This window comes from Agarivorans sp. Toyoura001 (assembly GCF_005405585.1).
In the GTDB taxonomy this organism is placed as follows: domain Bacteria; phylum Pseudomonadota; class Gammaproteobacteria; order Enterobacterales; family Celerinatantimonadaceae; genus Agarivorans.
On sequence record NZ_BJEQ01000021.1, the window covers coordinates 1 to 57,252 of the forward strand.

Sequence of the window (57,252 nt, forward strand, 5' to 3'; positions counted from 1 at the left end):
AGCGATATACAACACGATGAGACCGCACCTGAGTTTAAATATGGAAACGCCCAATCAGGTGCATAATAGAAAAGGCCAGCTACTGGAGCTGGCCTAAAAACCGTCAACCTATTTTAGGACGGGTCAACCTGCTGAGTTTATAAAGTAAATCGTTTAACGAGCTCTTCAAGTTGTTCTGCTCGCTCATTAAGATTGACACTGCCGCTGCGATTTTCCTGCGCAAGACCCGCTGATTGACTTGATTGGTCGGCAATATGCACAATCCGTTGAGAAATTTCTTGCCCCACATGGCTTTGCTCTTCGGTGGCGGTGGCGATTAAGGCGTTCATATCCATAATGTGTTGAATCGAACTTTTAATCAGTTGTAGTGCTTCACTAGCGGCGTTTGCACCAGTTACCGCTTCTCCGCTGCGTTCTTGGCTGCTATCCATGGCTGATACTGCCGCATCAGACCCACTCTTAAGGCGCTCGATCATGCCATGAATTTCACCGGTACTTTGTTGAGTACGACTGGCAAGTTGGCGTACTTCGTCGGCAACCACGGCAAAACCGCGACCTTGTTCGCCCGCACGTGCAGCCTCAATGGCCGCGTTTAGAGCGAGTAAGTTGGTTTGTTCGGCAATGCCTTGAATCACACTTAGTGCTGATGAGATATTTTGTACATCGCCTTCTAGTTTGGCGATAACTTCACTCGCTTGTCCTATCTCGTTTGCCAAGGACTGCACAGTAGCTGCTGCGCTATCTACTGTGGTCATTGCGTCACCAGCGCTGTTATCTACTTGCTGAGCAGAGTTAGCGGCCTGATTAGCATTGTCGGAAACATCATGCGCCGAGGCGGTCATTTCAGTCATGGCGGTGGCTACTTGCTCGGTTTCTTCGCGCTGTTCAACTAAAAGTTGGTCTACAGAGTTGGCTCGGTCAGACATCGATGAGGTTTCTTGGGCTACGTCATGCGCCACTTTGCCTACCATGCTGATGATCTCATGCAGCAGTTCAATAAAGGCATTAAAGTTAGTGGCGAGTTGACCAAATTCGTGTACGTAGTTGGTATTTAGGCGCGCACTTAAGTCGGCATCGCCACTGGCCAGTTTCTCAAAAGACAGGGTAAGATCGTGCAGTGGAGACATAATGCTGCGATTGATGAAGTAACCAATTAACAGGGCAAAGGCTAATAGGGCAGAAGCAGTTAAGCCCAAAAATATTAATGATGAGTTTAGGCTCTCTTCTGCATGCTCTTCAAGCTGAGCGATAACCGCGTCTACATCGTCGGTATAAAAACCTGTTCCCATCATTAGATCCCAGCGGTCTAAGTAGACAGCATAACTAAGCTTGGGAGATGACTCAGTAGCACCTGGTTTGGGGAAGTAGTAGGTATAAAATTCTTCTTTTTGTGATGCCTTGATTAAGTCTTGAATTAGATACTGACCTTGCTTGTCTTGTAAGGACCAAAAGTTATCACCAATGCCCTTATCTAAAGTCCCCATGAATACTCGAACACCTTTATTGGTGTAGCCAAAAATATACCCTGATTCGCCATATTCTAAGCGCTGCAAAATGGGCAGTGCTTGTTCAAGCGTTCCTCCGTTTTCATAAATTTCGGCGACGGCGGAGTAAGCCATGTCCATGTAGGCTTTTAACTCAGCCTTTTTCATGGAAACCATATTCTCTCGCGTCTCGGTTGATTGACCGTGAGTGAGTTTTTGAGTTTCTGAAATTGTCAGTAATAAGATACTAATTGACAAAATAAGTACGGGGGCAAGGGCAAGTATTAACAGTCTTTTACGAATGGTTAAGGACATAATCTTTCTTCCAAATTGTTTTATTTTACAGCTTTTTATAAGTGTAGACGGCAACTGGAGCTAGTTTGTATTAACCATTAGTCATGACTAAAAACGTGATCAATACATTGTTTTAATTAATGTTTTTGTCACTTTGAGGGGCGGGGTGTTGTTGATGCCAAATTTTAGCAGGAACAATATCAAGTGCAGTTCTATATCCAGTGTCGAATAAGCGTAGTTTTGCTTGGTCGTCTAAATGAAAATCTACCGGTGAGGTGTTACCAGTATTAACCACAATAGTGCGATGCCAGAATTTCTCGTTAACATATTCTCGAGAAATGGTGGTCATAAAAGTACGTATTAATAGTGATATGTATGCCGCGAGTGGAAAAATCCCGTTGGTTTGAAGTGGCTTAATATCGTTATCACCACGTAAGCGAAAGCAAATTACCGGGGTGCCATCGGTGGCCCAGTCTTGATGTAAAGCATCTTCAGACAAAATGCTACCGTCTACCATTAAATGGTCTTGGTAGGGCTTGAATGAAAAGATAAGCGGAATCGACATTGAAAAACGCACCGCCCGAGAAACTTTGAGATCAGGGGTTCTTTTTGCATCAAATACTACAGGTGAACCTGAGCGTACATCGGTGGCCACTACGTGCAGTTGTAAAGGAAGTTCTTTGAACGTAGCACCGTTAAGCAAATCATCTATCCACGCTTCGAATTTGTCGCCTGAACATAACCCGCCGTTGCGTAATAAACTGATTAAGGAAAAGCCTTTGAACTGTTCGAAATCGGTATCTAGGGCAATGGCTTTGATTTGCTCTACATCCATACCGCTGGCAAACAATGAACTAATAATGCTGCCGCCAGATACTCCCACAATATGAGAGAACTGAACATTAAGCTCTTTTAAGCCCGCGAGGATCCCGATATGTGCTGGTAGCCGAGTTCCACCTCCCGCAAAGATGGGTACCAAAGTCCTTGGCTCATTGGATTGCATTAGCGTTTCCATTGTTTGATGATAGCTCAAGTATGTCGTATTTTTTTTACATCGCTATTGTTTATAACAATAAACTGATTTGTGAGAGCGCCACTTGAGACTGTTTACACCTCTACCACGGGTTAAATTATTGCTTGCTTGCAGCGTGCTATTTAGCATCAGTTGTTTCGCAGAGCTGCCTGCTTGCGATAATCAAGATTTAACTTATCAGCCAGCTCTGCCAGAGCTGCTGCAAGCCGAGCCGAACAGCCGGTCTTTTTCAGTGTTAGTTTGGAATACGTACAAAGGGCAAAATGAGGGATGGATAGAGCAGCTTGAGCAGTTTAGCCAGCAGGTAGACTTTATGCTGCTACAAGAAGCGAGCAGAGAGCGTTTTAGCCAATGGAGCAAGCTTAGCCAATGGCATATGTATCAAGCTATCGCATTTGAGTGGTTTGGTGACGGCCTAGGCGTAGTGAATCTTGCAAAACAATCGAGTAGCGAGAACTGTTTGGTGCTAAGCACTGAGCCGTGGATAAGGGTGCCTAAATCGGCATTGTTACAACACTATCAGTGGCAGGATAAAAGCTTATTGATTGTTAATGTACACAGTATCAACTTTACCTTGAGTGAAGCCGATTATTTAAAGCAATTACAGCAACTGAGCCCTTGGTTGGCCGCTTATGATGGACCTTTGATTTTAGCTGGGGATTTTAATACCTGGAGTGTAGGACGTTTAGCGGTGTTGGAACAGTTTATTTTGGCCCATCAATTAAAAACAGTATCGTTTAAACCCGATGAACGTACTCGCTTTTTTGGTAAAGCTTTAGATTACATTTTTTATCGTGGCTTAACGCTTCAAAGTAGCCAAAGCGTTGCTACCGATACATCGGATCACAACGCCTTAATGGCTAGTTTTGAGTTTTCTACGCGCTCACTTCGGCAACGTTAATGTATAACTTCAATTTTTGACCCGGCTGTAAGTAGTGATTTTTATTTAGGTCATTCCACTTTAATAAATCGGTTATCGATACTTTAAACTTCTGCGCAATACGAGACAGTGAATCACCATTTCTTACTTGGTAAGTCACGGTTTGAATATGATTTTTACTGGCTTTAGATTTTTGCCAAATAACTAACTTTTTACCTGGTTTCAAAGTGTCAGTAGGCGCCATGCTATTCCACTTAGCAACATTTCGGTGGCTAACCTTGTAGGCTTGCGCGATGCTCCAGAAACTATCACCAGACTTTACTGTGTAACTAAGTTTGATGTCACCACGTGGCTTGTTTTGCTGGCTAACTAATCGTTGGCTTTGGCTTAGGGTATAAGCGCTTTGTTTGCGAGAAGATACCGGCACCAACAAGTGCTGACCAATTCGAATCGTATTGTTGCTCAGCTGGTTTAGCTCGCGGATTTGTTTGCTGGTGGTGTTATAGCGCTTTGCAATAACACTTAAACTATCACCCGATTTTACTTTGTAACGCGCCCATTGCATGCGTTCTTGTTTAGACAATGATGCTAAAGCAATCTCAAAGTTGGGGACTGTTTTGGTTGGAACCAACAAGTAATGTGGGCCGTCTGGTGCTGTGGCCCAGCGGTTAAAACCTGGGTTTAATTTGTGCAGCTCGTCGAGCTTGATACCTGCAAGCTCAGCTGCCAACGCCAAATCAATTTGGCTGTAAGTGGCTACTTTTTCAAAATACGGCTTGTTCGCAATGGCTGGAATATTCAGTTTGTAGTCATCACGCTGTTGTAACATTTGGCTTAAGGCCAGTAGTTTTGGTACGTAAGCACGGGTTTCTCTTGGCAGGTTTAATGACCAGAAATCAGTGGCTTTACCGGCTTTTTCGTTAGCACGAATAGCGCGACGAACTCGACCTTCGCCAGAGTTGTAAGCCGCTAAGGCGTGTAACCAATCGCCGTCGAAATATTTGTTGAGGTATTCCAAGTAATCTAAGGCGGCATGGGTGGCAGCATAAACGTCACGTCGTCCGTCGTACCACCAATTTTGCTCTAAGCCAAAGCGCGTACCCGTTCCTGGAATAATCTGCCAAATGCCTGCCGCTCGGCCATGCGAGTAGGCAAAAGGTTGAAAGGCGCTTTCTACAATCGGTAACAAGGCCAGCTCCAATGGCATGTTGCGACGCTCAATTTCTTCAACAATGAAGAACAAATAAGGGTCGGCGCGCACTGATACGCGGCGCATGTAATCTGGATGTTTTAAAAACCAGTTAAGCTGGGCTTGTAGGCGTTTGTTGTTTTCTGGTAGCGGTATCGCCAGTTGGTCTTCAATACGTAGCCACACGTCGCCGTAAACCACTGGCTGAGGCGCTTCGACTTTAGCGACAACTTCTGTTTCTTTGCTAAGACTGTCGTCACTGGTTTGACTGTTCGCCGCTACTTCGGTGTTTTGTTCTGGTTGCGTAAGCCCTGAATCGGCGGGGGCCAATTGCTCGGTTACGGTGGGAGTGGTCAGTTGGCAAGCGCCCAATAACAATGAAAAAAGGCCAACAATGAGCGCTTTCATGATTTATCCATCTACTAAAAATTCAGAGCCAATGTTATTGAGGTCGCGTGAAATTAGCAAGTCAGAAGCGGTCTTTCCATGACCTGAGGGCAGCAAACACTGCTATCTCATTGTTTAATGGCTGTAAATTTTCTAGCTCTACCGCAGCTTTAATTGAGGCATTCTGGCAACGTAGGAAAGGATTTATCGCCAGTTGCTGCTCTAAACTTGTGGGTAGGGTGGGTAAGCCCATTTGACGCTGCTTGCTTACTTGTTGCTGAAAGTTCACTAAAGCTTGATTATCAGGTTCTACGGCTAAGGCAAATTGAAGATTTGCTTGGGTGTACTCATGCGCGGCATAAATTAGCGTTTCACTATCAAGTTGACAAATTTTGGCTAAAGAGCGGTGCATTTGTTCGGCGCTGCCTTCAAACAGGCGACCGCAGCCGGCCGAAAAAATGGTATCGCCAATAAACAAATGCCCCGGGCTAAAGTAAGCAATATGATCCAAGGTGTGCCCTGGTACTTCAATAACAGACATCTCATCACGTAAACCTTGCGGCGTAATACTCATACCTTCGTTAACAACAGTGTGAGGAAAGTGATATTTGCTATTACTTGGGGCAAATACTTCTGCTGCTGGATAGGCTTCGAGTAACTCTGTTACTCCTCCAATATGGTCGGCATGATGGTGGGTAATAAGGATCGCGCTAAGCTGGCCATCAATTTCTTGTAAACGCTGTTTCACAGGGCTTGCATCACCGGGGTCGACAACGACACAATGGTTTGAATCAACCTCTTTTAATAACCAGATATAGTTATCATTAAAAGCGGGTATATGGATGATTTGCATTATGATATCTCTGTCGTTAAAGTCGATGAGACATTATTGCCTTATCTGCAATAGATTGGTACGGGGAATTGATGAAGCCGGCGAAAATTCGTGAAGTAATTGAAAGTCCTGACTTCTGGCAAGATTTGCCATTAGGTGATTGGCTAATGGATCAGCAGCAAAGTTTGTTGGACCAATATCTGCCAGTAGCTTTTGGTTATCATATGTTAAAACTGGGTAATTTAAGTGCTCAGCTTAATTGTCACGCGTCGATGATTCGTCATCAGCTAAATGTGGCGAAGGAGGGGCATTTAATAGGTTTGCGTGCCAAACCGGAGCAATTGCCTTTTCAAGAAAGTAGTATCGACCTCTGCTTGTTAGCCCACAGCTTAGATTTTTCAAAAGACCCTCACCAATTATTGCGCGAAGTGGAGCGCGTACTCACTGCCGACGGCTACATTATTATTAGTGGTTTTAATCCTTTTAGCTTATTAGGTATGCGCCGTTATTTCCCTTTTAGAAAGCGTGGTTTGCCTTGGTCTTGCCGAATGTTTACTCCTGCGCGAGTAAAAGACTGGCTTAACCTTTTGGGTTTTGAGGTGTTAAATGATGAGCGTTTAGCTTATACCTCTTTTGTTAATAGCCGACCCGCACCGCAATGGTTTGAGCGTTGGGGGAAACGCTATTTTAGAGCGACTGCCTCAGCCTATTTTATTGTGGCGCGAAAACGCAGAGCCCCGCTTACTCCTATTAAAAAAACTTGGCGAGTCAAGCAGCGCATACCTGTAACGTCATCGATTAGTGGCTAATCGTGTAACTGTTCGTAGGCGAGGTCGATTTGCTCTGGGTTATTAGTAGCCGCTTCTCGAGCTAAATCGTCTACCCGTTCGTTTTCTGGGTGGCCTGCATGGCCTTTTACCCAATGCCACTCAACCTGATGACGTTGGCATGCGGCATCTAAACGTTGCCATAAATCAACATTTTTCACTTCGGCTTTGGCTGCGGTTTTCCAAGCGCGTTTTTTCCAATTGTGGATCCATTGAGTAATGCCTTGACGCACATATTGGCTGTCGGTGGTAAGAATGACTTTGCAATCTTGTTTTAAGCTTTCTAGGGCAACAATAGCAGCGAGCATTTCCATACGATTATTGGTGGTGAGGCGAAAGCCTTGGCTGAGTTCTTTGCGATGTTGCTGATATACCAGCAGTGCGCCATAACCTCCTGGTCCGGGGTTACCTAAACAAGAGCCGTCAGTAAACAAGTGAACTTCTTTTGCCATATCTTTGGTAAACTAACAGGATTATCTGCTTAGTGTCGCATAGGAGCTGTTTTGAACCAATCTAAGAGCCATCGTTTAATCGTATTTGATACTGAAACCACCGGTATGAACGATAGTGGCGGGCCTATCTACCAAGGGCACCGAGTGATTGAAATTGGTTGTGTTGAAGTTATTGACCGTAAGCTAACCGGTAATACTTTTCATGTGTATATCAATCCAGAGCAGCTGATTGATGAAGAGGCAATCCAAGTTCACGGTATCACCGATGAATTTATTGCCGATAAACCGCTGTTTAGAGATGTTGCGCGAGACTTTGTTGAGTTTATTCGTGGTGCCGAGTTAGTGGCGCACAACGCAAACTTCGATATTAGCTTCTTAGATCACGAGTTTGCCATGATGTCGCGAACCTTAACTAAAGCGATGCCAAATTGTGCCGATATTTGTACTATCACTGATTCTCTATTGGTGGCAAGACGAGGCGAGTACAATAAACGTGAAGTACAGTTAGCGGGTAATAAACCCTTACCTTCACGGAAAAACTTAGATTCTTTAAGTGATTACTATGGCGTAGACCGCTCTTCACGTACCTATCACGGTGCATTGCTTGATGCTGAGTTATTGGCCGACGTGTTCTTAAAGATGACCGGTGGCCAGAATAAGCTGAACTTAAAGCAAAAGGGCAGTGGTGACGGAGTAGGTGTTCGCTTGGTTGATTCAAACAGGCCTCCACTAAAAGTGGTGTTTGCTAGCGAACAAGAACTTGGTTCGCACCAAGAGCGCTTAGATTTGGTAGAAAAAAAGGGAGGCCAGTGTCGCTGGCGTAACTAGACTGAATGATTAAAAATACTCTGTGGCTGTTGTTATGGCTGGCGCTTCCCTTGCAGGCTAGCACTATTTTTGAAAATCGTGATATCCCTTTAATCGATAACCGCTTTCGTTTAGATCACAGTATCGAGAAAGCCACCTTCCTGCTGTATCGTTCGCCGGGTTCTCCGGCTGCTATTTTAGTACGCCCCGATGGCAGCAAAATCTATGCTTGGGAAGTGCCCAAAAATGTGAGCTGGTTAGAAACCGACGAGCTGGATATTGTGACCATTGAAAACCCAATGCGTGGTCCTTGGCAGGCTGTGGCGGAAAACAACGGGCGTAACCGTATTCGGATTCTCAGTGACGTAGAACTCAACGTTGATCCCATCCCCCATCAACTATATCAAGGCGAACGTTTACGCATCTCGGCACGTTTAAGTTCTAAGGGCGAGCGGATAGATCTAGAGGTCATGCTCAAAGAAGCCTTGATGAACGTAGCGCTAATGCGTCAACAGTTACTGGAAGACCAAACCGTAGAAGTGCGTCGAGATGAACTTGGTAAATTCTATGATGATGGTAAAGACTATGATGAATATGCCGATGACGGTGTATTCACAACCCACATTAAGCTAGAAGCTCGGCCAGGTAAGTATGAGATGGTGGTGAGCACGCTAAACCAAATTTTCACTCGCGCTCAGCTTTCGCCAGTTCTTATTTATCCTAATCCAGTGTCTATAAAGGTGATGTCACCAAAAGACGAACAGCGCCAAGCGCGTATGGCGTTGGTGATAGATACCGATGAAGTGCGGCCTGAGTCGGTAGTGATTAGCGGCAAGGTATATAACAACGTAGGGTGGGAACAAGCTTTTCAAACTTATGCAGACGGTGAAGAATTTACGGTTGATTTGCCTACACCTACAGAACAAGGCCGCTATCGAGTCATGGGGACGTTATTAGCAACAACGATTCAAAATCGCGAAATTGTTATCGATTTACCTGAAGAAGATTTTGTGATTTTGCCACCTCCCCCTCCGCCGCCAGAACCGGTGGTTGTTAAGACGGTGGTTGTGCCAGAACCAGAGATGTCGCTGTGGTTAGTTATACTGGTATCGGTATTCGGTTTTGTGGCGGTTGCTGGCTTGGCATTTTTGTTTATTTGGTGGCGTAAACGTAAGGCCTTTGAAGCGGCGTTAAAAAATGCCAAAGAAGCCCCAGCGGCCCAACCAAGTGTTGAGCCTAAAATGGATGAAGCTAGTACTTTAAAAATGCCGTCTGAGTGATTTTTTAACCGTCTTGGCTAAAAGCTCGGCGCATTGGCTAAAACATCGGCGCTTGAACGGGTTTTTAAAGAAATAAGACAATTCTTTGTTGACTCGTAATAGGCATAACCGTATTATCTGCGCCGCACCAGACGAGATGGTTCTGCGGAGTGGTAGTTCAGTTGGTTAGAATACCGGCCTGTCACGCCGGGGGTCGCGGGTTCGAGTCCCGTCCACTCCGCCACTACTAAACATTAGGCCTCGTTAATCGAGGTTTTTTTGTGCCTGAAATTTACCAAGTAAACTCTGGTTTGGCTAATCTTGGTACTTATCTCTAATGGCTGCAAAACGTTCAAAGTTGTTGAGTAGTCCGTCTACCAGTTGTGGGTCAAACTGCACACCACGTTGCTGTTTTAAATACTCAATAATCTCTTCATCGTTCCAGGCATCTTTGTAGCAACGAATACTTCCCAGCGCATCAAATACATCGGCTATCGCAGTTAAACGGCCACTCAGTGGGATTTGCTCGCCTTGTAAGCCTCTTGGGTAACCCGTGCCGTCCCATTTCTCATGATGCGAACCAGCAATCTCTGAGGCGAGCTGCATGACTTCAATATTTGAGTCTTTCAACATGTTTTCGCCAATAGCGGCGTGGGTTTGCATGATTTCCCATTCATCAGGGCTGAGCTTACCGGGCTTATGCAAGATTGCATCGGGAATGGCAACTTTGCCTACATCGTGTAACGGTGAGGCAAGTTTTAGTTGTTCTACTCGCATAGCCGGCAAATTAAGTTGCTCGGCTAACAGCGCGGTGAACAAGGCGACTCGTCGTACGTGCATGCCAGACTCTTTTGAGCGGGTTTCTACTATTTCGCCTAAGCGATACAGCACTTCTTTTTGGTTGGTACTTATCACTTCATTGAGTCGAATGTTTTCCAGCGCTACTACAATGTTTTCACTGAGTAGATTAATGAAATGCTGGTCGGCTTGATTAAATGGTGTATTACGCGTGATGTAAAACAGTAAGTTGTAGGCACTGTTTTCACAATAAATCACTAAGGCTTCATCGGTGAATACGTTTTGCTTGGTGCTAATGGCTTGGCTAAACATTTGCTGCTGAGCAAGGGGGAAATCTGATAATTGTTGGTGTTGTTGGCTCGGTCGCTGCTGACCTTGGTAGGCCAACAGTTGTAACTGTGTCGCTTTTACCTGATAAGCAAACTGTTCCACCTGATAAATGCAGCTGTCTTCAAGGTTAAGGATCACCGCTAGTTGTTCAAGAGCGCCTTCTACAAAGGTAAATAGAGCATTTTTCTCAAAGATCCCTCGTGACGCTTTAACAACTTTTTCTAAACCGATTTTGTGTTTTTCTAGGGCACAAATATCTCGATAAGAACGTAGGCTTGCTCTAATTAGAGTGCGCAGTTTTTGCGAGGTGAGCTCAGTTTTGTCTTTGTAATCATTAATGTCGTAGTTTTCTACCACTTCATCTTCGGGTGCCTGCCCAGGCTGGCCAGTGCGTAATACGATGCGCACACTTTGATTATTGAGAGTTTGCCTAATGTGTTTAACTAAACGTAAACCGGCATCGTCGGTTTCCATGACTACGTCGAGTAAGATCAACGCTATGTCGGGGTGAGTGGTAAGTAGCTGTTTGGCTTCTTGAGCTGAATTGGCGTGCAGGAATTGAATAGATTTGTTATCAAATGCAAACTGCGACAAGGTCATTGTCGTGATGTGATGAACTTCTGGCTCATCATCAACCACTAAAAGCTTCCATTGCTCTTTTGATTGCGCTACCTCAGGGGCTGAGTCATCCAGTAAAAAGATGTCATCACTCATTGCTGTACCGTGCCTATTTTTTCTTAGTTTAAAAGTATTTTAGACCCAAATTCAATGTGTTGTTTTTGTTTGTTATAAAAAAAGCGAGCTATGTCAGCTCGCTTTTTTATTATTAATTGTTACTTTACGCAACCGATTCCAAATCACCTGTGTTGGTTTTATCTAGGTCAGGGCGGTTCGCCAGTTGCTGGTGGTCAAAATCGTCCACATTAATTGCATTGAGGCGACCTTGTTCAGTGCGGCGCATTAATGCGGCTTCGTCGGCATTGATAACGCCTAGCTTAATGCCTTCTTCGGCGAGTTTATCTAACATAGTGAATGAACGCTTTTCGCCTAGTGCTTTACACACTTTGTCGTAGAGCGCCTCACAAGCCAATACATCTTCTAGGGTTTGTTCTAGCTCACCATATACGTTGCCGGCTACGCGGCTATCAAAACGCCCTTGGCCTACACGATTACGGGTTTCACTCGGTTGCTGCAAAATGCGCGCAAGTTTGTGATCAAGTTTGTCACTTGGCGCCCGCAATGGTTTGCCTAATGGGAACATGACTAAACGCATTGCTTTGCCAACCCACTTATTAGGGAAGTTTAGCAGTAGCTCATCTAAAGCTGTTTGTAATTGATAGAGTGAATCTTGCATAGCCCAGTGCAACAGATCTAAATCTTCAGCTTTACGGCCATCGTCAGCGAAGCGTTTTAAGGCTGCTGAACCTAAGTAAAGTTGGCTAAGCATATCGCCTAAACGGGCTGATACACGCTCTTTACGCTTGAGATTACCACCCAAGGTACCCATGGCTACGTCTGATAACAACGCTAAATTACTGCTAAAGCGTGTGAGCTGTTTGTAATAAACGGCGGTTTGGTCTGAATATGGTGCGCTAACCATAGTGTGGCTACTTAGGCCAAACCAAAAGCTACGTACAAAGTTGCTGGTGGCGAACCCTAGGTGGCTAAATAGCGCTTTGTCGAACTGTTTTAAACCTTGGTTGAAGTCTGGGTTAGAGGCTGCTTCCATTTCATTTAGTACGTATGGGTGGCAGCGTATTGCGCCTTGACCATAAATAATCATGCTGCGAGTCAGAATGTTAGCGCCTTCCACTGTAATCGCGATTGGGGCGCCTTGATAAGAACGCGCCAAGAAGTTTTTAGGCCCTAAACAAATCCCTTTGCCGCCTACCACATCCATGGCGTCAATACTGGCGTGTTGGCCGCGATGAGTGAGGTGGTATTTTACAATGGCGGTAATTACCGAGGGTTTCTCCCCCAAGTCAATCGCCGTTACGGTTAAATCTGAGGCTGCGCCCATTAAATATGCGTTACCAGCTAAGCGAGCAAGAGGCTCTTCAACCCCTTCCATTTTACCAATTGGTAATTTGAATTGGCGACGAATGCGAGCATAGGCACCAGTAGCCAATGCTGCATTCTTAATACCGCCAGTAGCGCTAGACGGTAGGGTGATACCACGGCCTACCGATAAACATTCCACTAGCATACGCCAGCCTTGGCCAGCCATTTCTTTGCCACCAATAATGAAGTCGATAGGCACAAATAATTCGTTTGCACGGGTAGGACCATTCATAAAGGGTATGTTTAGCGGGAAGTGACGACGGCCCACCTCTACACCGTCTATGTCTGTGGGAATGAGTGCACAGGTAATGCCTAATTCTTTTTGCTCGCCCAACAAAGCTTCTGGGTCTGACAGCTTAAACGCCAAACCAAGAATGGTGGCGACAGGAGCCAGCGTTATGTAGCGTTTGTTCCAAGTGATACGCATCCCCAATACTTGCTCGCCTTGCCACTCACCCATACAAACAACGCCAGCATCGGGAATTGAGCCGGCGTCTGAGCCTGCCTCAGGGCTGGTTAAGGCAAAACATGGGATCTCTTTACCTTCGGCCAAGCGGGGAAGATAGTGGTCTTGCTGTTCTTTAGTGCCATAGTGTTGCAGCAGTTCGCCGGGGCCTAATGAGTTAGGTACACCGACAGTGCTTGAAAGTACGGCTGAAATACTGGCCAATTTTTGTAGGACACAAGATTGTGCATAAGCCGAGAACTCTAAACCGCCATATTGCTTTTTAATAATCATGGCGAAGAATTTGTGCTCTTTTAAGAAATCCCAGACTTCCTCTGGTAAGTCTGCCAACTCATGAGTGATTTCCCAATCATTGGTCATGGCACAGACTTGTTCAACCGGGCCATCTAAAAATGCTTGTTCTTCTGGACTTAAGCGCGGAGCAGGGTAGCTATGTAGTTTTTTCCAATCTGGTGCTCCGCGGAACAAGTCGCCTTCCCACCAAGTAGTGCCTGCATCAATCGCTTCTTTTTCAGTTCGCGACATTTCGGGCATGATTTTTTTGAAGATCTTGAAAAGCGGTTTAGAAATTAGCTGCTGACGCAAAGGTTTGAAGTTAAGCCCACCCACAATCAGTAAATAGCCTAGCCAAAATAGCTCACTGAAAGGCGATATAACACTGTAGCCCAGCAGAGCTGCGGTTAGCACCAAGCTAAACGCTAGTAGTGAGGCTCTAAAATAGGCAAGTCCGCCCATCAATAAAATAATGCCAATAGCGGCAATTAAAGGTAAGTAACTTTGCATCAATATCTCCCTGACGTTGGTAAGAGGTCTGACCTCTTAGGGTATTTGTAACGCATTGGTTAACAAAGTTCAAGCTATTCACAAATATTCAACATTTAGCTTAGCGTATTGTTTAGTTAACAAATTATTGTTTGAGCTTGATTTCAGCGCTGATCAACGGCAAAAAAAGCGTTATAGTGTGGGAATTAACACGCCTTGCCCCCTAAGGGATAACCTAGATGAAAAAACTGATTGTTGAAGAGTTACAAGAAGCTGCCACGGTATTAAACGCATTTATTGCCGATGAAAAAAATATTGATGCTATTGAGCAAGCAGCCCGCATGCTGGCAGATAGTTTTAAACAGCAAGGTAAAGTGCTCGCGTGTGGTAACGGTGGCTCGCATTGTGATGCAATGCATTTTGCCGAAGAGCTTACTGGCCGCTACCGAGAAAACCGTCCGGCGTACCCTGCCATCGCTATCTCTGATCCAAGTCATTTGTCATGTGTGAGTAATGATTACGGTTACGAATTTGTATTTTCGCGCTATCTAGAAGGTTTAGGCCAACCTGGAGATGTACTATTTGGGATAAGCACCAGTGGTAACTCTGGCAATATTGTTAAAGCGATTGAAATGGCTAAAACAAAAGGCATGAAAGTTATTATTCTGTCAGGCAAAGACGGCGGAAAAATGGCTGGCCAAGCCGATGTAGAAATTCGCGTACCGCATTTTGGTTTTGCGGACCGAATTCAAGAGATTCACATTAAAGTGATTCATATTCTGATCCAGTTAATTGAAAAGTATATGGCTGAGTAGGCAATTGTCCTTAAAGAATTTAACAAGCGAGTTGCAGTATGTGTGAGTTACTAGGAATGAGTGCAAACGTTCCTACCGATATTTGTTTTTCTTTTACTGGTTTAGTACAACGTGGTGGAGTGACAGGCCCACATGTTGACGGCTGGGGTATTACTTTTTACGAGGGCAAAGGCTGTCGCAGTTTTAAAGATCCTGCACCGAGTTGCCAATCTAAAGTTGCCGAGTTGGTACAAGCTTTTCCCATTAAAAGCCAAGCGGTTATCGGTCATATTCGCCAAGCCAACCGTGGCTGTGTATCGCTGGAAAATACTCATCCTTTTACGCGAGAGCTTTGGGGACAGAATTGGACTTATGCGCACAATGGCCAGCTGAAAGGGTATAAGCAACTTGATACCGGCTTCTATCGTCCGGTGGGTGATACCGACAGTGAGCGCGCTTTTTGTTGGCTATTAGAGCAATTACGGATTAAGTACCCACGTAAGCCAGCCAATATGGCTGCAATGTTTAAGTTTGTGGCAAGTTTAGCTGACCAGTTACGCGAGAAAGGCGTATTTAATATGCTGTTAAGTAACGGTGAGTTTGTGATGGCGTATTGTTCAACAAATTTACACTGGATTACGCGACGCGCACCTTTTGGTGAAGCCCAACTCGCAGATGCTGATGTCACTATCGACTTTTATAAAGAAACCACGCCCAATGACGTGGTGACGATGATCGCCACTCAACCTTTAACCAATAACGAACAATGGCAAAAGATTACTAGCGGTTCTTATGTATTGTTTAAAGATGGGGAGCTGCAATAAAAAAAGCGCCAATTGGCGCTTTTATTAATTATCTGCGTAACCGCTGCTGGGTAACTGCTGGCCGTCGAGTTCGGCGTAATCACCTTGCATGACTAAGCGCTGCTCGATAAACCAATTTACCACTAATGGATAAATAGCATGTTCTTGAACTTGCACTCTATCGGCTAGGTCATCTGCACTATCTTCTTCAAATACTGGCACTTTAGCTTGCAGTACTACCGGGCCGCCGTCTAACTCTGCTGTTACAAAGTGTACGCTACAACCGTGTTCTTGGTCTTTAGCATCAATGGCGCGCTGATGGGTATGTAAGCCTTGGTACTTAGGCAGTAATGAAGGGTGGATATTCAGCATTTTTCCGGCGAAACGCTCCACAAAATGTGGACTTAAAATACGCATAAAACCCGCCATTACAATTAAATCAGCTTGTTGCTGCTCAATGGCTTCGGCTAGAGCAATATCGTAGCTTTCGCGGTCACTATATTGTTTAGGGTTTACAACTACCGTGTTAATTGCTGCCTGCTTGGCACGCTCAAGACCAAACGCATCGGCCTTGTTGCTTATTACCGCAGAAATAGAGGCGTTAATACGCCCCTCTTTACAGGCATCAATAATGGCTTGCAGGTTAGTCCCTGAACCTGAAATTAATACAACAATGTTGCCAGCCATTAGTTATCCTATTTAAATTCTACTTGGCCTTCACCTTCAGCAACATTTTCAATGTGGCCAATTTTCCATGCAGATTCGCCATGCTCAGCCAATAAGGCTAGTGCGGCTTCAACTTCTGCTTCTGGTAGGGCGATTACCATACCTACACCACAGTTAAAGGTGCGGTACATTTCTTCACGTGCAACGTTGCCGTTTTCTTGTAACCAATTGAACACTTCAGGCCACTGCCAGCTGTTTTCATCAACTACTGCTTTAGCACCTGCTGGCAATACGCGTGGTATGTTTTCCCAGAAACCGCCGCCAGTAATGTGTGATAAAGCGTGTACTTCACATTGCTTAAGCAAAGCCAGTACCGATTTAACGTAAATCTTGGTAGGAGTTAATAGTGTTTCACCTAAGGTGCTGTCGCCTAATACTTGTTTAGGATCGGCATTTGATACCTCAAGGATTTTACGAATTAACGAGTAACCGTTTGAGTGCGGACCGCTAGACGCTAAAGCGATAAGTGCGTCACCCGCAGCGACTTTAGTACCATCTATAATGTCGGCTTTTTCTACTACACCTACACAGAAACCTGCAATGTCGTAATCATCGCCGTGGTACATGCCTGGCATTTCAGCTGTTTCGCCACCAATTAAGGCGCAGCCAGATTGCTCACAACCTTGGCCAATACCTTTCACTACGTCTGCTGCGGTATCTACTTCTAGCTTACCGGTTGCGTAGTAATCAAGGAAAAATAACGGCTCTGCACCTTGTACAATAAGGTCGTTTACACACATTGCTACCAAGTCGATACCAACGGTGTCGTGTTTTTCCAAATCTAATGCAAGACGCAATTTAGTGCCTACACCGTCGGTGCCAGCTACCAATACAGGTTCTTTGTAACCAGTTGGCAATTGACAAAGTGCACCAAAGCCTCCTAATCCACCCATTACTTCAGGGCGCTGCGTACGTTTACTTACACTCTTAATACGTTCAACTAATGCATTACCAGCTTCGATATCAACGCCAGCATCTTTATAACTTAGAGGGGTGTTTTGTTTAGTCACGGGATTACCTTGCAACGAACATGGAAAAAAAATTTCGCGATATTTTAGCAGTCTTAGCGTCGCTGGAACAGTATTAAACGATAACTAAGACATTTTGTTGATATTTGCTAACATATCCCCATTGAGCCTGATTTAAACTAGCGGCTCACAATTCGGTAATTCAAAGGAATAGAGATGAAAGTTGTTGAAGTAAAACATCCCTTAGTGCGTCATAAAATTGGTCTAATGCGCGAAGCTGATATTAGCACTAAGCGTTTTCGTGAATTGGCTAGAGAAGTATCGGCTCTACTCACTTACGAAGCTACAGCAAACCTAGAGATAGAAGACGTAACCATTGCGGGTTGGAATGGCCCTGTAACGGTTGAGCAAATTAAAGGTAAAAAGGCTACGGTAGTGCCTATTTTGCGCGCCGGCCTTGGCATGATGGACGGTGTTCTGGAGCACATGCCTTCAGCTAAAACCAGTGTAGTAGGTATTTACCGTGATGAAGAAACACTTGAGCCTGTTCCTTACTTTCATAAACTTGTAGGCCAAATTGATGAGCGTTTAGCGATTGTGGTTGATCCTATGTTGGCCACTGGTGGCTCTATGATTGCCACCATTGACCTATTGAAAGATCAAGGTTGTAAAGACATTGTGGTATTGGTTTTAGTAGCAGCACCAGAAGGTTTAAAAGCGTTAGAAGCTGCACACCCTGATTTGGTCTTGTATACTGCATCAATTGATGAAAAGCTAAACGAGCAAGGCTACATCCTTCCAGGATTAGGTGATGCTGGCGATAAAATCTTTGGTACCAAATAAGGTCCCATCGTTTTATAGAAATTAAATCTCTAGGAGAGTGTAGTGATTAAAAAGTGGTTGTTAATACTGAGTTTGGCCTTTGTGTTTTTCCCTGTGAGTGCTGCGCAGCAAAGCGATTTGTACCGAATTGAAGCAAGCGCTACTGGTGATAACAAGCAAGATCAGCAACACGCTTTTGAATTGTTAATGCTGCGCTTAACTGGAGATGCTAGTAGTAGCTCAAATGCTTTAGTGGCGAAAGCAAAGGGTAATATTAACCCTTATATACAACAGTTTTCTTTTGGCGACGACATTATTTCGGTGCTGTTTAACGAGAGCAAAGTTAATCAGTTATTGATGCAAGCTCAGCTGCGTTTGTGGGGTAAACAACGTCCAAACATTATTTTGTGGTATGCCAATGAGCAAAACTTTAATCGTGATTTACTGGCAGACAGCTCTCAGCAAGAGTGGCTGCAACAAAGTCGCCAACAAGCTCAGTTATTAGGTTTGCCTATTCGCTTACCTGTGATGGACTTAGAAGACAGCATGGCGGTTAACGTAAATGATGTATGGGGGGGCTTTGATGGCCCGCTGTACACCGCGAGTGAGCGCTACGCAACGCCATTAATATTAAGCTTTAGACAATATCCTCAAGGTCAAAGTTGGCAAATTCAATGGCGCTTACTTGACGGTACTAGCCAAGTGCAATTAGATAGTGGCCAAGTACAGGCGTCGCTTGAGCAAGTAGGCGCTGAAGCAATGAGTGCAGTAAGCGCGAGTTTGGCTGCACGTTATGGCGTGGTGCTTGGTGAGGGTGAAGCTGAAGCAAGCTTAGTGAGTTTTGCAAATGTAACAAGTATCAACAAGTATGTTGAGCTAGAACGTTTCCTTAACCAGCAGCCTAGCGTAGCAAGCGTAACGCTGCATCATGTTCAGCACGACATTTTTACTTTCGAAGTTCAGTTATTAAGCCCTTGGGAAGACTTACAGGCCTCTTTAGATATCGCGCCAAGGCTTCAGGCTGATGAATTAAGAGTCAAGTACTACTACTTCCAATAGCAAACATTTTTCATCTTAATAATGAGCTGGTACAATGCATCAAGTTTTTGTATCAGCTTTGATTTAACACTTTGACATTTTCCCCGCAATTATCACTTCCTGTACATTTACCTGATGATGAAACCTTGGTGAGTTTTTACCCAGGGGATAATCAACAGTTATTAAGTGCACTGCGAAATCTTGCTTTAGATAAAGGCGAGAGGATGCTCTATTTGTGGGGCAGTGAAGGCTCGGGTAGAACTCATTTACTGCATGCTAGCTGTACCGAAATGGCAGATGTCGGCGCGGCGAGTGCGTACTTACCCTTAGATCTCCATGCGGCAATGTCTCCGCAAATGTTGGAAGGTTTAGAGAGCATGGCCTTAGTATGCTTAGATAACATTGATGCGATTGTTGGTATTGATGCTTGGGAAGAAGCGATTTTTGATTTTTATAATCGTCGTAAAGAACTGGCTTCTACAACTCGTTTGATTGTTACCGCCAATGCGCCTGCGCCGCAGCTTTCCTTTGGTTTAGCCGATTTACAATCGCGTTTAAACTGGGGCGTTACCTACAAGTTACATGAGTTGGATGACGAGCAAAAATTGAGTGCCTTGCAGCTACGTGCTGAACTACGTGGGTTAAAAATGCCGTTAGAAGTGGCGCGCTTTTTATTAAAGCGTTTGTCGCGAGATATGCCTACATTATTAACCAAGCTTGATCTGCTCGATCAAGCGTCGATTACCGCACAGCGCAAACTTACCGTACCGTTTGTAAAAGAAATCCTCGAACTTTAATCCGGCGACTTATCTTTTAGCTTTTTTAAGCCGATGCCTAACTCTTTGCCTTTATGTTTTGCGTATTGTAAGCCAAACCAAAAGGCTGCTAATACCAATACTAACTCAACCGCAGCTAACCAGCGCTCACTCTCAGAGACAACCAATAAGGTTGTGCTGTGCAATACGTAGAGCAGCAATACAAAGCAACTCCAAGCATAGGTGTAAGGCTTACCGGCGAGTATTCCTTTTAGTGGAAATAACAATGGCACCACCCAAAATGCCAGCATTAAGCCAAGGCTAATGTCGACGGGTGGGGAAAGCCACAAATGCCACATTAACACCCAAGCCAATAAGGCCAGATATGATCCTTTCGCTAAAATCAGCAGTTGTGCAGTGCTAAATTTAGACAATCTCAAGTACCTGCTCTGGTGGACGACCAATGCGTGCTTGGCCTTGGTTGATTACAATTGGGCGCTCAATAAGCTTAGGGTTTGAATGCATTGCAGCGACTAGTTGCGCAGGAGTCAGCGAGGCGTCGGCCAAGTTAAGCTCTTTGTACAAATCGTCTTTTGTGCGCATTAGTTGGCGAGGCTCAAGCTGCAGCATCTTAAGAATATCGTTGATCTCAACTTCGCTCGGCGGCGTTGTGAGATAAAGCACCACCTCTGGCTCAATACCTTTTTCTTGCAATAGTTGTAGTGTTTGGCGGCTTTTAGAGCAGCGAGGGTTATGCAATATTTTAATGTTAGACATGGTTAATCCTTTGGTAACAACTTAGTTGAGCGCTTCTAGTTCTTGCTCAGCAAGTTTGAATTGTTCGATTCTCGCCTGAATGCGCGCTTGTTCGAGATTATTTTTAGTCAGGTTATAGGCGCTGTGTAGCTCATCAATGGCACGCCGATAATCTGAATGTAATGATAAGTACTCTGCCTGCGCCGTATGACTAGCAGCTAAGTTATTTAGTCTTCGCTGAGTACGGCTTAATTCACCCCATCCAAGAGCGTCGTTAGGCTTCTCGCGTAAATAGCGGTCAAGGGTTTTTGCGCCATCTTCAAACTTACCGTTTTCGCTGTAAGCATGAGCAAGGTTAAGTACAATGACTTGGTTATTAGGGTAACGAGTTTGCGCTACTTTAAGCCGCTTAATGGCAGAATCGTATTGTTTAAGCGCTAGGTCGATATCAGTTTGTGTATCGATAATAAATAAGTTGTCTGGATGACGCTTGGCGAGATCATCAATAACCGTTTTTGATTCTTGGTATTTTCCCATTCCAAATAATGCCAGGGATTTACCGTAAAGCGCTGCGTCTTCAATCCGGTATTCTTTTCGCTGAATAACCCGTTGGTAGTACTCAAGGGCGTCAGCAGGCGACAATGTGCCGTGACGAACAATAATTCGTGACTTAGCCAATTGAAAAGACAGGGAGGGCGCAACATATCGATTAGGGTATTGATTAGCGCGTGCTCGGGCTTCACTTACTCGTGTTTCTGGAAGAGGGTGAGTAATTAACATTTGTGGTGGCTTGCTGGCATAGCGATATTTTTCTGACAGCTTACCGAAAAAGTTTCCCATGCCACTTGGATCGTAACCGGCCTTTGCTAAGGTTCTTAAGCCGATGCGGTCTGCCTCAAACTCATTTGCACGGGTATAGTTTATTGAGTTTTGTACGCCCGCTGCCATGGTGGCTTGCAGTGCTGCAATACCTGCTACGGGGTTAGCTAAGCCTAACAATAATGAGCCGAGCATACCTGCCATTGAAAGGTTTTGTGCCGCCGCTTGGTTTTCAATACTGCGCGCAATATGGCGCTGAGTAACGTGAGCTATTTCGTGAGCAATAACAGAGGCAAATTCACTTTCGGTTGCAGCGTATAAAAACAAACCAGTATGAATTTTCACGTAGCCGCCAAGAAAGGCCGCTGCGTTAATTTCGTTATCGGTAACTAAAAAAAAGTTAAATGGTGTACGTACGGCATCAGCTTTAGCAACCAGTTGGTTGCCTAACTCAGTGACATATTCGGACAATACTGGGTCGTTGGTCATACGGCTACTGGCGCGAATAATGCGCATATAGGCATTGCCGTAGATAATTTCTTTATCGATGGTGAGCGCCGATGCCCCAGCAGTACCGATTTCTGGTAATTGATTATTGGCTGACATGAGCGGGGCATAGCAAAATAGTATGCTTGCCATAAGAAATTGGGCGAGACGCGTCATTGATTTCCGATAACTTTCCATATGTATCGCGAGAATACCCCGATTTTGTTTGTTATTCAAAAGCTATAAATTGAGTCCTGAACAATAGCCTGTAATAATGGCATGGTTATTTTATGGTAATTATTACAAATGCTTTGCCTCGATTTCCAAGAACACCAGTGTCCCTATCCGTTATTGGAGAGTAAGCTTTGGCTTAAACGGGCTCAAATTGGTGACCAAATACAATTGTTGTTAGGTGATAGTGGATCGCGTAGTGATATCCCCAAGTATTTTCGTCGACTAGGGCATGCTGTAACTATTGAGCAAAATGAACATCGCTTTAGTGTCACCATTACTGTCCAACCCTTAAAGGATTAAAGCTGTAACTATGTTTAAAGTCTTATCTAACTGGTACCACCGCATGTTCTCTGATCCGGAAGCGGTGGCCATGGCCTTAGTATTAGTCATTGGCTTTGTGCTTTTGTACTTTTTTGGCAACTTGCTCGCACCGTTACTAATTGCATTGGTTTTGGCTTATTTATTGGATTGGCCTGTAAGTTATTTGGCGAGCCATGGCTTTAGGCGTGGATTGGCGACGGCCTTGGTACTATTGGTGTTCTTCTTGATTGCTACCTTTACTGTGCTACGAGTGCTACCCACAGTGTGGAGCCAAGGTATGAACCTAGTGGCCGAATACCCAGTTATGCTTAACAGCAGCCAGCAGTGGTTAGAGTCTTTGCCGCAGCAATATCCAGAGTTTATTGATGGGGCATTGGTAGAAAGTGTTGTCGATAATGTACGAACTCGCTTAATGGGCATGGGAGAACAGGTTTTACAGTCTTCTTTTTCTTCAATTGTTAACTTAGCAACCGTGTTGGTTTACAGCGTATTAGTGCCATTAATGGTGTTTTTTATGCTGAGCGATAAAAAAGTACTGTTAAGCAGTGTGACTCGTTTCTTACCTAACGACCGTCGCTTGTTAACCCAAGTGTGGTCAGAGATGAATGGCCAAGTGATTAACTATATTCGTGGTAAAGCTATAGAGATCCTCGTCGTGGGCGGTACCAGCTATATTGTATTTGCGGTGATGGATTTACGTTATTCGGCATTACTCGGTGTGTTAGTGGGGCTGTCAGTTCTGATTCCTTTCATTGGCGCGTTTGCGGTAACGCTACCTGTGGCGATGGTTGGTTTGTTTCAGTGGGGTTTAAGCCCGCAGTTTGGCTACCTAATTTTGGCTTATGGGATTATCCAAACCATTGACGGTAACGTATTAGTACCGATTCTTTTCTCTGAAGCGGTTAACCTGCATCCTTTGGCCATTATTGTAGCGGTATTGGTTTTTGGTGGTTTGTGGGGGTTTTGGGGCGTATTTTTTGCCATTCCACTGGCTACATTAGTAAAAGCAGTGATGAATGCATGGCCGCATGAAAAAGTTGAAGAAGTTGAGGAAGAGCTTCCTCAACCTTAAATGAATAAGCTTACCCAGCTAGATAATCGAGCACTACTTGGTGGTGCTCTTTAGTCTTGAATTTGTTAAACACGTGCTCAATCTTGCCTTGCTCATCAATTAAAAAGCTAATTCGGTGAATACCGTCATATTCTTTGCCCATAAACTTTTTGAGGCCCCAAACGCCAAACTGATCAGCTACCGCATGGTCTTCATCAGAGAGTAAATCGAAGTTGAGTTGATGTTTTTCAATAAACTTAGGTAAGCGTTTTACTGGATCTGGGCTCACTCCAAATACCACAGTATTGGCATCTTTAAGTTGTTCAATACTGTCTCGTAAACCACAAGCTTGAGTGGTACAGCCTGGTGTTAAGGCTTTAGGGTAAAAATAGACTAATACTTTTTTACCCGCGTAGTCGCTAAGCTTAATGCGTTTCTCGTCTTGGTTTGCTAGGTCAAATTGCGGTGCTGCCGCTCCAGCCGTCAATGTGTTCATCGAAGGTTCCTTGTTTAATGATGCTTAGTTTGACAAAAATTGCAGGTCGAATTGTTGGCTGCCTAACTCTTGGCACAATTGAGCAAATTCTTGTTCAATAATATTTGGTTGATGCTCTTGATTTAGCTTTACTTCAAATTCAGCATGAAGCATTTCCAATCCTTTCTCGGTAAAAAGATTAGACTTTAAGCCCACCATACTCATATTGTGATCGCTAATAAACTGGGTCACTTTGCTAATCACGCCAGTAGCATCGGGTAAGGTCAGTTGCAAAACGGCGGCATGAGAATAATCGATCAGTGTATGGCGTGATGTTTTCTTCATTACTGTGAGCAATTGCAGCTCAAGTGCAGTTACTGGCAAGTGAGTTTCTATTTGCACAATCGCGTTATGCGTACCAGATACCAGCATAATGAGGGTAAACTCGGAGCCAAACAAGGCCATACGACTGTCTACAATATTACAGCCACAACCTGAAACCAATTGGGTTAATTGATTCACAATGCCCGGGCGGTTGCTACCAACCGCTGTAACTACAAGGTACTGACTCATATTCTTTTTTGTATGCTTTGCAAGATTTAGAATCTCAGGATACTTGCTTAAAGAAGGGATTTCTAGCGGATAAGAACTGAGGGAGTATTAAAAGCGGAGTTTGTATCAAGCCCTTACGGTTTTCGCCTTGTGTTTATGAAAGTGGCTAAGTAGTATAGCGCCCTTACTCTGGATAGTTTTCGCTGGACGAAACCGTTTACCAGTTCATGTTTTAGTTTGTAAATGTAGTGGGATATGCAACTAGTTTCTTTTCAAACGATGAAAGTCGTGTTTTTTGGCAGCCTAGTGGCCACCCTTGCCGCGTGCTCAAGTTCCGGCGAAAAAAATCGCCAAGCCGAACGTAATTTTGATTACCTAGAGGCCACTCAAATAGAGCCTTTAGCTATTCCAGCGGGCGTTAACCCTCCTGAATATAGTTCTGAGTTTGTAATCCCTGAACCTAAACCTGACAGTGAAGAACTGTTTGGTCGAGAAGTTGATGTACGTGCGCCGGTGCAGGTTATTCCGCTTATTGCTGGGAGTCGTATTGAAGATACGGATGATGGGCTGATTTTTTGGTTTGATATTTTACAAGCAGAATCAGCCGTTGAAACTCAGTCCACCATGATGCAAACCATTAGTGACTACATTGCTTACCGTAAATCAACGGTTGTTCAACGAGATGATCAACAAGCTTTTATTGCCTCTGATTGGTTGGTTGACCGCGAAACGGTTGAAGGTAACTGGTGGCTTTTTTCTAGCGATACGGTAATGGAACAACGTCAAAAGTTTACTTACCAGTTAGATGTTAAACCGCATGGTCGAACTGCTGGTTTACGCGTTAGCTTTATCGATGGTGAAATTTATCGAGACGGTAACGATGAAGCACTAGAGCTTGATGATTTTGATAAACAGCGTTTGGCTGTGGTTGAACTTAATCGTTTAATTGGCTACGTAAATGACCGTCGCGAAGAGTTAGAAGCCCAATTAGCCGAGCAGCGCGAGCAAACTCGTATTGCCGCAATGAGTGAAACTGAAAAAGAGCAGCTATTCGACGAAACCGTAAGCTTGGTTTTGGTTAACGATAGTGGAGCCTCTTACTTTAAAGCGCGCGCAGACATGGATAAAACCATGAAGCGTTTGCGTTTAGTATTGCCATTGGCTGGTTTTACCATCACAGACTACATTGCAAACTCAGGTAGCTTATACCTCACTTACGAGCGTCCTCCAGAGCAAATATTAGAAACCTATGGTCTAACTACCATGGAGTTTGAAGAGAAAGATTATTTATTCACTGTGGGATCTAACGGTAATGTTACGCAAATTACCTTAGCAGATGCTGAAGGAGTGGTGCTTAAACCAGGTGAGGTTAAAGCCTTATATCCTTATCTAGCGATTCTAATGAAGATGGGCATTGATACCAGCGATAGCTTGTCACGCTAATAACACTAGTCGATTAAGCCGAAACAAAAAAGGTCCCACATGGGACCTTTTTTCTTATACTGAGTATGAGCTTTTTTGTAAATTATTGTTTTTACTTTACAGCTCTATCGAACAGTAAAATTCTTTTTGTTTCTTAGTGTGGCACTTATTCCTGGTAATTAAGTCGTAGCTGAAGTTAAAGACCAAGCTCTGCGAGTCATACTGTATATGGAGGTACAATGATGAAAGCAATTTTAGCGGTTAGTATTTTACTCGCGTTAAGTGCGTGTAGTAATAGTCAACATAAGGGAGCTAGCAATGCCCCTGAAGGTCAGCAACCATTAAGCCAAGAGCAAAGTGGCCTAATTCAAGAGGTTGAGCCCAGTCACTCTAGTGTTGATACTATCGGCGCAAATGCCGATACCAGTGATGTACATATGTCGAGTATCGAGCCAGAAGTAGAAGCTATGTTTGAGCAGCTTATTGTGCAAGCGGTTGCCGATGGAGATCATCAAAAGGCATTAAGATTTGTTCAAGATGCAGAGCAAGCTGGCTCTATCAAAGCCAGGAAAATTTACGAGGACGCGGTAAAAGCTCAACCTTAAGTTCAACTTTTATGTCGGCATCAACGTGACTCTGATTACACCATGTTGATATAGGTTACTTGGTATCTAGAGGTTCTCTAGGTATCTTGCTTTTGATTATTCGATTTAAGCGCAGCAGCCTGTATCGATAGGAATTAACATCAGAGCAAATCAAGGCGGGCTGTTTAAACAGTCAGTTTACTGTTCGTCTTGCTCTTCTCTTAAGTCAGCTTTACGGTTGTTTTGTTCGATCTTTTTACGTAGCTCTGGAGTGATGTTAAAGCTGCCCATATGCCTCAACATCATGATGTTTCCAGCAATAAAACCGAGCACTAATACAATGATCAAAATAACATATGGGGTACTCATTTAGGCCGCCTTTGCTAATCGCTCAATCAAGCTACTATTTTGTGTAAGTTTACACTGGATATAAAGCTAAGCACCGTTACGACTAACAATAATTGTGCGGGTGGTGGTGATTTCTTAAATAAGGGCACTAACCACAATAGGGTTGCAGCCAGTAATAGCGTACTCATTATTACAAACTGTTTGACCAAAGTGCTATTTTCATCAAGCTGGCCACTGGTGAGTAAGTATATACAAACGCAAATCAGACTTACCATTGTTGCAGCTAAACCTACAAATGGAAGCAATTTGTCGAAACTGGTGAGTCGATGTTTAGCCTTAACCATTAGCCAGTTGGCCATTGCCACAGCACAAGCAGTAAAGCTAAATACCATTAAGGCATGTTGACTTAGTATGTAAGCTGCACTTAATAATAGCGGAGCCCCCATTGCCCACCAATAGGTGAGTGGCAAGCTACGCTTATGTTTCAGTTTATTGAGCTTAAAACTCAAGACCCAGCCTAAAAATGCACTGATAAATACTAATACCACTAAACCAATAGCTTGCTGGCTTTCATAACCACTTAAGGCCGCTAAAGTAATAAAGCTCACTAAGGTACTTAATTGGCGCTGGATACGGCCGGTTTGCCCTGGGCAGAGTTCGCCTTTATGCAGTACTAGCATAAGCAATAAGAAAGCTAAGGCTGAACAGCTAACCAAGCTAACAAATAAGGTTGAGTACAAACTGGGCATTAGTTCTCCGGTGAACAGATGTTAGTAACATATTGGCTAAATATGCTATCGATATGAAGTTTGATGGTGTTAAGGCCAGCAGCGTCAGCCGCTTGTAAGTGACTGAGTGCTGTCTCAGCATTTAAGTCTTTGAGTAATGCGGCACTGGTTTGCTGGTGGCTTAAATGCCAAGGCTCAAATTCTACGCCGCCTTGAAATTGCCGATAGGGATAAAAGAAACCGTGTTCTGCAGCATGCTTTTCTAGCCATAATGCCAAAGGGTATTGGCTACCTCCAAGAGTATACTCTTGAGGAATCAAGCTTAAAGATTGGTTAGGTGCCAGCAAATCAGGGTTGTAAAAATCGAAATCACAACCCCAGTGGTGACGACTGGTGCCAGGCAAAGCCGACCAGCGTAAAATGGCATGCATTTTTTGCTCGTCGCTTAAACTAGCCAAGTTTAAGGCTTGGCTATCTTTATCAAGTATCGGGCGTAAACCATTCCACTTGTTATTCCAAATAAGCAATTGCCTATGGAAGTCTCTATAGCCGCTAAAAATGCATAAGTTGAAGCCATCTTGTTTCGCAGCTTCAATTAAACTTTGCAAGCTATCTAGCACTGCACAATGAATCCAGCCTAAAGTAGGTTCATTCTGCATTAAGTCCTTACTTAGTCCGTAAAGACCTAAGTGCTTAGACGCATTGCTCATTATTTGCCTAGTACATTAACTAAAAGCTCGTAGTACATGTCTGTAAGCTGTTCTAAATCAGCTACTTTTACGCACTCGTTGACTTTATGAATGGTGGCGTTAATTGGCCCAAGCTCTACCACTTGAGTACCCATTTTTGCAATGAATCGACCATCTGAGGTACCACCAGTGGTGAGTAACTCGGGCGCTGTTTTAGCTACTTTAGTTACCGCTTCGCTAACCGCTGTTAGAAAGTCACCTTCTTCAGTTAAAAAAGGTTGGCCGTTATAGGTCCAATCAAGTTGGTAATCTAAACCGTGGCTATCAAAGATATTATGTACACGCTTCACAATGTCTTGGTCGGTAAGCTCAGTTGAATAGCGGAAGTTAAATTGTACGTCTAATTCGCCTGGAATAACGTTTGAAGCACCGGTACCCGAGTGAATGTTGGCAATTTGAAAACTGGTAGGTGGGAAAAATTGGTTACCGTTATCCCAGTGCATTGCTGCGAGTTCAGCCAAAGCCGGCGCCGCATCATGAATCGGGTTTTTAGCCAAATGAGGATAGGCAACATGGCCTTGAATACCCTTAACCGTAATATCACCAGTGAGTGAGCCACGACGGCCATTTTTAACAACATCACCTACGCGATGAGTAGAAGAAGGCTCGCCTACTAAACACATATCAATAATTTCGTTACGCGCCATTAATGTGTCTACCACGCGGGTAGTTCCATTGATAAATGGCCCTTCTTCATCAGACGTAATCAAGAAAGCGATAGAGCCTATATGATCGGGGTAATCTGCTACAAATCGTTCGGTAGCAACAACCATTGCGGCTAGCGAACCTTTCATATCTGCTGCACCGCGGCCATGTAATACGCCATCAATAACCGTTGGCTCAAAAGGGGGGGTATGCCATTTTTCTGCAGGGCCAGGTGGTACTACATCTGTGTGGCCAGCAAAGCAAAATAGCGGGCCAGTGTTGCCTCTGCGCGCCCACATATTGGTGGTATCTTCAAATACCATTTCTTCGATGTTAAAACCTGCAGGGCTTAGGCGGTCAGCCATCAATTTTTGGCAATCACAATCTTCAGGGGTCACTGATGGACGGCTGATGAGATCTTTGGCTAAATGTAAAACGGGGCTATCAGACATGTAAATTACGCTTCCGGAAAAAAGAGTTGTTGGTAAAGATCGGCTTTAAAGCCTAGAGTGAAATTTTGCTCTACTTGCAGCAAGGGGCGTTTTATCATTGCCGGAAACTGCTCTAGTAGATCAATCGCAGCGCTTTCGTCTAAACCCGCTTTTTGCTCATCACTTAGTTGTCGGTAAGTGGTACCGCGTTTATTGAGTACAGCTTCCCAACCCAACAGTTTGCACCACTGGCCAATTTGTTGTTTAGTGACTCCGTCTTTACGGTAGTCGTGGAAGGTAAATTCGATGTTGTGTTCGCTTAACCAACGGCGGGCTTTTTTTATTGTGTCGCAGTTGGGGATGCCGAACATAACGATATTAGACGCTGACATGTAAGTTCCCTTTTTATATTTTGGCTAAGAATACCAGAGCTAGCAGTAAAGCTCATTGGGCAATTAAGTTTAAGCGGGGAAATAAATTAACATCAGTAAATTTAAGGCAAAAAAAACCACGCAATTAAGCGTGGTTTTTAACAGTAGCGAGCGCTTACTTAATAATAGTAAGTACTGGCGTTTCGGCAATGGTGACAGAGCCTGATTTTTTCACTAACTCTTTAATCTCATCCATGTTAGAGATTACCACTGGAGTAAGCGTTGATTTTGCTTTTTCTTCTAGCAAGGCTAAATCAAACTCGATGATAACATCACCTTGTTTAACGTCTTGACCTTCAGATGCGATACGGGTGAAACCTTCGCCTTTCAGCTCAACTGTATCAATACCAAAGTGAACGAACATCTCGATACCGTCAGTTGATTCCAACGAAAATGCATGGTTAGTTTCGAAAATTTTACCAATGGTCCCATCACAAGGTGCAACCATTTTGTTGCCGGTAGGTTTAATCGCGATGCCATCACCAACGATTTTTTCAGCAAATACTACATCAGGCACTTCTTCAATAGGAACAATTTCGCCAGATAGTGGGGCGATAATATCGATACCGCTTTTGCTTGAACTATCATCTGAAACCATTTTCTTGAATTTGTCGAATAGACCCATTGTGGCGCTCCTAAATTCTTATGTATTGTGCAGTTGCAACTATCTTAACAGACGGAATTTTGTTTAACAAAAGTGTCAACTAACGTTTCAATCTCAGCGGCTGTAGGCAGCGCTAATGCTTGGTCGGCTAATTGCTTCACTTCAGCATAATTTGAATTACGGATCAGTTTTTTGATCCGAGGTATAGAAATGGCACTCATTGAAAATTCATCCAGTCCCATACCCATTAATAACAAAGTAGCGGTTTCATCACCGGCTAATTCACCACACATGCCTGTCCACTTGCCTGCAGCATGAGACGCGTCGATAACCTGTTTAATCAGAGTTAACACCGCTGGAGACATTGGGTTGTATAGCGCAGAAATAAGTTCGTTACCTCGGTCAACCGCTAGAGTGTACTGAGTTAAGTCGTTGGTTCCAATACTAAAGAAGTCTACTTCCTTAATTAAATGGTGAGCAATAGCTGCAGCTGCCGGTGTTTCAACCATTACACCCACTTCAACGTCTTCATCGTAAGCAATACCTGCTTGGCGAAGATCAGCTTTAAGGGTATCTAGTACGCCGTTAAGTTTGCGGATTTCTTCAACCGACACAATCATCGGGAACATAATACGCACTTTACCAAACGCAGAGGCGCGAAGCAGCGCACGCAACTGTGCGTTCATAATCTCTTCACGGTCGAAAAAGATACGAATGGCGCGCCAGCCCAGGAATGGGTTCATTTCTTTTGGAAGATCTAAGTAAGGCAGATCTTTGTCGCCACCAATATCCATAGTACGGATAATAACAGGGTGGCCTTGCATTGCTTCTACAACGGCTTTGTATGCTTCAAACTGCTCATCTTCAGTTGGCAGAGAATCGCGGTCCATAAACAAGAACTCTGTGCGGTAAAGACCAACACCTTCTGAACCGTTGCGATGTGCACCGTCTACATCTTTAATGGTACCAATGTTGGCACATACTTCTATTTGGTGACCGTCTAAAGAGATCGCCGGTAAGTCTTTTAACTTGGCTAACTCAGCTTTCTCATCCAAGTAGGCTTGCTGGCGCTGCTTATAAGTGGCTAACTGTTCATCGCTGGGATTAATTACTACTTCGTTATTGATGGCGTCTAACGCAATAGTGTCGCCATTTTTCACTTGCTGAGTAATATCGTTAGTACCCACAATTGCGGGTAACTCTAATGAGCGAGCCATGATTGAGGTGTGCGAAGTTCGTCCGCCGATATCGGTAACAAAACCCAGCACTTTATCGAGGTTTATTTGTGCTGTTTCAGACGGCGTTAAATCATTAGCTACCAATACCACTTCTTCAGTGATAGTGCTAAGCGACACGATTTCGATACCGAGAATGTTTTTAACTAAACGCGAACCAATATCGCGGAAGTCGGTCGCACGCTCTTTTAAATAGGGGTCATCTAATTCGGCTAGCATTTGCGCATTTTGCTCAATAATGGTGTGAGCGGCTTTGTCTGCACTAGCCAAATTGTCTTTGATGCAGGCTAGAATTTCTTCTTCAAGCTCTTCATCTTCTAACAACATGATATGGCCTTCGAAGATTGCTTCTTTCTCTTCGCCGAAGGTTTTACCTGCCATTTGTTTAATTTCTTCGAGCTGCGCCGACGTTTTGTTTCTGCCGTCGAAAAAGCGTTGTACTTCGCTGTCTACTTGCGCTGCATCGATCTTTGCTTGATTAATAACTACTGCTTGCTCAGCAAGTAATAGTGCTTTACCAAATGAAATTCCTGGAGATGCCAGAATACCTGAAATCATAACCTACACCTATTTAGTTGAACTTGTTAAAGGATTGTAAAAAAGACTTATTCAAGTTCATCCATTAACGCAACTAGCTTTTCAACGGCTGCTGTTTCGTCTTCACCTTCAGCACGAATAACAACGCTAGTGCCTTTAGTTAGGCCTAGGGTTTGTAGTTTGAACAAGCTTTTAGCGCTTGCAGATTTACCATTGCTTTCTACTACGATGTCGCTAGAAAATGCTTTGGCTTCTTTAACGAATTGAGCCGCAGGGCGAGTATGAAGACCATTTTCTGCAGTGATAACAACACTTTTCTCAAACATACGAACATTCCTCAAATTTAAATTATGTCGTCTAAAGATTGATATAAGCTTAGACGTTTATTAGTAAAACGTTTTCGTGAAAAAAATAACGCATATCGCGAGCGATAAGTTTAACCTGCGTCAAATTTTCAGGCTAAGTTGTACTGTGTTACGTTAAATTACATAGCTTGTTAGCTATTAAGTATATGTAATTATTGTATTTATACTAATTTGTCGAAGTGAACAATGTATCTGTTTTGATACCTTTTGTTACAAACAGATACATTGTAAAGCTCAGTTTTCAGCGGTTTTGAGTATAGTTTTTGCGTTTTTGTTGCACAAGTCGTCTTGGTTAATTTTCTATGGAAATAAAGTTTCTCTTGCAAAAAAAAAGCGACCCATCACAGGATCGCTTTTTATCGCTTGCTTTGAGAAATATTTACTGAACGTTCTCTTGTTCAGTAAAGGTGTCAGCAAACAAAGCACTTGATAGGTAGCGCTCGCCAGAACTTGGCAGAATAACAACGATGTTTTTATCTGCATACTCTGGTTTTTCAGCAATGCGATTCGCTGCTACAACTGCCGCACCAGAAGAGATACCAGCCAAAATGCCTTCTTCTTCCATTAAGCGCTGAGCCATTGCAATCGCGTCTTCATTGGTGACTTGCTCAACCACGTCAACCATTTCCAAATCTAGGTTACCAGGGATGAAACCTGCACCAATACCTTGGATTTTATGTGGACCAGGCGTTAAGTCTTCACCCGCTTTAGCTTGAGCAATTACCGGTGAATCTACTGGTTCAACAGCAACAGAAGTAATGTTTTTACCTTGCTCTAGCTTAATGTAACGGCTAACACCTGTAATAGTGCCACCCGTACCAACACCGGCTACCAATACGTCAATCTCACCATCGGTATCTTCCCAAATTTCTGGGCCTGTGGTTTTTTCGTGGATCTCTGGGTTAGCTGGGTTATCAAATTGGCCCAGTAAAACATATTTTTCTGGGTTGCCATCGCGAATTTCTTCAGCTTTGCCAATAGCGCCTTTCATACCTTTAGCGCCTTCAGTCAATACTAAGTTGGCACCAAGTGCTTTCAGTAACTTACGGCGTTCTAGGCTCATGGTGTTAGGCATGGTTAGGGTAATTGGGTAACCGCGAGACGCAGCAACAAACGCAAGTGCAATACCGGTGTTACCGCTAGTTGGTTCAATGATTTCTTTACCTGGACCCAACAAGCCTTTTTTCTCTGCATCCCATACTAGGTTTGCGCCAATACGACACTTAACACTGAAGCTTGGGTTACGGCTTTCTACTTTAGCTAATACGTTGCCTTTACTTACACGATTAAGGCGAACTAGCGGAGTACGACCGATAGTCAGGGAATTGTCTTCATAAATCTTACTCATTGAAACGTCCTTTTTAGGTTAATACGCTTGCTACAATCAGTGGTTATTAGCACTAAGCAGCATCACTGTTATTACTAGCATAACGCGCGATTTGCGAAGGGGAAGTAACGTTTATTTATAACGTTATGTAATTAAGAGATAAATTGATATGCCCTGATGCACAGACATGTTTACTTTTTGTGACGCTAAATAAGTGAGTTGTCGGGCGAGTTTTTCTAGCACGTATTAAAATTAGTTATAGTATAAACCTATAGCGAACATGGAATTAACGTAGACAAAAGGGCAAAGCTAAATGGTTAAAGTCGCTCGATTAGCTAGCAAACATTGGATTGTGGCATTGGTATTGTTTTCTATTTATGGCATTCAAGTGTGCCCTTTTTTAGAAGCACAAACCCCGTTGCAATTGTTGTTACCTATCGTGCTGGGCTTTATGTTTACCTTGTTATTACGCCGTATTTTCTGTTTGCGGATTGAGAGAAAAGCCAAAGAGTTACAAGTAGCGGCTCAATTTAAACTCGATCTGGCCTTATTCATGTTCATTAGCGTGATAGTGGTGACGTATAACAGCCTAATGTTTGAACCTCCTTGGGAGTCAAACTTAAAAGTAATCATGGGCTTAAGCGCATTGGGTTTCTATATCGCTGCCGATTTGGCGTTACTTAAAGAATGGCAAATAGCCTTAGAGTTAGAGGAAACGCAGCAACACTTGGCCATTCAGGCACAGGGCTTTGCTGTGGGGAGAAAGCTTTCAGTATTTGCAATAAGCAGTGCCTTTGTTTTAGCGGGTGTTATCTTTTTGGTGATTAATAAAGATTTGGAGTGGCTGGTTATGGTGGGCAGCGAGCGCTACCCCCTGCCGCTTGCTCAGCGATACATTGTTACTGAGTTAGCCTTTGTATTGGCGGTGGTAATGGCTTACGTTATTAGAGTGATTTTTTCTTACTCAAGAAACTTACAGCGGTTATTAGAGAATCAAAATAACAGCTTAGCGATGGTCCAAAATGGTCAACTGGATACGCAAGTTACCGTTAGCAGTAACGATGAGTTTGGCATTATTGCTCAGCGTACCAACACTATGATTAGCAGCTTGCAGCGCAGCACCCATTCTTTGCATCAAACTCGTGATATTGCTATTCACAGCCTTGCTTCGTTGGCGGAAACCCGTGACAACGAAACCGGCGCCCATATTTTGCGTACTCAATATTACGTGAAAGCTTTAGCCGAAGAACTGAAACACCAGCCAGGGTTTGTTGAGCTACTCACAGAGCAAAATATAGAATTGATTTATAAATCTGCACCCTTGCACGACATTGGCAAGGTAGGGATCCCTGATGCGATTTTGCTGAAACCTGGCAAGTTAGACGATGAGCAATGGTTGGTTATGCGCCAGCATCCACAAATAGGCGCTAATGCATTGGCTGAAGCTGAGCGTCATTTTGGCAGTGAAGATGCGGCGTTTTTAAAGTTTGCTAAAGAAATTGCTTTATCTCACCACGAGAAATGGGATGGTAGCGGCTACCCGCATGGAGCTGCAGGCAGTGATATACCGCTAAGTGCGCGATTAATGGCCTTAGCCGATGTATACGATGCCTTAATCAGTAAGCGGGTGTACAAGCCTGCGTTTTCTCACGAGAAGGCTAAGCAAATAATATTGGAAGGCAAGGGCAAGCATTTTGACCCAGCAGTGGTAGAGGCGTTTTGCCGTTGCGAGCAGCAATTTGTAGGGATTGCTGCTCAGTACCAAGACAAACCAGGACAAGCAGCTTAGTCGGTGTAAACCACTATAGACACCCGGTAACGGTCCCGTTTTGGGCTACGCTCTACGGTGTACACGGAGTAGTGGGTCGCGTTTAGCGTGGCGGCCCATTCCACGGCGTCTTTTTCTGCAAGATCTAAATCTAACTCACTTAAAAAGGTTTTTTGCGCCACTTTACTTAAGTTCATCTCTTTGGCGTCGCCGTAAGATATTTTTTGTAAGACAGTGTTAGCCATTACAGAGTGTGTGCCCAGTACACTTAGGCTTAACAACAGGCCTGATAATAAAAATGATTTTGCTTTCATGTTATTTTTCCTCAACCAGCTGCTTGCGATAAACATCAACCCAAATCGCAGTGGCACCACATACGGCTACCGGCATAATAATTAAATTTAATAAAGGTACGGTACTACAAAATAAAACGATCGCTCCAAAACCACTGTTACGAATTCGATCCTGTTTTAGATGGTCACGCATTGTGTCGAAGGGAATGCGATGGTTATCAAAAGGATAATCAATGTACTGGATACTCATCATCCAGGCGGTAAATAAAAACCACAAAACAGGTGCGACGGTTTGGCCAATCGCAGGGATTAAAAACAACAATAGCAGCCCAAGTGCTTTAGGGAGCCAGTACCATAGTTTTTGCAATTCACGAGAGAAAATTCGCGGTAAGTCTTTGATTAAATCAACGAAAGACATATCGTCAACTTTTTTTCCGCTTAGGTGTAATTCTACTTTTTCGGCCAGTAAACCGTTAAACGGCGCGGCTATCCAGTTACCAATAATGCTAAAGGTAAAACCAAACACCATTAAAATCGCAATTATGGCGCTTGGCCAAATTAACCAACTTAACCAATCTAACCAGCTTGGTAGGTAATCCATTATTTGTTGTACCCAGCCACCGAGCTGTTGGTACAAAAAGACAAACGCGCCACCAAATAACAAGATGTTAGCTAACAGGGGAATCATTACAAATAGTCGCAAACCGGGTTGAGTAATTAATTGAAAACCTTGTGCGATGTATGAAATTCCGCTGCGAGAGGCTAGCGAACTCTGCGTCATTGTTGTGATCCCTCGTTTGTTTATGGACGCCTATATTACAAAGCGTTGATAGCTCTGGTAAAGTCTTGCTTTACAATAGCAACAAATTAAAGCAAACCAGTTTATGCGCTTGAAGCAAATCCGCCTTGCCGGGTTTAAGTCTTTCGTTGATCGAACCACCATTCCTTTCCCTACCGATATGACCGCCATTGTTGGGCCAAATGGCTGTGGCAAGTCTAATGTGATTGATGCCGTTCGTTGGGTGTTAGGAGAAAGCAATGCCCGCCATTTGCGTGGTGGTGCGATGACCGATGTAATTTTTAATGGTTCTACTAAGCGTGCGGCTGTGTCTAAAGCCATGGTTGAGTTGATTTTTGATAATCAGCAAGGCCGCATTGGCGGTGAATACGCCAGCTACAGTGAAATCGCGGTTCGTCGAGAAGTCACTCGAGATGGCCAAAACATCTATTTATTAAACGGTGCTAAATGCCGTAAACGTGATATTACTGACTTGTTTTTGGGTACTGGTTTAGGCCCTCGTAGTTACGCGATTATTGAGCAGGGCATGATTAGCCGCTTAATCGAATCGAAACCTCAAGAACTGCGGGTATTTATTGAAGAGGCCGCCGGTGTATCTAAATACAAAGAGCGCCGTCGCGAAACCGAGCTACGAATAAAACATACCGATGAAAATATTCTACGGCTTAGAGATATTGAATCTGAACTAGGGCAACAGGTAAACAAACTTAAAACCCAAGCTCAGGCGGCTAAGCGCTATCGCCAGTATCGCGCCCGACATCGCGAGCTAAAAGCGCTGATGTGCTTGCAAGAATTAAGACAGCTTGACGCCAGTATTGATGGCAGCAGTGAAACTAATGCCCAAGCTGAGCAACTGCAACGAGTTGAAGAACACAGTATTACTCAAGCTGAAAATCAGCTGACAATACTGGCTAATAATATTGCCGAGCAGCAAGAGCTCGTGCAGCGTTTACAGCAGCAAAGTTTCGAATTAAGAACCGAGCTGGCCAAGCTTGAGCAGCAGCAATTACATACTCAGCAACAGCAGAACCAATCTGAGCAAAGCCGTATTCGCAATACTCAGCAGCAACACGAGATTAAGCAAAACCTCGATGATTTAGCAGAACAGTTAGCGGTTGAGCAAGAAGCCTTGTTGGAGCAGCAAGAGCAGTTAGCGTTACAACAACAAGTACTGTTAGAGCTAGAGCCGCAACTAGAAGATGCCGAGCAAAATAGCGCTAGCAAGCGCGAACAGCAAGCCAGCAATTTGGCCGCGAGCCAACAAGCACGCCACGCCATTGAACAGCTTCAAGCTCAACTTCGTCATAGCCAACAAATGCAGCAACGTCATCAACAGCAAATTGCTCAGTTGCAGCAACAGTTGAGTGGTTTAGCGAGTAACAACGACACGGTAGTTGAAGAACTGAGTAGCAAACTCAGCGCCGCAGAACCGCAATTACAAGTTCTAGAACAAACGTTAGAAGAGTTGGAACGGGCTAAATTAGTCAAGCAGTCAGAGCTGCAATCTAGCCAGCAACAGCGTCAGCAATTGTCCTTACAATACACTGCCGAACAGACGCGTTTGCAAGGCGTAGATAAGTTGTTAGCGCAAGTAGAAACGAGTGCCACACATCCGTTAATTGATGTATTGAGGGTTAAAGATGGTTGGCAATTAGCGGCAGATGTGGTGTTAGCTAAGTGGTTACAAGCAGAGTGGTGCGAAACCTTAGAACCGAACTTTCCGCTGGCATTATGTCCACCTCTTCATGGGGGCGAAGTTAGCTTTGCCGCAGAGCTTACGCATTTGCAGAGTTTAGCGCAGCAGCTTGAGCAAGTAGATTTGAGCTATTTATGTGGGCAAGTGCTGGTGGTGGATTCCCTAGAAGAGGCTTTTGACTTACGTGAGCATTTAAGCGCTGAACAATCTCTTATTACCGCCAACGGCGAGTGGTTAGGCCGTTACTGGCAGCAACTTAGCCCACCAAGTTATCAACATTCACTCTTGAGCTTGCAGCAAGAACGTTCAGAGCTAAGTGCGAAGTTAACTGAGTTGAATGTCGCTAAGCAGCAACTTGTAGAGCAGCAAACTGAGTTAGAAGCTGAGCAAAGCAAGATAACCCAACAAAACACGCGCGCCAGTAGTGATTTACAACAACTGCAGAACCAGGTGTCGGACTGGCGCAGCCGCTTGGCGTTGTTACAGCAACAGCAAGCATTTGCTAAACAACAGCGTGAGCAACTAGAGCAACAAATTGAAGACTTGGCTATTAACCTAGAGCAAGACCAAGAGTCACAGTTGCAACTTGAAGAACAGTTAGACACCCAGTTAGAAGCATCTCAAGATGAACAACATCAACAACAAATGTGGCAAGAGCAAGCCGAGCAAGCAGCTTCGCTAGTCAAACAGTTTCGCGCTAGTTTTCAGCAGCAACAATCAGCTAATCATCAATTGCAATTAGCTATTGGTCAACAGCAAGCAAAGTGCCAAACCCAACTCCAGCAACAAAGCTATCAGCAGCAAAAGTTACAGGATTTAGCTTTGCAGCTTAGTTTGGAGCCGGAGGAGCACAGTGAACAGCTTGAGTTGTTAGCCGAACAAATTGAGCAGTTGCTTGAGCAAAGTTTACTGCTTGAAGAACAGCAAACCGAAGCAAGCGAGATTCATCAGCAATCGCTTACTCAGCAACAAGCTATGCAACAGCAGCTTAAAGACGCGCAAGGCCGATTAAAGCAATTGCTAGAGCAAGGTACTGAGCAGCGAATTCAACAGCAAAGTTTGTTAGCTCGGCGAACCGTATTGCTCGAGCAATTAGCAGAGCAAGGGGATAACCTTAAGCACTTAGAACTGTCGTTACCAGAGGCCAGTTTAGAAGAAGACTACGCGGCTGAATTAGACCAAGTAGATGCCCGGCTTAAACGCATGGGAGCAGTGAATCTAGCAGCCGAAGAAGAGTTTGATCAGCAAAATGCGCGTTATCAAGAATTGACTGCTCAGTTAACTGATTTAGAAGCCGCTATTGAGGTCCTTCGTGCAGCGATAGCTAAAATTGATCGCCAAACACGCTCAAAATTTAGCGAAACTTTTGCTAAGGTAGATGCTGATTTACAAGAGCTTTTCCCCAAAGTGTTTGGCGGAGGCAAAGCATGGTTGGAATTATCGTCTGATGACTTACTTGAAACAGGCGTTACCATAATGGCTCGGCCTCCTGGTAAAAAGAATGCTAGCATTAGTTTGTTATCGGGTGGGGAAAAAGCACTCACGGCATTGGCATTGGTTTTTGCTATATTTCGCTTAAATCCTGCGCCATTTTGTATGCTAGATGAAGTAGATGCCCCCTTAGACGAAGTAAATGTGGGACGTTTTGCGGATTTAGTGCATAGTATGTCTGATACGGTACAATTTATATTTATCAGTCACAATAAAGTGACGATGGAAAAGGCCTCGCAGCTTGCGGGGGTAACAATGCAGGAGCCAGGTGTATCACGCTTGGTAGCAGTGGATATCGCAGAAGCGATAGCCATGGTTGAATAATAGCTTTAGAGAACAGTTAAATGCAGGAATTGCGCATCGTACTTATCGTTGTTGGTATCATTTTAATTATTGCTTTGCTCGCCCATGGTTTTTGGAGCAGTCGCAAACAACGACCTGAAAAACTGGTTAGTCCCAAGCAAAAATCAGGGACTAAAGAATCTATACAAGGCCGTGATGACCAAGGCTTTGATGACTTAGGTGTAGGTCAAGCGCGGGTGATCGGTGATCCAATTGACGATGCCATCTTAGATAGCGATGTAGCCGAACCACTTTCTCAGCCACTGCCTAGCCATGCTAAGCGTGAACCTGAAGTGGCAGAGCCAGTGCAACGAAAAGAGCCTGAGTTTCATTTTTCAGCGGTTGATGAAGCGCCAGAAATTGCTGATGATCAAGGCTTATCAGGATTAGAATCTGAGCCTCACACTAAACCTAAACAAGCCACTCAAACAGAATTAGAGCCTGAACTTGAGTTTGCTTTTGATATGGATGAGGCAAAAGATACTGTGGCTGAACCGGTGCTTGAAGAAAGTAAAGCGGTGAAAGATCCTAATGCCCCAGACGATGTTTTTATTTTAAATGTGATGGCACAAAGTGGCCGTTTTTTGAAAGGTGGCCCCTTACTGGCCAGCCTAGAAAAAATTGGCTTACATCACGGTGATATGGATATTTTTCATCGTCATCTAGATAACAGTGGTACTGGCCCGATTATTTTCAGCTTAGCCAACATGGTTAATCCAGGTACTTTCGATATTAATGCCATGGACCAGCTTGAAACACGCGGCGTGAGTATTTTTATGACGGTACCGTGTAAAGGCGAACCGACTAAAAACTTTGCCTTGATGTATAACGCGGCGATGACCCTCGCTAAAGATTTAGATGCGATTATGTTGGACGATCAACGTAACCCGCTGACCAAGCAAACCGTTAATCATTATGAGCAACGTGTTCGCGAATACGAGCGTAAGCAGTTGCTCGTAAACTAATAAATTGACACCATTTTAAAGCCTTTCCAAGTTAAGCTTCGGGAAGGCTTTTTTATTTAAAGGTCTCCTATGGACAAGCCAGAACAACAGATTGAGCAGCTAATCGCTCAGCTTGAGCATTACAATTACCAATATTATGTACTCGACGAACCCTCGGTTCCTGATGCGGAATACGACCGTGTATTTCGTGAGCTAAAAGCCCTAGAAAAACAGCATCCTGCTTTATTGCGCAGTGACTCACCGACTCAACGAGTGAGCGGCGCGCCGCTATCTGCTTTTGACCAAGTGCAGCACGAAATGCCAATGTTGTCTCTAGATAATGTGTTCAGTGAAGAAGAATTGAAAGCATTCAATAAGCGACTACAAGAGCGTTTAGTGACTGCTGACGACATAACCTACTGCGTGGAACCAAAGTTAGATGGTTTAGCGGTAAGCATACTTTATGTTGATGGTGTTATGGTTCAAGCCGCCACTCGCGGAGACGGAAGTACGGGGGAAAATGTAACGGAAAATGTGAAAACAATTCGTTCTATTCCCTTGCGTTTACGCGGCAGGGATTGGCCAGCAAGACTAGAAGTACGTGGTGAAATTTTCATGCCTAAAGCGGGTTTTGAAAAACTTAACCAGCTAGCAAAAGACAAAGGTGAAAAAGCCTTTGCTAACCCACGTAACGCGGCTGCGGGCAGTTTGCGCCAGCTAGATTCACAAATCACTGCCACTCGACCCTTAGCGTTTTATGCTTACTCGTTGGGCGTAATGAGTGAAGACTTAAGTGATAGTCACTACAATAACTTACAAACTATTAAGTCTTTTGGCTTGCCAGTATGTCCAGAGATTAAAACAGTTGTGGGTAGCCCGGCATGTTTTGAGTATTTCCAAGCGATTGGTGACAAACGTAATGCCTTGGCTTATGAAATAGATGGGGTGGTGTACAAGGTAGACTCAATCAAGTTGCAGCAGCAGCTAGGCTTTGTAGCTCGTGCGCCGCGCTGGGCAACCTCGCATAAATATCCTGCCCAAGAAGAAATCACCTTACTGCGCGATGTTGAGTTTCAAGTGGGTCGTACCGGTGCTATTACTCCGGTTGCGCGTTTAGAGCCGGTGTTTGTAGGCGGTGTAACGGTGAGTAACGCCACCTTGCACAATGCAGATGAGATTGAGCGCTTAGGTGTGCGTATTGGCGATAGCGTCATTGTGCGCCGAGCTGGTGATGTGATTCCACAAGTTGCTGGGGTGATATTGGATCGCCGCCCAGAAGACGCCAAAGAAATTACCTTTCCTCAAACTTGTCCAGTATGTGACAGCGCGATCGAGCGAATCGAAGGCGAAGCGGTAGCGCGCTGTGTGGCGGGTTTACGTTGTGGTGCCCAACGCAAAGAAGCGCTAAAGCATTTTGTGGCGCGTAAAGCCTTAGATATCGACGGTATTGGCGATAAGCTGGTGGAGCAACTGGTAGACGAAAACCTCTTAGAAACGCCACTCGACTTGTTCCATTTGCAGCAAAAGCGTGATGTATTGATGCAACTAGAGCGTATGGGTGAGAAATCGGTAGAAAAGCTATTAGCAGGCATTGAAGCCGCTAAGCAAACCAGTTTAGCGCGCTTTATATACTCGCTAGGGATTCGCGAAGTAGGTGAGGCAACAGCCGCGAATCTAGCCCAACACTTTAAAACGCTAGAAGCGATTGAGGCGGCAAGTGTGGAGCAACTACAAGATGTGCCAGATGTTGGTGAAATTGTGGCTAAGCATATGCGTTTCTTTTTCACGCAAGAGCAAAATGCACTGTTAGTGAATGACTTAGCCCAACAACTTAGCTGGCCGGTGATTGAAGAAGTGGCAAGCGAAGACTTAGCGATGAACGGCAAAGTAATTGTGTTAACCGGTACGCTTAGCCAACTAGGGCGCAGTGAAGCTAAACAGGCGCTGCAGGCTTTAGGCGCTAAAGTTACTGGCAGTGTATCCAAGAAAACAGACATTGTGATCGCCGGAGAAGCGGCGGGTTCAAAGCTGGCTAAAGCACAAGACTTAGGCATTGAGGTGTGGGATGAACAACAGCTAGTAGACTTACTGGCTAAGTAACAAAGCTCCTTTAAAGAGACTGGCGCCTGTAAGCTATTGTTTAAGTATTGATGATGTAAGGCCTTATTATTGTTAATAAGGCCTTTTTTAATGGTTATTGCTGCTCATGCAAGGTTCAGCCTAGTCAAACTATTCAACTACGCTTAGTTATCCCTCCTTTAAATAAAGCCATTCACATGAGCCAATTTGATTCCTTATTACCACCGCAAATGGCAGAAAAAGCTGCTGATGTTGGGGTGAGCAAAGCTACTAAAGATCCACTCAAAGCGTTTATGTTGGCATTAACTGCAGGGGCGCATATTGGTATCGCTTTTGTGTTTTACACCACCGTTACCACTGGCGCGGGAGAGTTCCCCTGGGGTTTTACTCGCTTGATCGGCGGCTTGGCGTTTAGTTTGGGCTTAATTTTTGTGATTATCACCGGAGGTGAGTTGTTTACGAGCTCGGTGCTTACCTTAGTGGCGAGAGCTAGCGGCAAAATCTCCTGGAAAAGCTTGTGTGTTAATTGGTCTTTGGTTTATTTGGGCAACTTGGCCGGCGCATTCATCTTGGTGGTATTGATGTTACTTACCAAGCAATACACCTTTGCCGATGGTGAGGTGGGGATAAATACCATGCGGATTGCTCAACACAAATTACATCATGATTTTTCACAGGCCGTAGCCTTGGGCATTATGTGCAATGTATTGGTGTGTATTGCTGTATGGATGACCTTTAGTGCACGCAGTTTAACCGATAAAGTCATGGTGATGATTCTGCCAGTGGCGATGTTTGTTTCCGCTGGCTTTGAGCATTGTATTGCCAACATGTTTCAGGTGCCCATGGCGATAGGGATTAAAACCATAGCTGGGCCAGGGTTTTGGCAAGTTACGGGTTTAAGTGCCGCCGATTTTGCCGATCTCACGTTTAGTAACTTCATCGTAAATAACCTCATTCCTGTGACTCTTGGCAATATCATTGGTGGCGGAGTATTTGTTGGTTTAGGTTACTGGCTCATTTATTTGCGTAGGCCTTAAGGTGTCGCTCTGCAATGCCAAATGTCGGTGCTGGTGTGCATCATTAGTAAGCAAATATGCCGGGCAACTATTCAAAGAGGCTTTTAATGGTGAGGTAAAGCATCAGTTAATTGGCCGTTTGGTCAAATAAACGCTAATTAAACCAGCAGATAGCGCTAGTAGCCTGAATGTTAAGGTGGTTTGGTGTATATTTTGCTTTGATTATTCATTGCTAGATATTACTGTTGTTAGCGTTTTAGGTTGCTTATGTCTGTACTTTCCCCAAATAGTGTTTTTACTTCATTACAACAAGACGGCCCATTTGCGGTGAATCGCGATGCTGTCACGGTGCATCCGTTTTCAGTGTCGGTGCGTACTTGGGTAAAACGCTTGCAGCAAGACAGTAATAACGTTTCAAAGTATCGAGCGTTGCGCAGCCAAATCTTTGAGTTTTTGGGCATTGATAGTTTTCAGCAAATTCAAACCTTAATCACCGATACAGAACAGCGTAAGCAACGCAGTGAGCGCGCCCTATTTTTGTTAGGCAATATGTTTGGCATTAATGGCAACTTAAACGAAATTGAAAACCGTATTGATGAATACGCGCGTACAGCTGATGCGGTTATCCATTCGATTAAAGGCAAAATTCTCTCGCCTTATGCTTCACACATTGAAAATACCAACGAAATTGAAGTCACCAACAACCCAGTAGAGTTGTTGTTGATCATGTTCAACGACGAGTACCATAAAAAAGCCCGCTTTGAAGCGCGCCGCAAACTCATATTAATGACCCTTGCAGGCAGTATTGAGCAACGTGAAAGAGAAACTGAGATTGAAGAGAAATTTTCAGCATTCTTGGCATTTTTAAATGGTTATGTATGGAGTAGCGAGCTGAAAATAGGCGAGTTGGATCCGGTTTATTTACATTCAAAACATCAGGCCGAAGATTACGCCTGCTCAGAGGTTAGCGTACTTAACCCGCAGCAAGCTAAGTTGGTACAAAGCAACCGATTCGAAAAGCTCACTTTGCTTAAACGGCGCAGTATTACCGTGGGTGAGCGTAAAACGCCGGTTTATGTTTCTATCCGTAAAAAACCGCCAGAAGCCAAAGTGCTTAAGTTATTACGCAAGAATCAAAAGAACCCAGCTGTTGCGGTAGATGATGAGCTCGGTTTAATGGCGGTGCTTGATTCAGTGAGCGATATTAAAACTTTTCAAAAGCACCTTACCCGTAGTGCTTCTCAAGCTAATTCGCTGATGGTGCTAGAAGATATCTCCGATACCCTCACCGACAGAACTGAGTATCGAGGCTCGGCGGTGGGGTCTAGCAATAAAACGCCAATGATGAAGTTTTTTGCGCGTTTAGGCGGTATGCGAGTCGAGTTTATTATTCACACTAACCGCACTTGGCTTAACTACATGTACCAGCAAGACGTGGCGCATAACGAGTATGAAGTGAAGCGTATGTTTGATACTGGGGTGATTGAATTACTGTTTCCTATGGATATATTTCATTTAAATCATCGTAAAACCCGCGACGAGATGATTCAGTTTTTTAGAAAACAAATCGAAGCATAAATTATTTTTGTCTCTATAGGTCTAGCAAGTTGCTAGGCCTTTTTTGTTGGTGCTGATTTTTGGCTAAAACTGTCGCTTTTGTTCAATCCTCGCAAGGTAAACTCAAATATTATTGCCGGGTAATCACAGACGAGTTAGAGCATAAACGCCATGTTAGAAATAAAAAAAATCGATGAAATAAATACTTTGTCAGCGCTAAAAGAACAATACTTCGCTAGCGCCAATAGCGCGTTAGATGGCATGTGGCATGTTGGTTTTGTTGGCATGTCGCAACACTTTGGCTTTTATGAAAACCAGCAACTGGTGGGGTATTGCTGCATTAATGATGACGCTTATGTGCTGCAGTTTTACATGCTAAAAGGTTATGAAGCGAGAGCTCGAGAGTTGTTTACACTTATCGCACAAGGCAATAGTGCGATAATCGGCGAGCTTAAAGGTGCGTTTGTTAGTACTGCAGAAACGGCTTATTTAAGTTTGTGTTTAGACTGTTCCTCAAATTTTTCGGTGAACGCCTTTATGTACCAGTATGCTACTAATCAATCGGTATCTCACCCTCAGCTTTTAAGTTTAACCAAGGCGGGTGATGATCATTTAGCCTCATTTGTGGCATTCGCGGCCGAAAATATTGGTGCGCCAGAACAGTGGCTACAGAGTTACTATAGCAATTTGATTCAGCGACAAGAGCTGTGGGGCTATTGGCGTGATGGGCAGCTGTTGGCTAGCGGAGAGTGTCGCTTGTTCGACCAATGGCAAACTGAGTTCGCCGACTTAGGCATGATTGTAGCGAAAAGTGAGCGAGGACAAGGCTTAGCTGCAAGGGTGCTAACTACCTTAACACGAAGTGCTATAGAGCGTGGTTTATTGCCTATCTGCTCGACAGAGGCGAACAATATCGCTGCACAAAAAGCCATTGAGCGAGCAGGTTTAAGTTCGTCTCAGCGTATAATTCAGTTTGAGTTTGGCTAATCGAGACATCACCATAAGCCCTAAACAGCTATCGTGTTAATGAGCGAGTAGTACAAAGCGGTAAAATACGCGGCTGGTGTAGCGTAAAGTGAATAAGCAATAAATTATAAACAAGCGAGACTTGGCATGATTCAATGGCTACAACAGGCTGAAAATTCAACTATTGCTCGCTTTATCGAGTGTTATTGGTTTATAGAAAAAGACCAAGCCGCCGGCAGCGAGCCATTCCCACAGCTAAACCCAGATCCCTGCCCGCATTTAATGTTGTCTCCTTCTAAGCAGTTCTATGGTTACCAATCTAAAGATGTGGTCTATGAAGGGCGGGGCAGCCATTGGATTTTCCCTCATAGCGAAACATTTACCTTAGATCATTCCAAACCGTTCCAACATTTAGGCATTAAGTTTCATGCTGGCGCGCTGTACAGCTTGGTTATACCTGAATACAGCCACCCGAGTTTGAACTCCGTGAGTTGTTTAGGTCTCTCTCACTTAAAGGCTAGCCTGAAAATGGATGAAACTATGTTGCTAAAGTTAGCTCAAACAGATAGCCAAGGCTGCGTGGAGCAACTGGATAGCTTGCTGATGCCCTGGCTAGTAGGCATTGAACAGGATAAACACAGTGAGTTAAGCCAAAAAGCCTTGTTGTTATTAAACTCGTCCAATATAGCTGATTTAGGAGAGCGCTTATTCTGTTCGCAAAGAACCTTAGAGCGCAGCTTTGCTAGAGTGACGGGATTGAGCTTGAAGCAAGTTCAGAGTATGAACAAACTTGAAGCACTGCTAGAGTATTTGTATCAGCGCGGTGTCGCTGAGTTAGATTGGGTAGACATTGCCTATCGTTTTGGCTTTAGCGACCAGCCTCATTTGATTCGTCACCTTAAAAAGCAAATTGGTTTAACGCCGCAACGTTATGCAGAGCAACGGGGCCTAACCATTGATGTTTACGGAGGGGTAGCAGCGAATAAGCGCTAAGCAAGCTAAGCTGTAGTGCAATCAATTCATAGTTGGCCATCTTAGGTCATTCATAGGAACGGCTTATGGCGGCTGCCCGAACACTACCGCAACTGGGTAAGAAAATTTTTGCCTGCTATACCGGAATGGAAACCGATTTAGTCTACAAACACGGGATTGATTTACCTGGTTTTGCGGCTTACCCATTGCTTCGTCAACCTGATTCGAAAAACCTTTTGCGACAATACTATTATCAGCTTGTTGAGCTTGCTCGAGAGCAAAATGTTGGACTCATTTTGGATTCGGTCACCTGGGCGGCTAATCGAGATCGTGGTCAAGCACTTGGCTTTAACCAGCAACAATTGCAGGCTTTTAACCTAGAAGCCGTTGCGCTGATGGCCGAGGTACGGGCTGCAAATGTTGATCTGGACATTGTACTCGCGGGGCAAATTGGCCCGCAGGATGACAGTTATTCACCAAAGTATTTGATGGCAACAGTAGAGGCTAGAGAGTATCACCTAGAACAAATTAAAACTTATGCAGCCACCGACGTGGACTTTATCAGCGCCTTTACTATTTGCTATGCCGAAGAAGCGGCCGGCATTGTTAAGGCGGCTCAGCAATTTTCTCTGCCCGTTGCAATTGCCTTTACTCTGGAAACTGACGGCTGTTTACCTACTGGTATGCCCTTGTCTGAAGCCATTGCACTAGTAGATGCAGAAACTAACAATGGCCCGGCTTACTACTTAATCAACTGCGCTCATCCTGAACACTTTTCACATATATTCGATGGTAAATCATGGGTGAAGCGGATACGTGGAGTTGTTGCTAACAGTTCTCGATGCAGTCATGAGGAGTTAGAGCAGGCTTGTGCGTTAGATGAAGGCAACCCAGAAGAGCTTGCATCGCAGTTGGCTGCATTACGAGCTAAGTACAATCACTTTAATGTGTTGGGCTCTTGTTGTGGTTCAGATATGCGACATATGAAAAGTATATTGGCTAAAGCCAAATTGATTTTATAGCGTTGGTTGTAGTGATACGTTAACTAAACTCTCGCCTAGCAAAGAGCAGGGCGGTGCTCTCCCGCTCTTTATGGCTAAGCCAGTCTGAGTTTGCTGTTTGGTAGAAAGCAAAAAGACCTGCAATTATGCAGGCCTTTTAATATGGTGGTCGCTACTGGGCTTGAACCAGTGACCCTCGCCTAGCAAAGAGGAGGGCGGTGCTCTCCCGCTCTTTATGGCTAAGCCAGTCTGAGTTTACAGTTTGGTAGAAAGCAAAAAGGCCTGCAATTATGCAGGCCTTTTTAATATGGTGGTCGCTACTGGGCTTGAACCAGTGACCCTCGCCTAGCAAAGAGGAGGGCGGTGTTCTCCCGCTCTTTGTGGCTAAGCCAGTCTGAGTTTGCTGTTTGGTAGAAAGCAAAAAGGCCTGCAATTATGCAGGCCTTTTAATATGGTGGTCGCTACTGGGCTTGAACCAGTGACCCTCGCCTTGTAAGGGCGATGCTCTCCCAACTGAGCTAAGCGACCGAATTTTGTGTTACTAGTAAACCGTTCAATAGAACCATTTACTTTAAATATGGTGGTCGCTACTGGGCTTGAACCAGTGACCCTCGCCTTGTAAGGGCGATGCTCTCCCAACTGAGCTAAGCGACCGTCTTGTGGGGGCGTATTATAGGGTGGTCTGCGGAGGTGTCAACGCAAATTTAAAGGAAACTGACTGCTTGCGCAAATTCTCGTCAAAATGCCCAAATTGGCAGCTTTGATGAGGCAATTATTAGCAAATAAAGCGCGATATGATTATGGCTGCTGTCTAGCGAATTTTAGCGGGTGTGGTAAAATCCGCGCCATTCAACTCGGTCAATTTACTTAACTAGAGAATAAACATGACAGTTCGTACTCGCGTAGCACCTTCGCCAACAGGTGACCCTCATGTAGGTACCGCCTACATCGCACTATTTAATTACTGTTTCGCTAAGCAACATGGCGGCGAATTTATTCTACGTATTGAAGATACCGACCAAGCGCGCAGCTCGCGTGAATCTGAGCAAGCTATTTACGACAGCCTAAGCTGGTTAGGGCTAAGCTGGGATGAAGGTCCAGACTGTGGCGGCAATGCGGGCCCATACCGTCAAAGCGAGCGTAGCGATATTTATAAAAAATATGCTCAACAGCTGATTGATGAAGGTAAGGCATTTTACTGCTTTGCCACTTCTGAAGAATTAGACGAAATGCGCAAGCAGCAAATGGCCGAAGGTTTACAGCCTAAATACGATGGCCGTGGTTTAACGCTAAGCGCCGAAGACATTGCTGCGAACCTGGCAGAAGGTAAGCCTTATGTAGTTCGCATGAAAATCCCAGAATCGGGCAGCTTTAGTTTTAACGATTACCTGCGTGGCAACGTAGAGATCCCATGGGAACAAGTAGACATGCAAGTGCTACTTAAAGCCGATGGTTTGCCAACCTACTTTTTAGCTAACGTGGTAGATGATCATTTAATGGGCATTACTCACGTGTTCCGTGGTGAAGAATGGCTAAACTCGGCGCCTAAACTGCTTAAATTATACTTAGATTTAGGTTGGGAAGCGCCAGTATTGGGCCACATGCCATTGTTACGTAACCCTGATAAGAGCAAGTTAAGTAAGCGTAAAAACCCAACTAGCGTGAACTACTACCGCAAAATGGGCTTTTTACCTGAAGCAATGCTTAACTACTTAGGCCGCATGGGCTGGTCTATGCCAGACGAGCGTGAAAAATTCACCTTGGCAGAAATGATTGAGCACTTCGACATGAAGCGTGTGTCATTAGGTGGCCCTGTATTTGATGTTGAAAAACTTAAATGGTTAAACGGTTTGTGGATCCGCGAAGAACTAAGTGATGAGCAACTAGCCCAACGCTTAGTTGAGTGGGCTTACAATCAAGAAACTTTGATGAACATTATTCCTCAAGCTAAAGCACGTTTAGATGTGTTTAGTGATCTAGCACCATTAGCTGGGCATTTTATCTCAGGCATGCCTGAATATGCACCAGAGCTACTTACTGGCGGTAAACTAGAAGAAGAGCAAGTTCGTAGCTTGTTACAAATGTTTATTTGGCAGCTAGAAGAGCAGCGCCAGTGGGACAAAGACACGGTGTTTGCTGTTGCTAAACAATTGTCTACTCACTTAGATGTGAAAATCCGTGACTTCCTAGAGCCTATTTTTGTAGCGATTACCGGCAAAACCAGCTCTACCTCTGTGGTAGATGCAATGGCTATTCTAGGATCAGATATGAGCCGAGCGCGATTACGTTTTGCGCTAAGCCATATTGGTGTGAGTAAGAAACAAGCTAAATCGTTAGATAAAGCTTACCGCGCCTATAAAGCTAGCTGGTAAGCCTTTTCGTTTAATGTAAAAAGCCAACTCTTAGAGTTGGCTTTTTTTGTATTTTCTAAAGTGAATTGTTATACCAATAACATGCTGCCACAGGCCGCAACCAGTAAACCTAGCGCCAGCAAGAACTGCAATTGAAGCTTAATACTCATCGGGTTCCTTAAATATGCATCAGTAGTAGCGTCATCATGCTACAAGCTTCCACCTCAAAACCATGAAACGCTTCACAGTTTGTTTTTTGAACAAACAGTTAAGTGTGAAAATCCTCGGTAGATCTCATTTATTTTGTGATTTTTTATTAGTTTGTTAACTAAATTGACACAATCGTTCAACATGCTGTTTTCTGCTGATATTTCGTTGGCTATTATGGCTTAACGTAAATCAACTTTTTAAGTGACTTTTATGTAAATAGGGGTATTTGTTAATCACATCAACTGCTATTGTTGCTAGGGTGATTGTCACTAATGGAGTGTTGTTTTTATTGATTAATTGGAAACAATAAACCCATTCAATAATCACCAGTGTTGCAAGCAAGGAATGCTTGTATAGGGCTTGAACGCAGTGCTAAATATGAGGCATGTAAGGGTGATTCCTTGCTGCTCATTATTCGCTATAAGGAGATCTGATGTCTATCAGTAGTCAATTAAATCAAGATTTGGGTCAGTTAATTATTTGTATCACTGGGCGCTTTGATTATTCACTGCACCGAGATTTTCGCGCTTGTTATGAAAATATATCAGTTGAAGGAGTGCAGCTTATCCTTGATTTAAGTGCCGCTGATTATATGGATAGCTCAGCGCTTGGCATGATGCTGTTACTAAAAGAGCACGCCGAAAAGAGCCAAGCCTTGGCCTTAACCATACGTAAGCCTTCGCCTGCTATTCTAAAAATATTAGAAATAGCCAACTTCGACAAATTACTCAAAATAGAAAACTAGTGCACGAAGATCTTACGTTTAGTTTTCTAAATAAAGCCGTTAAAGGTACCGCCTTAGTGGTGGACGATACACGTATTAATCGCCTGTTGTTAGGCAAAATATTGGGCGATATAGGCTACCAAGTAGTACATGCTGAAAACGGTGAAGAAGCGGTTGAGGTATTTAAGCAGCAGCCAGTCGATATTGTTTTTATGGATATATTGATGCCGGTGATGGACGGTTATCAAGCCACTACCGAAATTAAAAAGCTTTGTGGCAGTAAGTTTGTCCCGGTATTATTTGTTACCGCCCAGAATGAAGTAGACGCATTGGTTAAGTGCATAGCCAGCGGTGGCGACGATATTTTATTTAAGCCTGTCCACCAAGCAGTGCTAAAAGCCAAAGCTCTGGGTTTTGAGCGCACCAAAGCTATCTACAACGAAATAAGCCGATTACATAATCAACTGCAAGAAGAAGAAGAGCTGGCCGAGCGAGTATTTAGTAGCGCAGTGGCTAATTCTTACTGCGCAGATCGCGAGTTACTGGTGTCTTTAAATAGTGCATCTACTTTTTCGGGGGATGTTGTGCTGGCCGAATATCGACCGAACGGCGATATTCATTTGTTGTTAGGCGATTTTACCGGCCACGGATTGCGTGCGGCTATTGGTGCCATGCCAGTGGCGGATATCTTCAGGGGTATGACGCGAAAGGGGTACACTGCAGACGCAATTCTGCGGCAAATAAACAAACGGCTGCATCGCTTGTTACCTACCGGAATGTTTATGGCGGGTACATTTGTTGAGGCATCGTTACAACAAAAGTCGCTTACCGTTTGGAATGGCGGCATGCCAGAACTACTTATCTACAATACTCAGCAGCAAGCAATGCGTGAACGTTTGCTCTCTGAGTCACTGCCTCTTGGCATTCAAACTACAGTAGAGCTCAATCTAAAAACCATCCCATGGTTGCCTAACGACCACATCGTATTGCTTAGCGATGGCGTAACAGAAGCGGTGAACGTAGAGGGAGAAATGTTTGGCGAGCAGCGCTTAGAAGCCGCCTTTAATAGCCGTAGCGGGCAACCTTCTTTTATCGCTTGTATTCAACAGCAATTGGAACGTTTTTGTAATGGGGCAGAGCAGTTAGACGACATCAGTATGGTGGAAATCCCTGATTTGCTTAATCGGCCTAATGCCGAAGCCGCCAGTACTTTTGCTGGTTCAAATCAGCCTAGAGGGAAGTGGCGCTGGCAACTTTGTTTAGACGTAAACAGCCTACAGCAGTTTACGCCAATCCCTTTGTTAATGACCACGCTGCAAGAACTCTCGGTTCATCAAACCGACCGAAATATATTATTCACCATTGTGAGTGAGTTATTTAATAATGCTTTTGAACACGGCGTGCTTGGGCTTGAGTCTTCGATTAAAACCTCGGCTGAAGGTTTTGAAGAGTATTACCGCCAGCGTAAGCGCAGAGCTAAACAGTTAAGTGAAGGCTGGGTTAACATTACAATTGATTTTGATGGCCAAGCTAGTCGCCAATTTACCATTGAAGTCAGCGACAGTGGCAAAGGCTTCGATTTAAGCAAAACCACCACAAACGATCCTGCACAGCAATATTCTGGGCGAGGGCTAAAATTGGTGGAGTCCCTTTGCGAAAGCTTAGATGTTTTGGATAAAGGGACAAAGGTGAGCGTTATTTATCGCTGCCAACATTAAGCCAAATTTGAGTAATCCTCCGCTAATTGTTGGCTAATTGAGCAAGTGGCGCGTTTCTTAGGAAAAACGGTTGACACTATTCCGCTGGCTGCTTAGAATTCTGCTCGCTTTCAAGGCTTATTGTGTTGAAAGCAGTGTGATTTTGGGGCTATAGCTCAGCTGGGAGAGCGCTTGCATGGCATGCAAGAGGTCCGCGGTTCGATCCCGCGTAGCTCCACCAATTCACATCCCATACCGTATATCGGGGCTATAGCTCAGCTGGGAGAGCGCTTGCATGGCATGCAAGAGGTCCGCGGTTCGATCCCGCGTAGCTCCACCAAATTTCCTTTTTGTTATTCCTATGTAATGGTTTGCTCACACCTGTGAGGCATCTATTCATTCCCCTTTGCTGTGATTATCCCCCACAAAACACTAAACTGTTTTTGTTGTTTACTCCACAGAGCAGTCCTTATGTTGTTAGCAAACCTTAGGTCCAAAACACTGTGTTTACTCGGCTTGCTTAGTATTGTTAGTTCAGTACAGGCAGAGCCACTGCCTACCCGCGATCATGCCGCTCAGGCTCTAGCCGCCAGTTATAACCTCCAATCGCCAAGCTTTGAAGACAAAGCGCTTGCCAGCCATGCCAGTGCGCAAGGCGATGTAGTTCACTATCAGCTTACTTTGCCCAATACCGCCTCAAATCAACAAGTGCAACAGCTTGCTGCCCAACTTAATAATGATATTTGCAAGTATGACCAAGACGCTTTGTACCGAGGGGTAAGGGTTAAGCTAAGTATTAACTCGGGCGACGGCTCGCTGCTTTACCAAAGTATTCAAAGTGATAAAAACTGCTCGCGCTTGCCTTATTAGGTGGAGTGTTTAGGCTCTATTGGCTTCAACCAATAAGGGTGTATATTTAGTTTACCAATTATTCGATTAGTTGATAGCTTGCGGTGTTATCGCTGAGCTTATCGTCTATCCTCTTGATAAGAAAAGTGTATTGAGGAGCTGAAAGTATGTCTTTTACAAATACCATCGAATCTATGTGTCCAATTGCCCGCGGGCCAGATCACCGTAACTCGCCGATACCTATGGAAGGGAAGTGGGTGAATGCGATTGAAGTCACCGACATTTCGGGGTTATCTAATGGTGTGGGTACTTGCGCGCCGCACCAAGGCGCCACCAAAGTATCCATCAATGTTAAAAACGGCATCATTGAAGAATGCTTGATTGAAACGGTGGGCTGTTCAGGCATGACACACTCCGCTGCTATGGCTTCGGAAATACTCACTGGCAAAACCATACTAGAAGCACTCAATACCGATTTAATTTGTGATGCCATAAATGTTGCCATGCGCGCAGTATTTGAAAACTTGGCTTATGGTCGCAGCCAAACCGCCTTCTCCGAAGGTGGTTTACCGGTGGGCGCTGGCCTAGACGATTTAGGCAAAGGTTTACGCTCGCAAGTGGGCACTGCTTACGGCACAAAAGCCAAAGGCGCGCGTTACCTAGAGCTAGCCGAAGGCTACGTAACCCGCATGGCCCTAGACGAAGACAATGAAATTATCGGTTACGAAATCGTGCAAATGGGCAAAATGATGAGTGCCATTGCCGACGGAACCGATGCAAACAAAGCCTTAGACGACAGTAAAACCCATTACGGTCGGTTTGAAGATGGTGTTCAATTTGTTGATCCAAGAAAAGTATAGGGAGCAAAATAATGGTCGAATTTGAAGGCATTGAGCGCCGTATCGAGCGGATCAATCAAGTATTAGCCCAGTACCAAATCGAATCTTTAGAAGCCGCTCACGCACTGTGTCAGGCTCGCGGCTTTGATCCACACGCCATTGTATTAGAAACCCAACCTATTGCCTTTGAGAACGCGGCCTGGGCCTATGTATTAGGTGCAGCGATTGCGATTAAGAAACAAGATAAAACTGCCGAGCAAGCCGCATTGTCGATTGGCGAAGGCCTGCAGGGTTTTTGTGTACCGGGTTCAGTGGCCGACCAACGGAAAGTGGGCTTAGGGCATGGGCAATTGGCCTCGCGGCTACTGTCCACTCAGTCTGATTGTTTTTGTTTTTTAGCCGGGCATGAATCTTACGCAGCAGCCGAAGGCGCAATTAAAATTTCGGAATACGCCAACCAAGTAAGAAGCAAACCGCTGCGCCTGATTCTAAATGGCTTAGGGAAAGACGCAGCCTACATGATTGCCCGTATGAACGGTTTTACCTATGTGCAAACTCAGTTTGATTATCAAACCGGCGAGCTCAATATCACCCGAGAAAAAGTGTTTGGTAAAGGCCACCGAGCCACTATCCGCTGCTATGGCACTGACGACGTGGTTGAAGGTGTGGCAGTAATGCATCACGAAGGCGTGGATATATCTATTACTGGTAACTCTACCAATGCAGCGCGTTTTCAGCATCCCGTTGCGGGCACCTACAAAAAGGAGCGCTTGTTATTGGGCAAAGAATATTTCTCGGTAGCCTCTGGCGGCGGCACCGGCCGCACTATGCACCCCGACAACGTAGGTGCTGGCCCAGCCTCTTACGGCTTAACCGACACCATGGGCAGAATGCATTGCGATGCACAATTTGCCGGTTCGTCCTCAGTGCCAGCCCACGTAGAAATGATGGGCCTGGTTGGCATGGGCAATAACCCCATGGTGGGCGCGAGTGTTGCGGTGAGTGTAGCGATTGAGCAAGCTCAATAAGGTTCAGTAATAGCTCCCTAACTCAAAAGCCGCTATATAGCGGCTTTTGTTGTTTTAAGTACGCTTGAATTACACGAAAAGCTTAATAATGAAAGTGTACTTAGCGCTTGATGCCCCTAGTAGCTGCTAACAAGTTTTTGGACAAAATCTAGCCAGAACAACTGCTAATCAGAATTATAGGCAATAGGGCTCCTTTTCGACTAATTGTTGAAAAACTGTGATGATCTCTTTGTTGTTTTGGTCATCACGATTGTAGTTAGAAGGAAATTTACACCAACTGATTTCTAAGATAATGAAGCAACAAGTTTTTTCTACCGTTGTATAAAAAGATTATTTATGGGCAATAAACTCACAATAGTGTTCTCTGAATTTACAGCCTTCAATTTTTTCGATTTTTTTAAACCCTATATCTATTAGAATATTTTTGAAATCCTGTTCTAATATCAGGTGAGAGTATTTAGTGAAACTATATTTATCACCAGCAATAGTCATTTCCACTTCCCACTTTCTCTTATTGGTTTCCTTGTTGTGAGTTATTTTTTCATCAACACATACAGGAAGGCAATTGACTTGCTTTTCATTATGGTTGAGAACCATAGGAGCTTCAAAGTTGAAGAACTTATCAGAAGGTATATCGACATATAAGCAACCACCATCTTTAATTGAACTATATATACCTTCTAAGGAGGTTATGATTTCATTAATATCGTCATCAGCTTTTGTGTTATCCCACATGTCAGAGTATATAATTGAGTTCCCACGG

Annotated in this window: 54 protein-coding genes, 5 tRNA genes and 1 pseudogene (1 of these 60 only partly in view); 31 read left to right on the forward strand and 29 right to left on the reverse strand. The window is 44.3% G+C overall.

The window, feature by feature from the left end:
* Positions 1-137 precede the first annotated feature (137 nt).
* Both FFR00_RS18650 and FFR00_RS18655 read right to left on the reverse strand, forming a co-directional pair.
* Positions 138-1,799 carry a methyl-accepting chemotaxis protein gene (locus FFR00_RS18650; protein WP_137674931.1) on the reverse strand — a complete coding sequence of 554 codons (1,662 nt, stop codon included), beginning with the start codon at positions 1,797-1,799 and terminating at the stop codon, positions 138-140.
* A gap of 112 nt (positions 1,800-1,911) precedes the next feature.
* Positions 1,912-2,781 (reverse strand): patatin-like phospholipase family protein, encoded by an 870-nt coding sequence (locus FFR00_RS18655; protein WP_235836262.1) that lies wholly within the window; start codon positions 2,779-2,781, stop codon positions 1,912-1,914.
* 94 nt (positions 2,782-2,875) lie between these two features.
* On the opposite strand from FFR00_RS18655, the gene FFR00_RS18660 reads away from it, so the two are divergent.
* Complete coding sequence (locus FFR00_RS18660; RefSeq protein ID WP_137674933.1) at positions 2,876-3,712, forward strand: endonuclease/exonuclease/phosphatase family protein; 837 nt, start codon at positions 2,876-2,878, stop codon at positions 3,710-3,712.
* Here the strand turns inward: FFR00_RS18660 and FFR00_RS18665 are convergent.
* A complete protein-coding gene (locus FFR00_RS18665; RefSeq protein WP_137674934.1) occupies positions 3,687-5,288 on the reverse strand; it encodes a LysM peptidoglycan-binding domain-containing protein in 1,602 nt (533 codons plus the stop codon). The genes FFR00_RS18660 and FFR00_RS18665 overlap by 26 nt on opposite strands.
* Positions 5,289-5,349: 61 nt before the next feature.
* Positions 5,350-6,120 (reverse strand): hydroxyacylglutathione hydrolase, encoded by a 771-nt coding sequence (gene gloB, locus FFR00_RS18670; RefSeq protein WP_137674935.1) that lies wholly within the window; start codon positions 6,118-6,120, stop codon positions 5,350-5,352.
* A gap of 71 nt (positions 6,121-6,191) precedes the next feature.
* Between gloB and FFR00_RS18675 the strand changes: the two genes are divergently transcribed.
* A complete protein-coding gene (locus FFR00_RS18675; protein ID WP_137674936.1) occupies positions 6,192-6,908 on the forward strand; it encodes a methyltransferase domain-containing protein in 717 nt (238 codons plus the stop codon).
* Here the strand turns inward: FFR00_RS18675 and rnhA are convergent.
* The gene (gene rnhA / locus FFR00_RS18680; RefSeq protein ID WP_137674937.1) at positions 6,905-7,378 is read right to left on the reverse strand and encodes a ribonuclease HI; all 474 of its coding nucleotides are present in this window, start codon (positions 7,376-7,378) and stop codon (positions 6,905-6,907) included. The genes FFR00_RS18675 and rnhA overlap by 4 nt on opposite strands.
* Before the next feature lie 51 nt (positions 7,379-7,429).
* Here rnhA and dnaQ point away from each other — a divergent pair, with 51 nt between their 5' ends.
* From dnaQ to FFR00_RS18695, 3 genes are all read left to right on the forward strand, one after another.
* Positions 7,430-8,206 (forward strand): DNA polymerase III subunit epsilon, encoded by a 777-nt coding sequence (gene dnaQ / locus FFR00_RS18685; RefSeq protein WP_137674938.1) that lies wholly within the window; start codon positions 7,430-7,432, stop codon positions 8,204-8,206.
* Between the two features lie 5 nt (positions 8,207-8,211).
* Positions 8,212-9,465 (forward strand): TIGR03503 family protein, encoded by a 1,254-nt coding sequence (locus tag FFR00_RS18690; RefSeq protein ID WP_137674939.1) that lies wholly within the window; start codon positions 8,212-8,214, stop codon positions 9,463-9,465.
* Between the two features lie 146 nt (positions 9,466-9,611).
* Positions 9,612-9,688: transfer RNA gene (locus FFR00_RS18695), tRNA-Asp, on the forward strand.
* Positions 9,689-9,759: 71 nt separating this feature from the next.
* On the opposite strand, the gene FFR00_RS18700 is transcribed toward FFR00_RS18695, so the two are convergent.
* Positions 9,760-11,286, reverse strand: a complete 1,527-nt coding sequence (locus tag FFR00_RS18700; protein ID WP_137674940.1) for an HD domain-containing phosphohydrolase — start codon at positions 11,284-11,286, stop codon at positions 9,760-9,762.
* A 124-nt stretch (positions 11,287-11,410) separates the two neighbouring features.
* Entirely contained in the window at positions 11,411-13,882 is a 2,472-nt protein-coding gene (gene fadE, locus FFR00_RS18705; protein ID WP_137674941.1) for an acyl-CoA dehydrogenase FadE, read from the reverse strand.
* Positions 13,883-14,100: 218 nt separating this feature from the next.
* Here fadE and lpcA point away from each other — a divergent pair, with 218 nt between their 5' ends.
* Together lpcA and FFR00_RS18715 are read left to right on the forward strand one after the other, a co-directional pair.
* Positions 14,101-14,676, forward strand: a complete 576-nt coding sequence (gene lpcA, locus FFR00_RS18710) for a D-sedoheptulose 7-phosphate isomerase (RefSeq protein WP_137674942.1) — start codon at positions 14,101-14,103, stop codon at positions 14,674-14,676.
* Between the two features lie 38 nt (positions 14,677-14,714).
* Positions 14,715-15,479 carry a class II glutamine amidotransferase gene (locus FFR00_RS18715; RefSeq protein WP_137674943.1) on the forward strand — a complete coding sequence of 255 codons (765 nt, stop codon included), beginning with the start codon at positions 14,715-14,717 and terminating at the stop codon, positions 15,477-15,479.
* Between the two features lie 24 nt (positions 15,480-15,503).
* On the opposite strand, the gene purN is transcribed toward FFR00_RS18715, so the two are convergent.
* On the reverse strand, positions 15,504-16,145 hold the full coding sequence (gene purN, locus FFR00_RS18720) for a phosphoribosylglycinamide formyltransferase (RefSeq protein ID WP_137674944.1): 642 nt from the start codon (positions 16,143-16,145) through the stop codon (positions 15,504-15,506).
* 8 nt (positions 16,146-16,153) lie between these two features.
* On the reverse strand, positions 16,154-17,194 hold the full coding sequence (gene purM, locus FFR00_RS18725; RefSeq protein WP_137674945.1) for a phosphoribosylformylglycinamidine cyclo-ligase: 1,041 nt from the start codon (positions 17,192-17,194) through the stop codon (positions 16,154-16,156).
* 174 nt (positions 17,195-17,368) lie between these two features.
* Between purM and upp the strand changes: the two genes are divergently transcribed.
* The 3 genes from upp (at position 17,369) to hda (ending at position 19,809) form a co-directional block, all read left to right on the forward strand.
* A complete protein-coding gene (gene upp, locus FFR00_RS18730; protein ID WP_137674946.1) occupies positions 17,369-17,995 on the forward strand; it encodes a uracil phosphoribosyltransferase in 627 nt (208 codons plus the stop codon).
* Positions 17,996-18,037: 42 nt separating this feature from the next.
* The gene (locus tag FFR00_RS18735; protein WP_137674947.1) at positions 18,038-19,033 is read left to right on the forward strand and encodes a DUF2066 domain-containing protein; all 996 of its coding nucleotides are present in this window, start codon (positions 18,038-18,040) and stop codon (positions 19,031-19,033) included.
* 71 nt (positions 19,034-19,104) lie between these two features.
* Positions 19,105-19,809, forward strand: a complete 705-nt coding sequence (gene hda / locus FFR00_RS18740) for a DnaA inactivator Hda (RefSeq protein ID WP_137674948.1) — start codon at positions 19,105-19,107, stop codon at positions 19,807-19,809.
* Here hda and FFR00_RS18745 read toward each other — a convergent pair.
* From FFR00_RS18745 to FFR00_RS18755, 3 genes are read right to left on the reverse strand one after another with little or no spacing between them, the layout of a single operon-like run.
* Positions 19,806-20,201, reverse strand: a complete 396-nt coding sequence (locus FFR00_RS18745; protein ID WP_137674949.1) for a DUF2069 domain-containing protein — start codon at positions 20,199-20,201, stop codon at positions 19,806-19,808. The two genes, hda and FFR00_RS18745, sit on opposite strands and share 4 nt — an antisense overlap.
* Positions 20,194-20,544 carry an arsenate reductase (glutaredoxin) gene (gene arsC, locus FFR00_RS18750; protein ID WP_137674950.1) on the reverse strand — a complete coding sequence of 117 codons (351 nt, stop codon included), beginning with the start codon at positions 20,542-20,544 and terminating at the stop codon, positions 20,194-20,196. The genes FFR00_RS18745 and arsC overlap by 8 nt, the downstream gene beginning before the upstream one ends.
* A 21-nt stretch (positions 20,545-20,565) precedes the next feature.
* Positions 20,566-22,005 (reverse strand): M48 family metalloprotease, encoded by a 1,440-nt coding sequence (locus FFR00_RS18755; protein WP_137674951.1) that lies wholly within the window; start codon positions 22,003-22,005, stop codon positions 20,566-20,568.
* Between the two features lie 129 nt (positions 22,006-22,134).
* Between FFR00_RS18755 and FFR00_RS18760 the strand changes: the two genes are divergently transcribed.
* On the forward strand, positions 22,135-22,362 hold the full coding sequence (locus FFR00_RS18760; RefSeq protein WP_137674952.1) for a sulfurtransferase TusA family protein: 228 nt from the start codon (positions 22,135-22,137) through the stop codon (positions 22,360-22,362).
* Between the two features lie 10 nt (positions 22,363-22,372).
* Positions 22,373-23,455 carry an AI-2E family transporter gene (locus FFR00_RS18765; protein ID WP_137674953.1) on the forward strand — a complete coding sequence of 361 codons (1,083 nt, stop codon included), beginning with the start codon at positions 22,373-22,375 and terminating at the stop codon, positions 23,453-23,455.
* Between the two features lie 10 nt (positions 23,456-23,465).
* Here the strand turns inward: FFR00_RS18765 and bcp are convergent, their stop codons facing one another.
* On the reverse strand, positions 23,466-23,930 hold the full coding sequence (bcp, locus tag FFR00_RS18770) for a thioredoxin-dependent thiol peroxidase (protein WP_137674954.1): 465 nt from the start codon (positions 23,928-23,930) through the stop codon (positions 23,466-23,468).
* A 24-nt stretch (positions 23,931-23,954) separates the two neighbouring features.
* On the reverse strand, positions 23,955-24,482 hold the full coding sequence (locus FFR00_RS18775) for a glycine cleavage system protein R (protein ID WP_137674955.1): 528 nt from the start codon (positions 24,480-24,482) through the stop codon (positions 23,955-23,957).
* Positions 24,483-24,716: 234 nt separating this feature from the next.
* On the opposite strand from FFR00_RS18775, the gene bamC reads away from it, so the two are divergent.
* Positions 24,717-25,904, forward strand: coding sequence for an outer membrane protein assembly factor BamC (gene bamC / locus FFR00_RS18780; protein ID WP_137674956.1), 1,188 nt, complete (start codon positions 24,717-24,719; stop codon positions 25,902-25,904).
* Positions 25,905-26,122: 218 nt separating this feature from the next.
* Positions 26,123-26,488 carry a hypothetical protein gene (locus tag FFR00_RS18785; RefSeq protein WP_137674957.1) on the forward strand — a complete coding sequence of 122 codons (366 nt, stop codon included), beginning with the start codon at positions 26,123-26,125 and terminating at the stop codon, positions 26,486-26,488.
* A gap of 177 nt (positions 26,489-26,665) precedes the next feature.
* Here the strand turns inward: FFR00_RS18785 and FFR00_RS18790 are convergent, their stop codons facing one another.
* The 9 genes from FFR00_RS18790 to cysK all read right to left on the reverse strand — a co-directional run bounded on the left by FFR00_RS18790 (position 26,666) and on the right by cysK (position 33,888).
* Positions 26,666-26,836, reverse strand: a complete 171-nt coding sequence (locus FFR00_RS18790; protein ID WP_137674958.1) for a DUF2897 family protein — start codon at positions 26,834-26,836, stop codon at positions 26,666-26,668.
* Positions 26,837-26,862: 26 nt separating this feature from the next.
* Positions 26,863-27,564, reverse strand: coding sequence for a hypothetical protein (locus tag FFR00_RS18795; RefSeq protein WP_137674959.1), 702 nt, complete (start codon positions 27,562-27,564; stop codon positions 26,863-26,865).
* On the reverse strand, positions 27,564-28,253 hold the full coding sequence (locus FFR00_RS18800; RefSeq protein WP_137674960.1) for a M15 family metallopeptidase: 690 nt from the start codon (positions 28,251-28,253) through the stop codon (positions 27,564-27,566). The genes FFR00_RS18795 and FFR00_RS18800 overlap by 1 nt, the downstream gene beginning before the upstream one ends.
* Positions 28,253-29,389, reverse strand: a complete 1,137-nt coding sequence (gene dapE, locus FFR00_RS18805) for a succinyl-diaminopimelate desuccinylase (RefSeq protein WP_137674961.1) — start codon at positions 29,387-29,389, stop codon at positions 28,253-28,255. The genes FFR00_RS18800 and dapE overlap by 1 nt, the downstream gene beginning before the upstream one ends.
* Before the next feature lie 5 nt (positions 29,390-29,394).
* Positions 29,395-29,760: an ArsC family reductase gene (locus FFR00_RS18810; protein WP_137674962.1), complete on the reverse strand. Its 366-nt coding sequence runs from the start codon at positions 29,758-29,760 to the stop codon at positions 29,395-29,397.
* A 154-nt stretch (positions 29,761-29,914) separates the two neighbouring features.
* Positions 29,915-30,424 carry a PTS glucose transporter subunit IIA gene (gene crr / locus FFR00_RS18815; protein ID WP_137674963.1) on the reverse strand — a complete coding sequence of 170 codons (510 nt, stop codon included), beginning with the start codon at positions 30,422-30,424 and terminating at the stop codon, positions 29,915-29,917.
* Positions 30,425-30,468: 44 nt separating this feature from the next.
* Positions 30,469-32,196 (reverse strand): phosphoenolpyruvate-protein phosphotransferase PtsI, encoded by a 1,728-nt coding sequence (gene ptsI / locus FFR00_RS18820; protein ID WP_137674964.1) that lies wholly within the window; start codon positions 32,194-32,196, stop codon positions 30,469-30,471.
* 47 nt (positions 32,197-32,243) lie between these two features.
* Positions 32,244-32,501: an HPr family phosphocarrier protein gene (locus FFR00_RS18825; protein WP_137674965.1), complete on the reverse strand. Its 258-nt coding sequence runs from the start codon at positions 32,499-32,501 to the stop codon at positions 32,244-32,246.
* 418 nt (positions 32,502-32,919) lie between these two features.
* On the reverse strand, positions 32,920-33,888 hold the full coding sequence (gene cysK, locus FFR00_RS18830; RefSeq protein WP_137674966.1) for a cysteine synthase A: 969 nt from the start codon (positions 33,886-33,888) through the stop codon (positions 32,920-32,922).
* A gap of 292 nt (positions 33,889-34,180) precedes the next feature.
* Here cysK and FFR00_RS18835 point away from each other — a divergent pair, with 292 nt between their 5' ends.
* On the forward strand, positions 34,181-35,656 hold the full coding sequence (locus FFR00_RS18835) for an HD-GYP domain-containing protein (RefSeq protein ID WP_137674967.1): 1,476 nt from the start codon (positions 34,181-34,183) through the stop codon (positions 35,654-35,656).
* On the opposite strand, the gene FFR00_RS18840 is transcribed toward FFR00_RS18835, so the two are convergent.
* Complete coding sequence (locus FFR00_RS18840) at positions 35,653-35,949, reverse strand: hypothetical protein (protein WP_137674968.1); 297 nt, start codon at positions 35,947-35,949, stop codon at positions 35,653-35,655. The genes FFR00_RS18835 and FFR00_RS18840 overlap by 4 nt on opposite strands.
* 1 nt (position 35,950) lies before the next feature.
* Positions 35,951-36,709, reverse strand: coding sequence for a sulfate transporter CysZ (gene cysZ / locus FFR00_RS18845; protein ID WP_137674969.1), 759 nt, complete (start codon positions 36,707-36,709; stop codon positions 35,951-35,953).
* A gap of 103 nt (positions 36,710-36,812) precedes the next feature.
* Here cysZ and smc point away from each other — a divergent pair, with 103 nt between their 5' ends.
* The 8 genes from smc (at position 36,813) to FFR00_RS18885 (ending at position 48,812) form a co-directional block, all read left to right on the forward strand.
* Complete coding sequence (gene smc / locus FFR00_RS18850; protein WP_137674970.1) at positions 36,813-40,238, forward strand: chromosome segregation protein SMC; 3,426 nt, start codon at positions 36,813-36,815, stop codon at positions 40,236-40,238.
* A gap of 20 nt (positions 40,239-40,258) precedes the next feature.
* Positions 40,259-41,221 carry a cell division protein ZipA gene (gene zipA, locus FFR00_RS18855; RefSeq protein ID WP_137674971.1) on the forward strand — a complete coding sequence of 321 codons (963 nt, stop codon included), beginning with the start codon at positions 40,259-40,261 and terminating at the stop codon, positions 41,219-41,221.
* Positions 41,222-41,290: 69 nt separating this feature from the next.
* A complete protein-coding gene (gene ligA, locus FFR00_RS18860) occupies positions 41,291-43,300 on the forward strand; it encodes an NAD-dependent DNA ligase LigA (RefSeq protein WP_137674972.1) in 2,010 nt (669 codons plus the stop codon).
* Positions 43,301-43,476: 176 nt separating this feature from the next.
* On the forward strand, positions 43,477-44,316 hold the full coding sequence (gene focA / locus FFR00_RS18865) for a formate transporter FocA (protein ID WP_137674973.1): 840 nt from the start codon (positions 43,477-43,479) through the stop codon (positions 44,314-44,316).
* Between the two features lie 246 nt (positions 44,317-44,562).
* Positions 44,563-45,873, forward strand: a complete 1,311-nt coding sequence (locus tag FFR00_RS18870) for a hypothetical protein (protein WP_137674974.1) — start codon at positions 44,563-44,565, stop codon at positions 45,871-45,873.
* Positions 45,874-46,023: 150 nt separating this feature from the next.
* A complete protein-coding gene (locus FFR00_RS18875; protein ID WP_137674975.1) occupies positions 46,024-46,839 on the forward strand; it encodes a GNAT family N-acetyltransferase in 816 nt (271 codons plus the stop codon).
* 126 nt (positions 46,840-46,965) lie between these two features.
* Positions 46,966-47,811, forward strand: a complete 846-nt coding sequence (locus FFR00_RS18880) for a helix-turn-helix domain-containing protein (RefSeq protein ID WP_137674976.1) — start codon at positions 46,966-46,968, stop codon at positions 47,809-47,811.
* A 65-nt stretch (positions 47,812-47,876) separates the two neighbouring features.
* On the forward strand, positions 47,877-48,812 hold the full coding sequence (locus FFR00_RS18885; RefSeq protein WP_137674977.1) for a homocysteine S-methyltransferase family protein: 936 nt from the start codon (positions 47,877-47,879) through the stop codon (positions 48,810-48,812).
* Positions 48,813-48,954: 142 nt separating this feature from the next.
* Here the strand turns inward: FFR00_RS18885 and FFR00_RS21675 are convergent.
* The 3 genes and pseudogenes from FFR00_RS21675 to FFR00_RS18895 all read right to left on the reverse strand — a co-directional run bounded on the left by FFR00_RS21675 (position 48,955) and on the right by FFR00_RS18895 (position 49,445).
* Positions 48,955-49,037, reverse strand: a pseudogene (locus FFR00_RS21675).
* A gap of 206 nt (positions 49,038-49,243) precedes the next feature.
* Positions 49,244-49,319 (reverse strand) — tRNA-Val (locus tag FFR00_RS18890).
* Between the two features lie 50 nt (positions 49,320-49,369).
* Positions 49,370-49,445: transfer RNA gene (locus FFR00_RS18895), tRNA-Val, on the reverse strand.
* Positions 49,446-49,675: 230 nt separating this feature from the next.
* Here FFR00_RS18895 and gltX point away from each other — a divergent pair.
* The 8 genes from gltX to FFR00_RS18935 all read left to right on the forward strand — a co-directional run bounded on the left by gltX (position 49,676) and on the right by FFR00_RS18935 (position 56,489).
* Entirely contained in the window at positions 49,676-51,163 is a 1,488-nt protein-coding gene (gltX, locus tag FFR00_RS18900; RefSeq protein WP_137674978.1) for a glutamate--tRNA ligase, read from the forward strand.
* 622 nt (positions 51,164-51,785) lie between these two features.
* Entirely contained in the window at positions 51,786-52,097 is a 312-nt protein-coding gene (locus FFR00_RS18905; RefSeq protein ID WP_137674979.1) for an STAS domain-containing protein, read from the forward strand.
* Positions 52,097-53,794: a fused response regulator/phosphatase gene (locus FFR00_RS18910; RefSeq protein ID WP_137674980.1), complete on the forward strand. Its 1,698-nt coding sequence runs from the start codon at positions 52,097-52,099 to the stop codon at positions 53,792-53,794. The genes FFR00_RS18905 and FFR00_RS18910 overlap by 1 nt, the downstream gene beginning before the upstream one ends.
* A gap of 144 nt (positions 53,795-53,938) precedes the next feature.
* Positions 53,939-54,014 (forward strand) — tRNA-Ala (locus FFR00_RS18915).
* Positions 54,015-54,037: 23 nt separating this feature from the next.
* A tRNA-Ala gene (locus FFR00_RS18920) sits at positions 54,038-54,113 on the forward strand.
* A 131-nt stretch (positions 54,114-54,244) separates the two neighbouring features.
* A complete protein-coding gene (locus FFR00_RS18925) occupies positions 54,245-54,643 on the forward strand; it encodes a hypothetical protein (RefSeq protein WP_137674981.1) in 399 nt (132 codons plus the stop codon).
* Positions 54,644-54,789: 146 nt separating this feature from the next.
* Complete coding sequence (locus FFR00_RS18930) at positions 54,790-55,482, forward strand: iron-sulfur cluster assembly scaffold protein (protein ID WP_137674982.1); 693 nt, start codon at positions 54,790-54,792, stop codon at positions 55,480-55,482.
* Positions 55,483-55,493: 11 nt separating this feature from the next.
* Entirely contained in the window at positions 55,494-56,489 is a 996-nt protein-coding gene (locus tag FFR00_RS18935) for a GGGtGRT protein (RefSeq protein ID WP_137674983.1), read from the forward strand.
* Between the two features lie 330 nt (positions 56,490-56,819).
* Here FFR00_RS18935 and FFR00_RS18940 read toward each other — a convergent pair whose 3' ends face one another.
* Positions 56,820-57,252, reverse strand: the 3' portion of a protein-coding gene (locus FFR00_RS18940) for a hypothetical protein (RefSeq protein WP_137674984.1). 320 nt of this gene lie beyond the right edge of the window; 433 of the gene's 753 nt are visible here — the last part of the coding sequence; its start codon lies beyond the right edge, outside the window; the stop codon is at positions 56,820-56,822.

Excerpts from the sequence above, each read along its gene's own strand:
- rnhA (WP_137674937.1), bottom strand. The coding sequence starts at position 7,378 with ATGGCAAAAGAAGTTCACTTGTTTACTGACGGCTCTTGTTTAGGTAAC.
- crr (WP_137674963.1), bottom strand. The coding sequence starts at position 30,424 with ATGGGTCTATTCGACAAATTCAAGAAAATGGTTTCAGATGATAGTTCA.
- cysZ (WP_137674969.1), bottom strand. The coding sequence starts at position 36,709 with ATGACGCAGAGTTCGCTAGCCTCTCGCAGCGGAATTTCATACATCGCA.
- FFR00_RS18675 (WP_137674936.1), top strand. The coding sequence starts at position 6,192 with ATGAAGCCGGCGAAAATTCGTGAAGTAATTGAAAGTCCTGACTTCTGG.
- bcp (WP_137674954.1), bottom strand. The coding sequence starts at position 23,930 with ATGAACACATTGACGGCTGGAGCGGCAGCACCGCAATTTGACCTAGCA.
- FFR00_RS18885 (WP_137674977.1), top strand. The coding sequence starts at position 47,877 with ATGGCGGCTGCCCGAACACTACCGCAACTGGGTAAGAAAATTTTTGCC.
- FFR00_RS18935 (WP_137674983.1), top strand. The coding sequence starts at position 55,494 with ATGGTCGAATTTGAAGGCATTGAGCGCCGTATCGAGCGGATCAATCAA.
- FFR00_RS18810 (WP_137674962.1), bottom strand. The coding sequence starts at position 29,760 with ATGTCAGCGTCTAATATCGTTATGTTCGGCATCCCCAACTGCGACACA.
- FFR00_RS18690 (WP_137674939.1), top strand. The coding sequence starts at position 8,212 with ATGATTAAAAATACTCTGTGGCTGTTGTTATGGCTGGCGCTTCCCTTG.
- FFR00_RS18875 (WP_137674975.1), top strand. The coding sequence starts at position 46,024 with ATGTTAGAAATAAAAAAAATCGATGAAATAAATACTTTGTCAGCGCTA.
- FFR00_RS18880 (WP_137674976.1), top strand. The coding sequence starts at position 46,966 with ATGATTCAATGGCTACAACAGGCTGAAAATTCAACTATTGCTCGCTTT.
- FFR00_RS18715 (WP_137674943.1), top strand. The coding sequence starts at position 14,715 with ATGTGTGAGTTACTAGGAATGAGTGCAAACGTTCCTACCGATATTTGT.
- FFR00_RS18700 (WP_137674940.1), bottom strand. The coding sequence starts at position 11,286 with ATGAGTGATGACATCTTTTTACTGGATGACTCAGCCCCTGAGGTAGCG.
- FFR00_RS18775 (WP_137674955.1), bottom strand. The coding sequence starts at position 24,482 with ATGAGTCAGTACCTTGTAGTTACAGCGGTTGGTAGCAACCGCCCGGGC.
- focA (WP_137674973.1), top strand. The coding sequence starts at position 43,477 with ATGAGCCAATTTGATTCCTTATTACCACCGCAAATGGCAGAAAAAGCT.
- fadE (WP_137674941.1), bottom strand. The coding sequence starts at position 13,882 with ATGCAAAGTTACTTACCTTTAATTGCCGCTATTGGCATTATTTTATTG.
- ligA (WP_137674972.1), top strand. The coding sequence starts at position 41,291 with ATGGACAAGCCAGAACAACAGATTGAGCAGCTAATCGCTCAGCTTGAG.
- gltX (WP_137674978.1), top strand. The coding sequence starts at position 49,676 with ATGACAGTTCGTACTCGCGTAGCACCTTCGCCAACAGGTGACCCTCAT.
- FFR00_RS18755 (WP_137674951.1), bottom strand. The coding sequence starts at position 22,005 with ATGACGCGTCTCGCCCAATTTCTTATGGCAAGCATACTATTTTGCTAT.
- arsC (WP_137674950.1), bottom strand. The coding sequence starts at position 20,544 with ATGTCTAACATTAAAATATTGCATAACCCTCGCTGCTCTAAAAGCCGC.
- FFR00_RS18765 (WP_137674953.1), top strand. The coding sequence starts at position 22,373 with ATGTTTAAAGTCTTATCTAACTGGTACCACCGCATGTTCTCTGATCCG.
- FFR00_RS18650 (WP_137674931.1), bottom strand. The coding sequence starts at position 1,799 with ATGTCCTTAACCATTCGTAAAAGACTGTTAATACTTGCCCTTGCCCCC.
- FFR00_RS18925 (WP_137674981.1), top strand. The coding sequence starts at position 54,245 with ATGTTGTTAGCAAACCTTAGGTCCAAAACACTGTGTTTACTCGGCTTG.
- FFR00_RS18790 (WP_137674958.1), bottom strand. The coding sequence starts at position 26,836 with ATGAGTACCCCATATGTTATTTTGATCATTGTATTAGTGCTCGGTTTT.
- FFR00_RS18785 (WP_137674957.1), top strand. The coding sequence starts at position 26,123 with ATGATGAAAGCAATTTTAGCGGTTAGTATTTTACTCGCGTTAAGTGCG.
- FFR00_RS18655 (WP_235836262.1), bottom strand. The coding sequence starts at position 2,781 with ATGCAATCCAATGAGCCAAGGACTTTGGTACCCATCTTTGCGGGAGGT.
- smc (WP_137674970.1), top strand. The coding sequence starts at position 36,813 with ATGCGCTTGAAGCAAATCCGCCTTGCCGGGTTTAAGTCTTTCGTTGAT.
- FFR00_RS18905 (WP_137674979.1), top strand. The coding sequence starts at position 51,786 with ATGTCTATCAGTAGTCAATTAAATCAAGATTTGGGTCAGTTAATTATT.
- FFR00_RS18835 (WP_137674967.1), top strand. The coding sequence starts at position 34,181 with ATGGTTAAAGTCGCTCGATTAGCTAGCAAACATTGGATTGTGGCATTG.
- bamC (WP_137674956.1), top strand. The coding sequence starts at position 24,717 with ATGCAACTAGTTTCTTTTCAAACGATGAAAGTCGTGTTTTTTGGCAGC.
- FFR00_RS18840 (WP_137674968.1), bottom strand. The coding sequence starts at position 35,949 with ATGAAAGCAAAATCATTTTTATTATCAGGCCTGTTGTTAAGCCTAAGT.
- zipA (WP_137674971.1), top strand. The coding sequence starts at position 40,259 with ATGCAGGAATTGCGCATCGTACTTATCGTTGTTGGTATCATTTTAATT.
- FFR00_RS18795 (WP_137674959.1), bottom strand. The coding sequence starts at position 27,564 with ATGCCCAGTTTGTACTCAACCTTATTTGTTAGCTTGGTTAGCTGTTCA.
- ptsI (WP_137674964.1), bottom strand. The coding sequence starts at position 32,196 with ATGATTTCAGGTATTCTGGCATCTCCAGGAATTTCATTTGGTAAAGCA.
- lpcA (WP_137674942.1), top strand. The coding sequence starts at position 14,101 with ATGAAAAAACTGATTGTTGAAGAGTTACAAGAAGCTGCCACGGTATTA.
- dapE (WP_137674961.1), bottom strand. The coding sequence starts at position 29,389 with ATGTCTGATAGCCCCGTTTTACATTTAGCCAAAGATCTCATCAGCCGT.
- gloB (WP_137674935.1), bottom strand. The coding sequence starts at position 6,120 with ATGCAAATCATCCATATACCCGCTTTTAATGATAACTATATCTGGTTA.
- FFR00_RS18825 (WP_137674965.1), bottom strand. The coding sequence starts at position 32,501 with ATGTTTGAGAAAAGTGTTGTTATCACTGCAGAAAATGGTCTTCATACT.
- FFR00_RS18930 (WP_137674982.1), top strand. The coding sequence starts at position 54,790 with ATGTCTTTTACAAATACCATCGAATCTATGTGTCCAATTGCCCGCGGG.
- FFR00_RS18870 (WP_137674974.1), top strand. The coding sequence starts at position 44,563 with ATGTCTGTACTTTCCCCAAATAGTGTTTTTACTTCATTACAACAAGAC.
- FFR00_RS18800 (WP_137674960.1), bottom strand. The coding sequence starts at position 28,253 with ATGAGCAATGCGTCTAAGCACTTAGGTCTTTACGGACTAAGTAAGGAC.
- FFR00_RS18760 (WP_137674952.1), top strand. The coding sequence starts at position 22,135 with ATGCTTTGCCTCGATTTCCAAGAACACCAGTGTCCCTATCCGTTATTG.
- FFR00_RS18665 (WP_137674934.1), bottom strand. The coding sequence starts at position 5,288 with ATGAAAGCGCTCATTGTTGGCCTTTTTTCATTGTTATTGGGCGCTTGC.
- purN (WP_137674944.1), bottom strand. The coding sequence starts at position 16,145 with ATGGCTGGCAACATTGTTGTATTAATTTCAGGTTCAGGGACTAACCTG.
- upp (WP_137674946.1), top strand. The coding sequence starts at position 17,369 with ATGAAAGTTGTTGAAGTAAAACATCCCTTAGTGCGTCATAAAATTGGT.
- cysK (WP_137674966.1), bottom strand. The coding sequence starts at position 33,888 with ATGAGTAAGATTTATGAAGACAATTCCCTGACTATCGGTCGTACTCCG.